48 protein-coding genes, 1 tRNA gene and 2 pseudogenes (1 of these 51 running past the window's edge) are annotated in these 57,215 nt (G+C 67.0%); 31 read left to right on the plus strand and 20 right to left on the minus strand.

What is annotated here, in order from left to right:
* Together ABIC65_RS03080 and ABIC65_RS03085 are read left to right on the plus strand one after the other, a co-directional pair.
* On the plus strand, positions 1-520 hold the end of the coding sequence (locus ABIC65_RS03080) for a helix-turn-helix domain-containing protein (protein WP_354306695.1). 908 nt of this gene lie to the left of the window's left edge; 520 of the gene's 1,428 nt are visible here — the last part of the coding sequence; its start codon lies off the left edge, out of view; its stop codon occupies positions 518-520.
* Between the two features lie 66 nt (positions 521-586).
* Positions 587-1,348, plus strand: a complete 762-nt coding sequence (locus ABIC65_RS03085) for a class II aldolase/adducin family protein (RefSeq protein WP_354306696.1) — start codon at positions 587-589, stop codon at positions 1,346-1,348.
* Here the strand turns inward: ABIC65_RS03085 and ABIC65_RS03090 are convergent.
* Positions 1,345-2,145: a DODA-type extradiol aromatic ring-opening family dioxygenase gene (locus ABIC65_RS03090; RefSeq protein ID WP_354306697.1), complete on the minus strand. Its 801-nt coding sequence runs from the start codon at positions 2,143-2,145 to the stop codon at positions 1,345-1,347. The two genes, ABIC65_RS03085 and ABIC65_RS03090, sit on opposite strands and share 4 nt — an antisense overlap.
* 78 nt (positions 2,146-2,223) lie before the next feature.
* Between ABIC65_RS03090 and ABIC65_RS03095 the strand changes: the two genes are divergently transcribed.
* The 3 genes from ABIC65_RS03095 to ABIC65_RS03105 all read left to right on the plus strand — a co-directional run bounded on the left by ABIC65_RS03095 (position 2,224) and on the right by ABIC65_RS03105 (position 4,476).
* The gene (locus tag ABIC65_RS03095) at positions 2,224-2,697 is read left to right on the plus strand and encodes a (2Fe-2S)-binding protein (RefSeq protein WP_354306698.1); all 474 of its coding nucleotides are present in this window, start codon (positions 2,224-2,226) and stop codon (positions 2,695-2,697) included.
* Positions 2,698-2,804: 107 nt separating this feature from the next.
* Positions 2,805-3,680 (plus strand): RcnB family protein, encoded by an 876-nt coding sequence (locus tag ABIC65_RS03100; protein WP_354306699.1) that lies wholly within the window; start codon positions 2,805-2,807, stop codon positions 3,678-3,680.
* Between the two features lie 73 nt (positions 3,681-3,753).
* Positions 3,754-4,476: a 2OG-Fe(II) oxygenase gene (locus tag ABIC65_RS03105; RefSeq protein ID WP_354306700.1), complete on the plus strand. Its 723-nt coding sequence runs from the start codon at positions 3,754-3,756 to the stop codon at positions 4,474-4,476.
* A 3-nt stretch (positions 4,477-4,479) separates the two neighbouring features.
* On the opposite strand, the gene ABIC65_RS03110 is transcribed toward ABIC65_RS03105, so the two are convergent.
* Positions 4,480-4,899, minus strand: coding sequence for an RrF2 family transcriptional regulator (locus tag ABIC65_RS03110; RefSeq protein WP_354306701.1), 420 nt, complete (start codon positions 4,897-4,899; stop codon positions 4,480-4,482).
* Between the two features lie 344 nt (positions 4,900-5,243).
* On the opposite strand from ABIC65_RS03110, the gene recJ reads away from it, so the two are divergent.
* The 3 genes from recJ to ABIC65_RS03125 all read left to right on the plus strand — a co-directional run bounded on the left by recJ (position 5,244) and on the right by ABIC65_RS03125 (position 8,269).
* On the plus strand, positions 5,244-7,010 hold the full coding sequence (gene recJ / locus ABIC65_RS03115; protein ID WP_354306702.1) for a single-stranded-DNA-specific exonuclease RecJ: 1,767 nt from the start codon (positions 5,244-5,246) through the stop codon (positions 7,008-7,010).
* A 54-nt stretch (positions 7,011-7,064) separates the two neighbouring features.
* A tRNA-Glu gene (locus ABIC65_RS03120) sits at positions 7,065-7,139 on the plus strand.
* Between the two features lie 281 nt (positions 7,140-7,420).
* Positions 7,421-8,269: a tyrosine-type recombinase/integrase gene (locus tag ABIC65_RS03125; RefSeq protein WP_436286696.1), complete on the plus strand. Its 849-nt coding sequence runs from the start codon at positions 7,421-7,423 to the stop codon at positions 8,267-8,269.
* A gap of 184 nt (positions 8,270-8,453) precedes the next feature.
* Here the strand turns inward: ABIC65_RS03125 and ABIC65_RS03130 are convergent, their stop codons facing one another.
* Entirely contained in the window at positions 8,454-10,133 is a 1,680-nt protein-coding gene (locus ABIC65_RS03130) for an alpha-L-fucosidase (RefSeq protein ID WP_354306703.1), read from the minus strand.
* A 38-nt stretch (positions 10,134-10,171) separates the two neighbouring features.
* A complete protein-coding gene (locus ABIC65_RS03135) occupies positions 10,172-12,955 on the minus strand; it encodes a TonB-dependent receptor (RefSeq protein WP_354306704.1) in 2,784 nt (927 codons plus the stop codon).
* 222 nt (positions 12,956-13,177) lie between these two features.
* Here ABIC65_RS03135 and ABIC65_RS03140 point away from each other — a divergent pair, with 222 nt between their 5' ends.
* The 4 genes from ABIC65_RS03140 to ABIC65_RS03155 all read left to right on the plus strand — a co-directional run bounded on the left by ABIC65_RS03140 (position 13,178) and on the right by ABIC65_RS03155 (position 15,234).
* Complete coding sequence (locus tag ABIC65_RS03140) at positions 13,178-13,480, plus strand: PadR family transcriptional regulator (protein ID WP_436286697.1); 303 nt, start codon at positions 13,178-13,180, stop codon at positions 13,478-13,480.
* Positions 13,477-14,121, plus strand: coding sequence for a hypothetical protein (locus tag ABIC65_RS03145; RefSeq protein ID WP_354306705.1), 645 nt, complete (start codon positions 13,477-13,479; stop codon positions 14,119-14,121). The genes ABIC65_RS03140 and ABIC65_RS03145 overlap by 4 nt, the downstream gene beginning before the upstream one ends.
* A gap of 145 nt (positions 14,122-14,266) precedes the next feature.
* Entirely contained in the window at positions 14,267-14,785 is a 519-nt protein-coding gene (locus tag ABIC65_RS03150; RefSeq protein ID WP_354306706.1) for a hypothetical protein, read from the plus strand.
* A 98-nt stretch (positions 14,786-14,883) separates the two neighbouring features.
* Positions 14,884-15,234: a UrcA family protein gene (locus ABIC65_RS03155; protein WP_354306707.1), complete on the plus strand. Its 351-nt coding sequence runs from the start codon at positions 14,884-14,886 to the stop codon at positions 15,232-15,234.
* A 22-nt stretch (positions 15,235-15,256) separates the two neighbouring features.
* Here ABIC65_RS03155 and ABIC65_RS03160 read toward each other — a convergent pair whose 3' ends face one another.
* The 3 genes from ABIC65_RS03160 to merB are packed head-to-tail and all read right to left on the minus strand — an operon-like array spanning position 15,257 to position 16,964.
* Positions 15,257-16,207 carry a pyridoxal phosphate-dependent decarboxylase family protein gene (locus ABIC65_RS03160; RefSeq protein ID WP_354306708.1) on the minus strand — a complete coding sequence of 317 codons (951 nt, stop codon included), beginning with the start codon at positions 16,205-16,207 and terminating at the stop codon, positions 15,257-15,259.
* 15 nt (positions 16,208-16,222) lie between these two features.
* A complete protein-coding gene (locus tag ABIC65_RS03165) occupies positions 16,223-16,519 on the minus strand; it encodes a hypothetical protein (protein WP_354306709.1) in 297 nt (98 codons plus the stop codon).
* A gap of 10 nt (positions 16,520-16,529) precedes the next feature.
* On the minus strand, positions 16,530-16,964 hold the full coding sequence (merB, locus tag ABIC65_RS03170; protein WP_354306710.1) for an organomercurial lyase: 435 nt from the start codon (positions 16,962-16,964) through the stop codon (positions 16,530-16,532).
* A 76-nt stretch (positions 16,965-17,040) separates the two neighbouring features.
* Between merB and ABIC65_RS03175 the strand changes: the two genes are divergently transcribed.
* Positions 17,041-17,226: a hypothetical protein gene (locus ABIC65_RS03175; RefSeq protein ID WP_354306711.1), complete on the plus strand. Its 186-nt coding sequence runs from the start codon at positions 17,041-17,043 to the stop codon at positions 17,224-17,226.
* On the opposite strand, the gene ABIC65_RS03180 is transcribed toward ABIC65_RS03175, so the two are convergent.
* From ABIC65_RS03180 to ABIC65_RS03190, 3 genes are all read right to left on the minus strand, one after another.
* The gene (locus ABIC65_RS03180) at positions 17,220-18,404 is read right to left on the minus strand and encodes a thiolase family protein (RefSeq protein ID WP_354306712.1); all 1,185 of its coding nucleotides are present in this window, start codon (positions 18,402-18,404) and stop codon (positions 17,220-17,222) included. The two genes, ABIC65_RS03175 and ABIC65_RS03180, sit on opposite strands and share 7 nt — an antisense overlap.
* 82 nt (positions 18,405-18,486) lie before the next feature.
* Entirely contained in the window at positions 18,487-19,293 is an 807-nt protein-coding gene (locus ABIC65_RS03185) for an SDR family NAD(P)-dependent oxidoreductase (protein WP_354306713.1), read from the minus strand.
* Positions 19,294-19,316: 23 nt separating this feature from the next.
* Positions 19,317-20,483: an HlyD family secretion protein gene (locus ABIC65_RS03190; RefSeq protein ID WP_354306714.1), complete on the minus strand. Its 1,167-nt coding sequence runs from the start codon at positions 20,481-20,483 to the stop codon at positions 19,317-19,319.
* Between the two features lie 104 nt (positions 20,484-20,587).
* On the opposite strand from ABIC65_RS03190, the gene ABIC65_RS03195 reads away from it, so the two are divergent.
* Genes ABIC65_RS03195 through ABIC65_RS03205 form a run of 3 tightly spaced genes read left to right on the plus strand, consistent with a single transcriptional unit; the run spans position 20,588 to position 24,198 of the window.
* Complete coding sequence (locus tag ABIC65_RS03195) at positions 20,588-22,189, plus strand: DHA2 family efflux MFS transporter permease subunit (RefSeq protein WP_354306715.1); 1,602 nt, start codon at positions 20,588-20,590, stop codon at positions 22,187-22,189.
* 12 nt (positions 22,190-22,201) lie between these two features.
* On the plus strand, positions 22,202-23,605 hold the full coding sequence (locus tag ABIC65_RS03200) for an efflux transporter outer membrane subunit (RefSeq protein WP_354306716.1): 1,404 nt from the start codon (positions 22,202-22,204) through the stop codon (positions 23,603-23,605).
* Positions 23,605-24,198, plus strand: coding sequence for a TetR/AcrR family transcriptional regulator (locus tag ABIC65_RS03205; RefSeq protein WP_354306717.1), 594 nt, complete (start codon positions 23,605-23,607; stop codon positions 24,196-24,198). Before ABIC65_RS03200 ends, ABIC65_RS03205 begins: the two co-directional genes overlap by 1 nt.
* Positions 24,199-25,144: 946 nt before the next feature.
* On the opposite strand, the gene ABIC65_RS03210 is transcribed toward ABIC65_RS03205, so the two are convergent.
* Genes ABIC65_RS03210 through ABIC65_RS03220 form a run of 3 tightly spaced genes read right to left on the minus strand, consistent with a single transcriptional unit; the run spans position 25,145 to position 28,236 of the window.
* Complete coding sequence (locus ABIC65_RS03210; protein ID WP_354306718.1) at positions 25,145-26,887, minus strand: WD40 repeat domain-containing protein; 1,743 nt, start codon at positions 26,885-26,887, stop codon at positions 25,145-25,147.
* Positions 26,874-27,659, minus strand: a complete 786-nt coding sequence (locus tag ABIC65_RS03215; RefSeq protein WP_354306719.1) for a formylglycine-generating enzyme family protein — start codon at positions 27,657-27,659, stop codon at positions 26,874-26,876. Before ABIC65_RS03215 ends, ABIC65_RS03210 begins: the two co-directional genes overlap by 14 nt.
* A complete protein-coding gene (locus ABIC65_RS03220) occupies positions 27,649-28,236 on the minus strand; it encodes an NADPH-dependent FMN reductase (RefSeq protein WP_354306720.1) in 588 nt (195 codons plus the stop codon). The genes ABIC65_RS03215 and ABIC65_RS03220 overlap by 11 nt, the downstream gene beginning before the upstream one ends.
* 395 nt (positions 28,237-28,631) lie before the next feature.
* Here ABIC65_RS03220 and ABIC65_RS03225 point away from each other — a divergent pair, with 395 nt between their 5' ends.
* The 3 genes from ABIC65_RS03225 to ABIC65_RS03235 all read left to right on the plus strand — a co-directional run bounded on the left by ABIC65_RS03225 (position 28,632) and on the right by ABIC65_RS03235 (position 31,424).
* The gene (locus ABIC65_RS03225; protein ID WP_354306721.1) at positions 28,632-28,826 is read left to right on the plus strand and encodes a hypothetical protein; all 195 of its coding nucleotides are present in this window, start codon (positions 28,632-28,634) and stop codon (positions 28,824-28,826) included.
* 80 nt (positions 28,827-28,906) lie between these two features.
* Complete coding sequence (locus tag ABIC65_RS03230; RefSeq protein WP_354306722.1) at positions 28,907-30,754, plus strand: hypothetical protein; 1,848 nt, start codon at positions 28,907-28,909, stop codon at positions 30,752-30,754.
* Positions 30,755-30,827: 73 nt separating this feature from the next.
* Positions 30,828-31,424, plus strand: coding sequence for a class I SAM-dependent methyltransferase (locus tag ABIC65_RS03235; RefSeq protein ID WP_354306723.1), 597 nt, complete (start codon positions 30,828-30,830; stop codon positions 31,422-31,424).
* Between the two features lie 237 nt (positions 31,425-31,661).
* On the opposite strand, the gene ABIC65_RS03245 is transcribed toward ABIC65_RS03235, so the two are convergent.
* Together ABIC65_RS03245 and ABIC65_RS03250 are read right to left on the minus strand one after the other, a co-directional pair.
* A complete protein-coding gene (locus ABIC65_RS03245; RefSeq protein ID WP_436286698.1) occupies positions 31,662-33,452 on the minus strand; it encodes a M14 family metallopeptidase in 1,791 nt (596 codons plus the stop codon).
* A 41-nt stretch (positions 33,453-33,493) separates the two neighbouring features.
* On the minus strand, positions 33,494-35,596 hold the full coding sequence (locus ABIC65_RS03250) for a TonB-dependent siderophore receptor (RefSeq protein ID WP_354306724.1): 2,103 nt from the start codon (positions 35,594-35,596) through the stop codon (positions 33,494-33,496).
* Positions 35,597-35,984: 388 nt separating this feature from the next.
* Between ABIC65_RS03250 and ABIC65_RS03255 the strand changes: the two genes are divergently transcribed.
* Genes ABIC65_RS03255 through ABIC65_RS03270 form a run of 4 tightly spaced genes read left to right on the plus strand, consistent with a single transcriptional unit; the run spans position 35,985 to position 40,693 of the window.
* Complete coding sequence (locus ABIC65_RS03255; protein ID WP_354306725.1) at positions 35,985-36,182, plus strand: DUF1289 domain-containing protein; 198 nt, start codon at positions 35,985-35,987, stop codon at positions 36,180-36,182.
* The gene (locus ABIC65_RS03260) at positions 36,179-36,973 is read left to right on the plus strand and encodes a nickel permease (protein ID WP_354306726.1); all 795 of its coding nucleotides are present in this window, start codon (positions 36,179-36,181) and stop codon (positions 36,971-36,973) included. The genes ABIC65_RS03255 and ABIC65_RS03260 overlap by 4 nt, the downstream gene beginning before the upstream one ends.
* A gap of 35 nt (positions 36,974-37,008) precedes the next feature.
* A complete protein-coding gene (locus tag ABIC65_RS03265) occupies positions 37,009-39,177 on the plus strand; it encodes a TonB-dependent receptor (RefSeq protein ID WP_354306727.1) in 2,169 nt (722 codons plus the stop codon).
* Complete coding sequence (locus ABIC65_RS03270; RefSeq protein ID WP_354306728.1) at positions 39,164-40,693, plus strand: PepSY domain-containing protein; 1,530 nt, start codon at positions 39,164-39,166, stop codon at positions 40,691-40,693. The genes ABIC65_RS03265 and ABIC65_RS03270 overlap by 14 nt, the downstream gene beginning before the upstream one ends.
* A 221-nt stretch (positions 40,694-40,914) precedes the next feature.
* Here ABIC65_RS03270 and ABIC65_RS03275 read toward each other — a convergent pair.
* A pseudogene (locus ABIC65_RS03275) lies at positions 40,915-41,188 on the minus strand (metal/formaldehyde-sensitive transcriptional repressor).
* Between the two features lie 97 nt (positions 41,189-41,285).
* Here ABIC65_RS03275 and ABIC65_RS03280 point away from each other — a divergent pair.
* Positions 41,286-43,142, plus strand: coding sequence for a M1 family metallopeptidase (locus tag ABIC65_RS03280; RefSeq protein WP_354306729.1), 1,857 nt, complete (start codon positions 41,286-41,288; stop codon positions 43,140-43,142).
* Positions 43,143-43,278: 136 nt separating this feature from the next.
* Here the strand turns inward: ABIC65_RS03280 and ABIC65_RS03285 are convergent, their stop codons facing one another.
* A complete protein-coding gene (locus ABIC65_RS03285; RefSeq protein WP_354306730.1) occupies positions 43,279-44,442 on the minus strand; it encodes a CobW family GTP-binding protein in 1,164 nt (387 codons plus the stop codon).
* 306 nt (positions 44,443-44,748) lie between these two features.
* Here ABIC65_RS03285 and acpA point away from each other — a divergent pair, with 306 nt between their 5' ends.
* Together acpA and ABIC65_RS03295 are read left to right on the plus strand one after the other, a co-directional pair.
* Positions 44,749-46,389 carry an acid phosphatase gene (gene acpA, locus ABIC65_RS03290; RefSeq protein WP_354306731.1) on the plus strand — a complete coding sequence of 547 codons (1,641 nt, stop codon included), beginning with the start codon at positions 44,749-44,751 and terminating at the stop codon, positions 46,387-46,389.
* Between the two features lie 132 nt (positions 46,390-46,521).
* Positions 46,522-46,815 (plus strand): annotated as a pseudogene (locus tag ABIC65_RS03295) (S46 family peptidase); the annotation flags it as partial.
* A gap of 157 nt (positions 46,816-46,972) precedes the next feature.
* Here the strand turns inward: ABIC65_RS03295 and ABIC65_RS03300 are convergent.
* On the minus strand, positions 46,973-48,427 hold the full coding sequence (locus ABIC65_RS03300; RefSeq protein ID WP_354306732.1) for a S41 family peptidase: 1,455 nt from the start codon (positions 48,425-48,427) through the stop codon (positions 46,973-46,975).
* Positions 48,428-48,486: 59 nt separating this feature from the next.
* Entirely contained in the window at positions 48,487-48,666 is a 180-nt protein-coding gene (locus tag ABIC65_RS03305; protein ID WP_354306733.1) for a helix-turn-helix domain-containing protein, read from the minus strand.
* Here ABIC65_RS03305 and ABIC65_RS03310 point away from each other — a divergent pair.
* The 5 genes from ABIC65_RS03310 to ABIC65_RS03330 all read left to right on the plus strand — a co-directional run bounded on the left by ABIC65_RS03310 (position 48,650) and on the right by ABIC65_RS03330 (position 56,233).
* Entirely contained in the window at positions 48,650-49,654 is a 1,005-nt protein-coding gene (locus ABIC65_RS03310; protein ID WP_354306734.1) for an MFS transporter, read from the plus strand. The genes ABIC65_RS03305 and ABIC65_RS03310 overlap by 17 nt on opposite strands.
* Positions 49,655-50,006: 352 nt before the next feature.
* Positions 50,007-50,648, plus strand: a complete 642-nt coding sequence (locus ABIC65_RS03315) for an acyl-homoserine-lactone synthase (protein ID WP_354306735.1) — start codon at positions 50,007-50,009, stop codon at positions 50,646-50,648.
* Between the two features lie 2 nt (positions 50,649-50,650).
* The gene (locus ABIC65_RS03320) at positions 50,651-50,854 is read left to right on the plus strand and encodes a hypothetical protein (RefSeq protein WP_354306736.1); all 204 of its coding nucleotides are present in this window, start codon (positions 50,651-50,653) and stop codon (positions 50,852-50,854) included.
* 42 nt (positions 50,855-50,896) lie between these two features.
* The gene (locus tag ABIC65_RS03325) at positions 50,897-54,904 is read left to right on the plus strand and encodes an amino acid adenylation domain-containing protein (RefSeq protein ID WP_354306737.1); all 4,008 of its coding nucleotides are present in this window, start codon (positions 50,897-50,899) and stop codon (positions 54,902-54,904) included.
* A gap of 33 nt (positions 54,905-54,937) precedes the next feature.
* Complete coding sequence (locus tag ABIC65_RS03330) at positions 54,938-56,233, plus strand: glycosyltransferase (protein WP_354306738.1); 1,296 nt, start codon at positions 54,938-54,940, stop codon at positions 56,231-56,233.
* 25 nt (positions 56,234-56,258) lie between these two features.
* Here ABIC65_RS03330 and ABIC65_RS03335 read toward each other — a convergent pair whose 3' ends face one another.
* Entirely contained in the window at positions 56,259-56,942 is a 684-nt protein-coding gene (locus ABIC65_RS03335) for a LuxR family transcriptional regulator (RefSeq protein ID WP_354306739.1), read from the minus strand.
* Positions 56,943-57,215 lie beyond the last annotated feature (273 nt).

Genomic DNA, 57,215 nt, shown 5'->3' on the forward strand with positions numbered 1-57,215 from the left:
GCGCTTCGCCGTGAGCTTCGAGCAGGCGTGCCATCGGCTCTCGACGCTGCAGCGCCCCGGCGCGCAGGGGCTGCCGGTGTTCTTCTGCCGCGTCGACATGGCGGGCAACATCACCAAGCGGCACTCGGCCACCCGGCTGCAATTCGCCGCACTCGGGGGTGCCTGCCCCTTGTGGATCGTCCACGAGGCGGTGGCGATCCCGGACCGCATTCTGGTCCAGCTCGCCGAGATGCCCGATGGCACCCGCTATGTCTCGATGGCCAAGGGGCTGGTGAAGCCCTCGGGCAGCTTCACCCGACCGCCTCGCCGCTATGCCGTCGCGTTGGGGTGCGAGGAGACGCATGCCGCGGACTTCGTCTATGCCGACGCGCTGCGAACCGGCGGTGCCGCGACGCCGATTGGCGCCTCGTGCCGCATCTGCCCCCGCCTCGACTGCGACCAGCGCGCCTTCCCGCCCGCCGGATCGGTGATCGAAATCGATCCCGACCACCGCCGCGCCGTGCCCTACGGCTTCCGCTGACGCTTGCGGGCGCTGCCCGCTTCATGGCATACCCAAAGCTCGAAAACAGAAATTTGGAGAGGTGCCATGGCAACCGCGCTCGCCCCCACGCCCCGGGTCAGCGACGCCGAGTGGGAGGCGCGCCAGCAGCTCGCCGCCTGCTACCGCGTGTTCGACATGCTCGGCTGGTCCGAGATGATCTACAACCACATCACGGTGAAGCTGCCGGACCAGGAAGGGGCGTTCCTGATCAACCCCTTCGGCCTGCACTTTAGCGAAGTGAAGGCCTCCAACCTCGTCAAGATCGACATCGACGGCAACAAGCTAGACGACTCACCCTATCCGGTGAACCGCGCCGGCTTCGTCCAGCATGCGCTGTTCCACCGGCATTTGCCCGATGCGCACTGCATCATGCACAGCCACACCACCGCCGGCATGGCGGTCGCGTCGCTGGAAGGCGGGCTGCGGCCGACCAACTTCTACGCCTGCAACTTCATCGGCCAGATCGCCTACCATGATTTCGAAGGCGTCACCGTGCGGGACGAGGAAGGCGAGCGGCTGCTCGCGCATCTGGGCGACAAGCGCGTGATGCTGCTGCGCAACCACGGCATCCTCGCCATGGGCCGCACCCTGCCCGAGGCGTTCGTCAAGCACTGGGCGCTGCAGCGCGCCTGCGAGATTCAGGTCGCGACGATGGGCATGGGCCAGCCGATCGAGATTGCGCCCGAAGTCGTCGCCGTCCACCAGCGCGACGTCCATATGGCGCAGGTCCCCGGCGGTCCGGGTGCTGCGGACTTCGCGGCGATGGTCCGGCTGGTCGACCGGACCGACCGCAGCTGGCGCGACTAGCCGAACCGGAAGGCGCTTACCGCCCAGCCGAGCACATGGTCGCGATAGTCGCACACGGCAGGCCCCTCGCCGCCCGCGCCGAGCGCGACCATCAGCGGCAGGAGGTGCTCCTCGCGGGGATGGGCGAATGCGGCATAGGGCAAGCCACGCCAGGCGATGATCCGGGCTTCGCGGCGCGCGGGATCGGGATCGGTGACTGCTTCGACCAGTGCCTCGTCCCAGGCATCGGCATAGGGCGTCGCCTGCGGGCCCCGAACGCGCAAATTGTGGAAGCTCATGCCCGACCCGACGATCAGCACCCCCTCGTCGCGCAACGGCGCCAGCGCCTTGCCGATCGCGACATGCGCGGCCGGATCGAGGTCCGCCCGCAGCGACACTTGCACAAGCGGTATGTCGGCATCCGGCACCGCGACCTTCATCGGAATGAACACGCCGTGATCCCAGCCACGCTCGCTCTCGACCCCGACGGGGAAGCCGGCGCCGTCGAGCAGCGCCTTGGCCCGCTGCGCCACCTCGGGCGCGCCGGGCGCATCCCAGCGCAGCTGGTAGGTGTCTTCAGGGAAGCCGTAATAGTCGAACAGCAGCGGCTGGCCGTCGCCGACATGCACGGTGACGTCGCGCTCCTCCCAATGCCCGGAGACGAGCAGGATCGCCCGCGGCCGCTCCGGCAGGCCGGCGATCAGCCCGGCGAGATAGGCCTGCATCGGTTGCCACATCGGGTCGGGCGGACCACCGGCGGGGTTCATGAAGAAGCACGGGCCGCCGCCATGCGGGAGGAAGAGCGTGGGTAGGGTCATGCCCGCAATGTCGCCCACGGCCTGGCCCTCGACAATGCCGGTTTCGGAAACCGGTCGTTTCCCGCTAGGGTCCCGGCCATGACTCGGTTTACCGTCAACAACCAGCCGGTCCAGTACGACATGGATCCGAAGACGCCCTTGCTCTGGGCCTTGCGCGACGCCTCCAACCTCACCGGCACCAAATATGGCTGCGGCACCGGCGATTGCGGCGCCTGCACCGTCGACATCGATGGCGCCGCGCGGCTCGCCTGCCGCGAGACGATCGGTGCGATCGAAGGCACCTTCGTCACCACCATCGAGGGCCTCTCGCCCGATCGCAGCCATCCGGTGCAGCAGGCCTTCCTCGCCGCCAATCTCGTCCAGTGCGGCTATTGCATCCCCGGCATGGTAATGGCGGCGTCGGTGCTGATCCGCACCAATCGCAACCCGTCGGAGGAAGACATCCGCCAGGGCATCCCCAATATCTGCCGCTGCGGCATCTATCCGCGGCTGGTCGCGGCGATCCAGGATGCCGCGCGCATCGCCCGCGGCGACCCCGCCGACGACGCCTGAATGCTTTCAATCTGCTGTCAGTGCAATTCAGAACCCGCTCAGCGTCGGGCGCGTATTCAGGCAGCATCGGCACGGCGACTTCGCCGCTGCCACCGGAGAATGGTTCGATGAAGAGGATGCTGTTGGCGGCGATCGCAGCCGCGACTGCACTGGTTCCCGCCGCCGCCATCGCGCAGGAGCGCGGCGAGCATCGCGGCAATGGCGGTTGGATGCGCCCCGACAACTTCCGTCCGCAGGGTGGCCAGGGGGGTCAGGGATGGCAGCGACCGCAGGGTCAGCCCCAGGCGCAGCCGCAGGATCGCGGCAATTGGCAGCGGCCCCAGGGACAGCCGCAGAACGGCGGTAACTGGCAGCGGCCGCAGGGTGCCCCGCAGGCAATGGATCGCGGCGAGTGGCGCCGTCCCGATGGCCAGCCCCGCCCCGCGTTCCAGCAGCCGCAGGGCGCGCAAGTCCCGACGCAGCCGCAGCGCGACTGGCGCGGCGGTCAGCGCCCCGACTGGCAGAATCGCGGCGACGGCCGCAACCCGCAGGCCTGGCAGGACCGCCGCTGGGACGATCGCGGGCGCGCGCAATGGAACGGCAACCGCGACTGGGGCCGCCGCGACGGCTATCGCGGCTGGAACGATCGTCGCGACTGGGATCGCGGCGACCGCTGGCGGGGCAATGGCGGCATCTGGAACAATGGCTGGCGCAACGACAATCGCTATGACTGGCGCGGCTATCGGGACTATAATCGCAGCCTCTACCGCCTGCCGCGCTATTATCCGCCGGCGCGCTGGAGCTACGGCTATCGTCGCTTCTCGGTCGGCTATCGGCTCGACAGCTTCCTGTTCGCGCAGCAATATTGGATCAGCGATCCCTATTCCTACCGCCTGCCGGAAGTTTGGGGACCGTATCGCTGGGTTCGCTATTATGACGACGCGTTGCTGGTCGACGTCGACACGGGCCAGGTGGTCGACGTGATCTACGGCATCTTCTGGTGAGCGACGTGGGGCCGGCAGCGATGCCGGCCCCTTGCGCTTGCATTCGCCGACGCCCGCGGCAAAGAGTTCCGCCGTGAGCAAGACCAACCCCAACAGCAAGGGATCGCCCTCCCCCGAACGGGCACGGATCGGCCGCGAGGTCGCGGCGCGGCTGGACGCGAACCCGAACGTGCGCCGCGCCAAGGTGGAGCTGGCGCAGGTCTATACCTATCCCGATTTCTTCAGCGACGCCGAGTGCGACATGCTGATGGCGCTGATCGACAGCAACGCCCGCCCCTCGACGCTGCTCGCCGCCACCGACGATCCCGACTATCGCACCAGCCACAGCTCGGACCTGTATCGCTGGTCGCCCGACGTGCTGGCGATCGACAACCGCATCGCCGATCTGCTCGGCATCCCGGTCGAGAATGCCGAGACGATGCAGGGCCAGCGTTATGCGCCCAACCAGCAGTTCCGCGCGCATTGCGACTATTTCCACGAAGACAGCGGCTATTGGGACAAGATGGTCGAGACCGGCGGCCAGCGCACCTGGACGGCGATGGCCTATCTCAACACCGTCGAGGAAGGCGGCGCCACCTGGTTTCCGCGCGCCGGCATCCGCTTCAAGCCCAAGCGCGGGCTGCTGCTGATCTGGAACAACATGCTCGCCGACGGCAGCCCCAATTACGACACGCTGCACGAGGGCATGCGCGTCGTCGAGGGCACCAAGTACATCATCACCAAATGGTTTCGCGAACAGGCCTGGATCAAGGCGCCGATCCAGACTTATCGCTCGGGCGTGGTCGACGCCGACTGAGCCTCAGGCGGCGCGCGGCGGCCAGAGCTGGCCCGCGCGCCCGCGCAGCACGTCCGCCAGCGTATAGCGCCGCAGCACGTCCATGAAGGCGCGCCGCGCCTCGGCGAGCACGCCCGGCAAGTTGCACCCCTGCGCAAGTCGGCAGCCCGTACAATCGACCATCGGGCAGCGCGGCTCCGTCACGTCGAGCACCGCGCCGATGTTGATCTCCGCCGGGTCGCGCGCCAGCCGGATCCCGCCGCCGCGGCCACGCACCGCCTCGATATAGCCGGCATGGGCGAGGCCATTGGCGATCTTCATCAGATGCGTGGCGGAAATGTCCTGCTCCTCGGCCACCGATGCGATCGAGACGCGCCCCTCCCCGCTGCTGCCCAGGTGGATCAGCAGGCGCAGCGCGTAATCACTGTGGCGGGTCAATTGCATGCGACATCTTCTTAGCTGGCGAGTTCTGCAGATGCATGAGGACAATCACCTATACTGACAAGCATTAAAGCAACGGCCCCGAACGCAGAACAGTTGGAATGCCACATTCAGCTTTGTCGGCGACCGGCGATGCATTGCGTCCGGTGCGAACAATCGAACCACGGTGGCTGGGTCGCCAAGGCGCCCTTCTGCGGCAAGACCGCGCAGGTCGCGGATCTTCAGGACGCACAGCAGAAGGCGCCCCAGGCCGCCTGATCGATCCGGCCCCCGCCCGCCCGGCGCATCGGGCGGGGCTTCGGCGCATGCCCCTCGACAATCGGCCAACCCCCGGCCACATCGGGTGCATGTCCCCTGCCCTCAATGTTCACCGTTCGATCCTCGGCCAGCCCTGGCGCTGGCGCGGCCTCGCCGCCGATGCGCGCGACCCGAATTTTGCCCCCGACGACCTCGTTACCCAGCTGCTGCTCACCCGCGGCGTCGATCGGGCCGATCTGGAGCGCCATCGCACCCCCAGCATCCGCGCCTTCATGCCGGACCCCTCGATCTTCCGCGACATGGACCGCGCCGCCGAACGCCTCGCCGACGCCGTCGAAGCGCGCGAGCAGGTCGCGATCTTCGGCGATTACGACGTCGACGGCGCCACCTCCGCCGCATTGCTGATCCTGTTGCTGCGCGAACTCGGCCTGGAGGCGACCCCCTATATCCCCGACCGGCTGATGGAAGGCTATGGCCCCTCGGGCGAGGCACTGGTCCGGCTCAAGCAGCAGGGGCACGGGCTGATCGTAACCGTAGATTGCGGTGCGCAGGCATTCGAAGCGCTGGCAATGGCGCGCGACGCCCACGCCGACGTGATCGTCGTCGATCACCACAAATGCGCGACCGAGCTGCCCGTCGCGCACGCGCTGGTGAACCCGAACCGGCTCGACGAGGCCGAGGGCGCCGAGCACGGCCATCTCGCCGCGGTCGGCGTCGCCTTCCTGCTCGGCGCGGCGCTGGTGCGGACACTGCGGGCGCGCGGCTATTTCGCCAGCCGGCCCGAGCCGAAGCTGCTCGATCTGCTCGACATCGTAGCCCTTGGCACGGTGGCCGACGTGGCGCAGCTCAAGGGGCTCAACCGCGCCTTCGTGGCGCAGGGCCTCAAGGTGATGGCACAGCGGCGCAACATCGGCCTGGCGGCGCTGATCGAGGCCTCGCGGCTCACCCGCGCGCCGACCTGCACCGATCTGGGCTTCGCCCTTGGCCCCCGCATTAATGCCGGCGGCCGGGTCGGCAAGTCCGATCTCGGGGTGCGGCTGCTCACCACGCGCGATCCCGCCGAGGCGCGCGCGATCGCCGCCGAGCTCGACCTGCTCAACGAGGAGCGCCGTGCGATCGAGGCCGAAGTCCAGACAGCCGCCGAATCGCTGTGCCTCATCGGCGCCGACCGGATGGTCGCGCTGGTCTCCGGCGAGGGCTGGCATCCCGGGGTGATCGGCATCGTCGCGGGGCGGCTGAAGGAAAAGTTCGGCAGGCCTGCGCTGGTGATCGCGATCGGCGAGGACGGGATCGGCAAGGGCTCCGGCCGCTCGATCCCGGGCGTCGATCTCGGCGCGGCGGTGCTGGCAGCGAAGGACGCCGGGCTGCTGATCGCCGGCGGCGGTCATGCAATGGCGTGCGGGGTGACGGTGGCGGCCGAGGGCGTGGAAACGCTCGCTGCGTTTCTCGAAGAGCGCCTCGCCGAGCGAATCGCCGCCGCACGCGGCGAACGCGCCTTGCTGCTCGACGCAGTGCTGAGCCCGGCCGGCGTGAACCCGATGCTGGTAGAGGCGATGGAAGCGGGCGGCCCCTATGGCATGGGCTGGCCCGCGCCGCGAATCGCTGCAGGGCCGGTACGGGTCATCAAGGCCGACGTGGTCGGCACCGGGGGGCATGTCCGCGCGATCGTCGCCGGGGCGGACGGGCGCAGCCTGAAGGCCGTCGCCTTCCGTCAGGCCGAATCGGAACTGGGCCAGGCGCTGCTCTCAGCGCCTTCGCATCGCCACCTCTGGCTGGCCGGCCGCGCCAGGATCGACACCTGGGGAAGCCGCCCCGCAGCGGAATTGCACATAGAAGATGCTGCATGGGCCGATTGAGTGCTTGACGGCTGCGGAATCGCCCCCTATTCGGCCGCTCCACGCCAAGCAGTTGGCCCCTTCGTCTAGCGGTTAGGACGCGGCCCTTTCACGGCTGAAACACGGGTTCGATTCCCGTAGGGGTCACCAAATTGCCTTTCCAGGGCATTCCAGAACATGCCATGACTGGCTGTTTTCTGCGGTTTTTTGGTGGTGTAAGTCTCTCATTCAAGCTGGCAAAATGCCACTATATACCAGCGAGCTGATGGTATTGTTGATGGCACCTGCCGGTCGCTTCTACGGGAAATACCATCACGGCGCTGTCGGTGGTTGCCATCAAAGCCGCAGAGATTCGCGCCAAGGTGTACAAGCTGAGCGATAGAGACGGGTTCTGCCTGCTCGTGACGCCATCCGGCTGACGCTATTGGCGGATGAACTATCGGCATCATGGGAAGCAAAAACCCTCGCTTTCGGGGTTTGGCCCGACGCCGGCCTGGCAGCGGCACGGGCCGAATGTGATGCCGCGCGGAAAGTGCTGGCCGCTCGCCGGTCACGATGAAGAAGCTCCGCTGGCTTCTCGGTTTCATCAACGCGCCGAGCGTGACGTCGCCGCCGACCTCCTCGGCGCACTGATCGCGACCAAGCCAGCACATCGCGCCGCAGTTACCACGCCAAAGACCGCAGGAGAGCTTCTAAGGGCCATAGAGGGCTTCCAGGGGCAACCGAACACTCTCGCCGCGCTGCGGCTGCTGCCACACGTCTTCGTCCGCCCTGACGAGCTACGTTTCGCCGAGTGGCAGGACTTCGATCTGGACCGGGCGATCTGGACCATTCCGGCGCACGAGACGAAGATGCGGCGCGCCCATGCGATCCCCCTCTCCCGCCAGGCGCTCGCGATCCTTGCCTCGATTGAGCACGGCGCAGACTATAGCAGCCATCGCTTTCCATCCCTCCGCTCCGTCCGAAAGCCGATGTCGGAGAACACGATCAATGCGGTACTCCGCCGGATGGGATATGCGGGGGACGAAATGACCGGCCATGGCTTTCGAGCAATGGCGGCCACGCTGCTCAACGAAATGGGCCTGTGGCACCCCGACGCCGTCGAACGACAGCGCGCGCACTGCGACAGCTATGCCGTCCGCCGCGCCTATACCCGAGGCGAGTATTGGGACGAACGCGTGCGGACGATGCAGCACTGGTCTGACCATCTCTATTTCCTGCGCGACGGTGCAAAAGTGTTGAACGAACAGTTCGGACAAGCGGCTGAGACTCGATGTTAGTCGGATGGGGAACGCCGCGCCTGCCGAGCAGCGGCGCGCGGAGACCGCAGCCGACCAACTCGCGCCGTTCCCACGTGGCGCGCGCGATGTCCGGTTAATCCGAAAGCTGCCAGCAAGGCGGAGAGGCGCTGCCGTCAGCACTGCTCCGCACTCCGCCACTCCCCGTTCCGCCGCCACTCTTCAACTAAACGCCGTTGTAATCGCCCAAGCTGCCAGCCGTGATGCCCCGCCCCGATAGGACCAGCGCTACGCCGATCCGGTTACGCAGCGCAGGCGGAAGGTCGACCTCCAGCGCATCCGCCGTGCGGCGGAAGGTGAGCGGCGCGTTCTGGCCGGGCAAGGTGACACGCTGGATCGCCCCGCGGCCGATCGGGTTGCTGAGGCTCCACAGCTTCAACCGCGCCACATTGTCCTCCGGCCAGCCCAGCACGATCGCGTGCACGTCGTCGCCCTTGCGCATGTAGCGGATGTCTGCTGCGGTGTAGCGCGTGTCCCGACTTTCCGCGAACATGCCCGAGGCGGCCTGGGTCGGCCCCTCGCCATGGATCCGCCAGGGACGCGTGCCGTAGATCGCGGTGCCGTACCGCCCCATCCAGCCGGCGACCTCCTCGACAATCGCCTCGACCTTGTCGTCGATCGTGCCGTCGCCGCGCATGGGCACGCTCAGCAGCAGGTTGCCGTTCTTCGAGACGGTGTCGCTCAGCGTATGAATGATGTTGGGCGCCGTCTTGTAGCCGTCGCGCTCATAGAGCTCGCGGTCATAGTGCCAGTTGCCGATGCAGGTGCATGTCTGCCAGGGGTAGATTTCGATCAGCGACTTGCCGCCGCGCTCGACATCTTCGACGAGGCCCATGCGGCGCTCCGGCGGCACCATCTTGACGTTGAGAACGCCCTCGAGCTTACCGCCGTGCCAGGACATGTTGGCGTTGTAATAGTGGGCGGCAATCTCCAGGCCATATTGCTGGAGCGGCAGATCGAAATTGTCGAAATAGATGAGATCGGGTCGATAGACGTCGATGAGCTCGCGGCAGCGCAGCGCCCAGTTACGGGCAAAGGCGACGTTATTGGCGGGTACGCCTTCCGACCAGAGGCGATCGGTGCGCTCGTGGATCGCGTTCATCTCCGGCAGCGTCGTCACGCCGGCGGGCATCGGCATGGTACGGCCGGTGTAAAGCACCTGCGGGTCCAGCCCTTCCCACCATTTGCCGCGGCCGCCTGCCTCAGTCAGCTTCCACGCATCGTAGCGCTTGCCCTGCATCGGTCCCTCGGCGTCATAGCCATAGGCCGGCTGAAACCAGTGCCAGGCATGGGCGCTGTGGTTCGACACGCCGAAGCGCAGCCCCTTGGCGCGGGCGAGCTTCTCCCAGGTGCCGATGATGTCCCGCTTCGGTCCCACCCGCGTGGTGTTCCACGGATGGTGGGTGGAGGCATAAGTGTCGATATTGTCGTGGTGATTGGCCAGCGCGACGAAATATTTGGCGCCCGCGCGAGCGTACATGTTCATCAGCTTTTCAGGCTGCCACGGATCGACGTTCCACTTGTTGACGATCTCCATGAAGCCGACCTCGCTGGGATGGCCGAACTTACGGAGATGTGCCTTGTTGGCGCGGCTGCCCTGGATGTACATCTCGCGCGCATACCAGTCGCCTTCCTCCGGTACCGACTGCGCGCTCCAATGCGCCCACATGCCGAACTTGGCATCACGGAACCACTCGGGCGCCGAATAGCCGCTGGTGAAGGACTGCCAGTTGGGGGTGAAGGGCCCCGCGGCGGCAGGCGTCGCGCTCGCAAGGGCGGAGGGTGCCAGCGCGCCGGCGCCCCCCGAAACCCCGATCCATCCCAGAGCATCGCGCCGATTCATCATTACATCATCTCCGTCGTATCTTCGCGTAGGGTGGCAGATCAGAAGCTTACATGAACGCCCGCGGTAATCCGCCTGCCGATCAGGTTGTACGTGTCGAGCAGTCCGAAGCCGTTCTGCGTCTTCTGCACCGCGTTCAGCAGGTTGCTGACATCGGCATTGACCGAGACGGCCTTGGTGATCTGGTAACTGATCGACGCGTCGAGCTGGCCATAGGCGGGCGTGACGTCGCCGTCCCCGAAGATCCCGCTGCCGTTCGAATAGGAACTGCGATAGGTATAGCTGCCGCGCAGTCCGAAGCCGCTCTTCTCGAAATAGGCACCGGCATTGTAGTTGATCTTGGAGACGCCATCCAGCGTCGCGCTGGGACCGCCCTGGAACAGCGGTACCTTGGGCGCGTCGAGATAGGTGAAGCTGCCGAATAGGCCGAAGCCGTCCAGCGCGTCGCCCAGATAGGACAGCGGAATCTGCGCGGCGACTTCCGCACCCTTGATGTCCGCCGATGCGAAGTTGACCGGCTGGTTGCGCCGGAACTCCAGCGTCTGAGTGCCGCCGCCGCGCAGCTGCACCGTGCGGGTCTCGGCCACCTGGCCGTTCACGATGTAGTTGGTCAGATGCTTGTAGAAGAGCGCCGCCGTCAGCAGCCCCTGCTTGGGGAGGTAATATTCGAGCGACAGGTCCAGCTGGTCCGACAGATAGGGCTTGAGCGACGGGTTGCCCGAGTTGATGCGCCGGACATTGGCGTCCACCGTCGTGCCCGCGGACAGCTGCCCCAGCCCCGGCCGCCCGAGGACGCGCGCCGCCGCCGCACGCAGCACCAGGTCGCGTGACAGCTCGTACTTCACGTTCATGCTGGGCAGGAAATAGTGATAGTCGCCCTTGACCGACGCCTGCGCGGCATCGGGAATGGTGGTGAACACGCCGCCCGGTTCGATGATGATGCCGTTGAGATTCGGCACCAGCCCGCTCGATATCGTCTGGGTGTTGACGAAGCGGATGCCGACATTGCCGCTCAGCCGATCCTGGGCGCCGCGGAACGCGGCCTGGACATAGGCGGCCATCGTCCGCTCGGTCACGTCGAAGCCGCTGCCCCGCACCACCTGCGGCGGTGCCGCCGCCGCGATCGCCGCGGGCGAGATCAGGCCGTAATAGGCGTCCAGGTCCGTCACCAGATAGGAGGACGGGTAATAGGGAATGCTCTTGCCGAACGAGACCGGCTTCAGAATGTCGCGTGCGCTCACCGCCCCGGACGCGCCTTCCCAGCCGGGGAAGAGCTGCAGCTTGCCGCCCGAGAGTGCGTTCAGCTGCGTGGCGTTGAGCGACGAGCGTACGTCATAGGCGCTGTTGGTGCGATCGGCGAAGTAGAGCCCGCCCTTCAACGATTTCAGAACGCCGTCGTCGAAGCTGTAGGTCGCGTCCAGCCGCCCTTCCCACAGCTCGTCCGCGTTCGATCCGCCGAAGAAGTCCTGCGTGAGGAGGTAGAAGGTGGAGGGATCGAGCGGATTATAGCCGCCGCCATATTCGACCTTGGGCGGTGCGCCGATGCCGTCCGGATGGGTGATCGTGCCCGTCGCGCGCGAGATGGTCGCGAAGCCGTTATTCAAGCCGTTGGTCGTCGCCTTGGAGTAGCTGGCCTGGCCGGTGACCTCCATGTGATCATCGGTAATCTTGCCGCTCAGGCTGCCCGAGTTGATGATCTTGCGGCTGTTCTGGCTGAAGGTGGATGCGCGGTGATCCAGCCCGGTAGCGCTGACCGAGGTGAGGAAGCCGGCAGAGCCGTTCAGCAGTTGCGGCGCCAGGCTGGTGTCGATGGTGCTGGCCGTCACCCCGTACGGCTGGCCCGGAATGGCGGGGGCGATGTTGGTGAAGCGGGTGGCGTTCTCGTACCAGAGGTTCGATTCCTTGAAGTCCGAATGGAAATAGTCGAGGCTCAGCTCGATATTGTCCTTCGGCTTCAGCTGGGCATTGCTGATGATCGAGAACCTGGTGCGCGTACCCGGATAGGCCTGATAGGCCTGGGCGTGGTTGAACGTGTAGGTGTCGTTGAAATCGCCGTCGCGATTATAGTCGATCGGCGGCGTTCGGGTGGATTCCACGCCCGTTTCCGCGCCGTAGCCCTGATACTGCACCTGCAGATATTTGCGCTGCTCATAGGCGACCCCGACGTTGAAGCCGAAGGTCTCGGAGGGATTCACATAATTGAACAGGCCCGACAGGCGGGGCGAAAGCTTCTTGGCGTTTTCCTCGTACACGCCTTCGACGGTGCCGTTGAAGCGCGTTTTGCCGATCTGTAGCGCCTTGGGTGTAGAGATATTGACCGTGCCCGACAGGCCGCCCTCGATCATGTCGGCCGTAGGCGATTTCTGCACCTCCACGGAACTGACGAACTCGGCGGACAAGGACGTGAAGTCGAACGACCTGCCGCCGCCGCTGCCCAGCGTTCGGCCGTTGAACTGCACGCGGGAGAATTCAGGCGAAAGACCGCGGATGCTGACGGACGATCCCTCGCCACGACTCCGCGTGATCTGAACGCCGGTGATGCGCTGCAGCGACTCGGCAAGGTTCTGATCGGGGAACTTGCCGATATCCTCTGCCGAGATGCCATCGCTGACGATGTCGGCATCGCGTTTGTGCGCGTTGGCGGCCTGTAGCGACCGGCGAAAACCAGTCACGACGATTTCTTGGCCCTCCTGCTCGGCGCCAGGGCCAGAGGGCGGCACGTCGGTGGTTTGCGCAAGCGCCGTGATGGGCGCTCCGGCAGCGATGATCGCGAAAAACGGCAGGCTCTTGCAGAGCACGCGCGACGTTGCTCGTTGCGACTTCATCAAACTCTCCCCTATCTGTTTTCTTATGTGAAAACTTGCGTGCATAGGCGTACATAAAATTTCTACCTGTGAAAAGCGCTTTCATGTTTTTTTACGGATGGTTGCTTGTCATCAGCGCAGCTAGGGCCGCGCACCGCAGCGCAGGCCCGCTCGGGCAGAGTCGTCACGGGCGTCAGCACATCTGCCGTTGACTCATAAGTCTACATATGTTGATGTCGTGCCATGGTTCGTAAACGACAGCCTTCGAAGCAGATGTGCCGCCTCCTCGAAGCGCTTTCAGCGACGCATGGCGAATGGCGGCACGGGTACGATCTGATGAAGGCCACCGGCCTGTTGTCCGGGACGCTGTATCCGCTGCTGATGCGGATGACGGAGCAGGGGCTCGTCGAGGCCGAGTGGCGCGAGCCGGCCCAGCCCGGACGACCCGCCCGCCACGCCTACCGCCTGACCGCGGCAGGCGCCGCCCTCGCGCGCGACCTCGCCGGCAGCGCGCCGGGCCAATCGTTCAAGGGAGCGCTGGCATGAAGATATCGTTCGCACGCGCGCTGCTCCGTGTGGCGAGTGCTTGTCTCGGCGAGCGCAAGCGCGACTGGGCTATGGCGATGGAAGCGGAGCTGGACACGGCAATCGCCGAAGGCGCACCGGTGCAGTTCGCGCTCGGGTGCCTCCTCGCGGCAGGACGCGGGCTGATCGCGGCCGAGGAAGGTCACTTCGTCCTCGCCAGCTATGCCGTGGCGATCGGCGTGCTGCTGCCGATGGCCGCGCTGCAGATCGGCTGCGCGCTGTTCGGGTTGCCCTACCTCTATCCCGGGCAGAACGGCCTGGTCGGTGCATTGATCGACGGTAGCCAGCAGGAAAGTGCGTTGCGGAGCGTCTACCAGGCAGCGATCCCGTCGCTGGCGCTGCTCCAACTTTTGATCGGGCTGGGACATCTGCGGATCGCCTGGGTGGTGCTGGAGCGCGATTGGTCGGCAGCGCTCCGCTGGGGCAGCCTGAGCCTGGCCGCATCGGCGACGCTGGTGACGTTCCTGAGCGTGTTGTTCATCGATGGCCGGCAGGCGCTGCTCCAGGGCGCGGTGCTCGCGATCGAGCTCGCGATCATCGCCAGCGTGGCGCGCTGGCATGCGCATTTCTCGCCCGGTCCGGTGCCCGCTTCGGTCCGGTAAACGCGTCGTACGGCGACGGGCTTCGAAACGATCTTCGGGTGCACCGCCCCGGAGCGTGAGGCCGCGTGGCCACAAGCGGTGCCGTGAAGCGACGCGTTCATCGCTGCGGAGCCCCAGCCGCATCCTCGGGGCAAGGAGACGATGCATGCCAACCGCAGTCCTGCGTTCCACCCTGCGCTGCTCGGCGACAGTCTTGCTCCTGTTGCCTCTCGGGGCGGCAGTCGCGGGGCCGGAGGATCCCGCTGCCGCCAACCGGTCGCCCTTCCTGGGAACCTGGCAGCTGGACCTTGCCCGCATGCCCGCCAATTATGGGCCGCCGCCCCGCCGGGTCCTCTACACCTTTGAGGATGCAGGTAAGGGTCAGTGGCGGACGACTGTCGACATCACCGCGCCGGACGGCAGCGTGCGGCACATGACGGTGCGCTACGCACGCGACGGATCGGCGTCGGCAGGCGAAGGCGACCAGTCGGAAGCGGACAGCGCCGCGATCAACCAGCCCGCTTCCAACGTGCTGGTCATGAGCCTTACGAAGAACAAGATGCTCGGCTCGGTACGGGTCTATGCAGTCTCACCGGACGGAGAGGAAATGACGGAATCTGCTGCGGCGGCGGACGCCGGTGGAGCGCCCTTTGTCAGGAACTTCCATTTCCGCCGCCTGCGGTGAGCCGGCCGGGTCGGCAGGAAGGTGCGTAAAGCCAGCCAGACGGAACCATGGCGGCTGCTCTGCGGCGCGATCGACGCCAATCTGTACGGGAGAAGATCATGAAGTTGTTGGTGCTCCTCAGCGCCGCGGTGCTGCCGGCTTGCGCCAGCGGCACGTCTTTAATGGCATTCCCACCAAGCATGGCAGTCGCATATCGCGACTTGCGGCTCGATACTGCAACCGATCGCGCCAAGCTGGTACGCCGGGTCGACCGTGCTGCTGACGCCTTCTGCAAGGCCTACGACCCGTTGGACCCGGAGACGCGGTTCGATGCGCGGCTGGCGAGCGGGCGGCGCTGTCCCGGTGCTGCCACTATCCTGCTGGCGCAGCATATGCCTGCGAACGTCCGACGGGCGTATCGCGCGGGCCGTCGAGAGCAAGGTGGAAGCCGAACGCCCGCTTTCCCGTGAATCAAAGCGCTGCCAAATCCGCTTACTCGAAAATACGCGACGAATTTACGTGCCCGATAAAGTAAGCGTCGCGTTTGGCGCCCAGGCGGATCGCGGCGGTCTCGGCATCGTCGCGGCCGCGCACGACCAGCTGGTTGAGCACTACCCGGTTGAGCACCTCGAATCCCTCGCCCCGCAGGCGGTCCGCGAGCCACTGCGCCTGCGCGACGTGCCGCTCCACCATCGCCGCGACCCCGTCGCGCCCCAGCGTGCGCAACGCCGCCCATGCCGGAATGCCACGCGCGCGACGAGAGAACTCAAGCGTCAGGTTCTTCTGCGCGTGCCGGGATCCTTCGGCATAGGCGGTATCGCTGTTCATCGCGCGCGCCAGCACCTCGGGATCGCGGCAGATCGCCATCGCGCAGTCATAGGGCGTGTTGAGCCATTTATGCCCGTCGACGGTCCAGCTGTCCGCACCATCGAGGCCGTCGGTCAACGCGCGGTGCGCGGAAGCACGTGCCCAGAGCCCGAAGGCGCCGTCGACATGGACCCAGGCACCCGCTGCCTTCGCCAGCGGAATGATCTCGGCGAAGCGATCGAACTCGCCGGTGTTCACCTCGCCGGCCTGGAGGATCACAAGCGTCCGTGCGTCGAGCGGCGGCAGTGCCGCAGGATCGATACGCCCATGTGTATCCGTTGCCACACGCACCAGCTGTTCCGCGCCGAAGCCGAGGACACGCAGTGCCTTGAGGATGGTGATGTGCACCGTTTCCGGCACCACGACGCGGATGGGCGGGGCTCCGAAGGCACCGCGCGTCGTCACGTGCCACCCCGCATTCGCGAGCAGCCGATCCCGTGCGGCCGTGAGCAAGGTCAGGCTGCACGCCGTGGCCGAGGTGCCGAAGCCGACCGCGCTGCCACGCGGGAGATCGAGAATGTCGAGCAGCCATTCGGCCGCGACCTGCTCGATCCTCGCCGCTGCCGGCGAGGTCATGGCGAGCGCGGCGCCCTAGTCCCAGGCGAGCATCAGCCGCTCCGCGGCTGCCGCGACCGGGAGCGCCGCGCCTACGACAAAACCGAAATAACGTGGTCCGTTGGTCGCAATGGTCGCCGGGATGCCCGCGTCGTCGAGCAGCGCAAGCGTCTCGGCACCGGGGCGGCCGCGATCGGGAAGCAGTTCCTCGAAGCGCCCCAGCCCGTCCAGCGCGCGTTGATCGGGATAGACCCGGCGCTGTTCGATACCGCGCAGATAGTCGGTCGCGCGCCGGTCCACATCCGCGACGAGCGCGGCTTCTTCCTCGTCCATGGCTACCTCGTCAGAAGGGATCGTTGGTGGGCTCGACGCACCAGAAGGGACCGGTGAGCCCCACCGCCTCGAAGATCGCCGCGGCTTGCGCGCCGGTACATTTCTGCCAGTCCGGATCGGCATGGCGGACATACCAGCTGCGGCCCAGCTCCCAGGCTTGCCCTATCGGTATCGCTTCGCCGCGAGGAAGCGGGTGGCGGGCGCACCAGCGGTCCACCTGCGCCTCACTGCGGAACGGCGGCACCGTGCTGCAGAAGCGGTGCACATTGTTCCAGGCATCGCGCGGCGGAACGGCGAAATGGACTTGGAGATTATCCTCGATCACGTCCCCGTCCGTGACGTGGATGGTGATCGGCTCGGCCTCGCCACCGAGATGGGTGTGGATGGCCGCGTTGCCGCCGATCAGCCCGACGATACCGAATGCGCACCGGAGGCAGTCACCCACCATCCTTGCGTATCCCGCGCGACCCAGGTTGCGGTCGGCGTGCGCGAGTGGGATGCAGCACCCATGGCTCGCCGCTATGCGGATCGAGGACGACGCCATGGGTGGCTTCGAGCGCTGCCAGCGCGGCATCGACTCGTCCCACGCCTACCTCCAGCGTAGCGGCTACCTCCATCCGCGTTGGCGCCTTGCCCTGCCGCAGCAGCGGTTCGACGAAGGCGTGGCGCACGCAACCCATGCCGCGTGGCGTGGCATCGGTCATTGAACGGATTCCAAGGCCAAAGCGATGCCCTGACCGCCGCCGATGCACAGCGTCACAACGCCGCGCCGCACGCCGTCCCGCCGCATCGCGTGCAGCAGGCGCGTGACCAGCACCGCACCGGTGGCGCCGATCGGATGGCCATGCGCGATCGCCCCGCCCTCCACATTGACGATATCGAGCGGCAGGCCGAGGCCCTGCGCGACGGCGAGCGGCACCACGGCAAAGGCTTCGTTGATCTCGACGCGCTCGACATCGCCCAGCGCCCAGCCCGCGCGTTCCAGTGCCTGCGCCACCGCCGGCACCGGCGCCAGACCGAAGCGCGCCGGTTCGATCGAGCACAGGCCATGCGCGACCAGGCGGCCGATCGGCGACAGCCCGGCCGCCTCGGCCGCCGCCCGATCGGCGATCAACATCGCCGCCGCGCCGCTGTTCAGGCCGGGCGCGTTGCCGGCGGTGATCGTGCCGTCGGGTCGGAAGGCGGGCTTCAGCCGAGCGAGCGCCTCGATCGTCGTCCTGGGTCGCGACGCCTCGTCCCGATCGAAATGCGTGACGCCCGTGCGGTCGGCAACTTCCACAGCAATGATTTCAGCGTCGAAACGCCCCGCTTCCTGCGCGGCGGCGAACCGCGCCTGTGACCTGACCGCCCAGGCATCCTGCGCCTCGCGATCGATTTTCGCCTCGCGTGCCAGATCCTCAGTGTGCCAGCCCGAATGCTCGCCCGAAAAGGCGTCGACCAGGCCGTCGCGGAGCATCGCGTCGTGGATCTCCGCCGGGCCCATCCGGTAGCCCCAGCGGCCGCCGTCCATGAGGTAGGGCGCGCGGTCCATATTTTCCGTGCCGCCGGCGATGGCGAAGTCGTGGCGGCCGAGCAGGATGTCGTCCGCGGCGGAGACGATGGCCTGCGCCCCGGATCCGCAGACCCGGTTGACGGTCAGCGCCGGGACGGCGACCGGCAGGCCGCCGCCGATCGCCGCCTGGCGCGCCGGGTTCATCCGGTTGCCGGCCTGGATGACGTTCCCCAGCACAACCGACCCGACCCGCGCCGGATCAATCCCCGTGCGGCGCAACGTCTCGCGGACGACCGCGGCACCGAGATCGGTCGCCGGCACGTCCTTCAACGAACCGCCATAGGTGCCGATCGCTGTGCGGACCGGCTCGCAGATCACGATATCCCGCGCCATTGCCTTTACTCCACCATCAAATTCTGAAAGCTGGCAGCGGCCGGCCGCTCGGTTTCACGACCCGGTCGCTGCGATCCTTGGTTCAAGCCGCGACGGTCTCCGCAGCGGCGCGGTAGCGGGGTGCCACCTCGCGGCGCGAGAGCTCGGACGCCATGCCGAGCCGCGCATCCTGCATCGCCTGCCACTTGCCCTCGTCCGCCAGCGGCGGGATGGTGACGGTCTCGCCGCGATCGAAGCCGAGCAGCGCCGCGTCGACCAGGTCGCCCGCGTCCATCACCCATTCGGCCGGGAAGGCATCGACGTCCTTGCCCGAGCGCGCCCAGATCCCGGTGCGGGTCGCGCCCGGCAGCACCGCCTGGACGCGGATTCCCTTGCCGCCGACTTCCTTGGCGAGGCCCTGGGTGAGGTTGAGCAGGAAGGCCTTGGTGGCGCTATAGGTGCCGTCGAACATCTCGGGCGCGAGCGCCAGCACCGACGACAGGTTGATGATCCCGCCCTTGCCGCGCGGCGCGAACGCCCGCAGCGCGGCACCGGCCAGCAGCGTCGGCGCGGTGACGTTGATCGCGATCAGCTGCTCGATCGTCGCCGCCTGCGTGTCGATCAGCGTGCCCTCGAGAGAGATGCCGGCATTGTTGACGAGCAAGGTCAGCGTCGTGTCGTCGGCGATGCGTGCCTCGACCTTGGCCAGCTGTGCGCGATCGCTCAGGTCGGCAGGCAGCACGTCGACGCGGACACCGGCCTCGGCCCGGAGGCGCGTGGCGAGCGCGTCGAGCCGGGCGACATCGCGCGCGACGAGGACGAGATCGTAACCGCGATGGGCGAGGCGATCGGCATAGGTCGCGCCGATGCCGGTCGACGCGCCGGTGATGAGGGCAGTTCCTTGGGACATTGGTTTTTTCCTTGATGGGGAGATCAGTGGGACAGCCGCACCTTGGCGGTGACGGAGAGGCCGGGGCGCAGCGCCTGGTCGATGGCCTGGCCGGCGTCGAAGCGGATGCGCACCGGCACACGCTGGACGATCTTGGTGAAATTGCCGGTGCCGGGTTCGAACGGCAGCAGCGAGAAGCTGGCGCCGGTGCCCGGTGCGAAGCTCTCGACGCGGCCGGTCAGCGGATGGTCGAGCGCGTCGACGCGGATCGTCGCGGGCTGGCCCACGCGCATGCCCCGGGTCTGCGTTTCCTTGAAATTGGCGGTCACGTAGAGCGCGTGCATCGGCACCAGGGTGAGCAGCCGCGAGCCGGGCTGGACATAGTCCCCCACCCGCACCTGCCGGTTGCCCACCACGCCGTCCACCGCCGCGCGGATCAGCGCATGCCCTTGATCCTGCCGCGTGAGATCGAGCGCCGCGGCGGCGCGCAATCTCGCCGCCTGTGCCTTTTGCACCGCGGCAAGCAGGCCGGGGCGCCGCGCCGCCGTGACCGCCGCCTGCTGCTGCGCCACGGCGAGCAGGGCCTGCGCCTTCGCCGCCTCCTGGGCGCCACCGATGGCTCTGGTGCGGTAGGTCTCGGCATCGCGGGCGGCGACCGCACCGGTCGCGACCAGCGCATCGTAGCGTTGGCCATCGGCTGCCGCGCGCGCCGCCTCGGCGGAGGTCGACCGAATCGCCGTGCGCGCGGCGGTCACCTGCGCGGCAGCGAGCCGCTGTTCCGCATCCAGGCTGGTAAGCGCGGCGCGCGCCGCGGCGATGTTGGCATCGGCATCGGCGAGATCGGCGCGGGCGCTCGCCGCCTTGGCGTCGAACTCCTCCGGGTCGATCCGCACCAGCGGATCGCCGGCACCCACGACTTGGTTGTCGCGCACATACACCGCGCCGACCAGCCCGCGGACCTTGGGCGCAACGGTGGTCGAATCGGCCGCGATATAGGCGTCGTCGGTCGCCTCGACGGAGGGTCTCGCCGTGATCCACAGCGCGCCGCCGCCCGCAACCGCCAGTGCCAGCGCCGACACGAAGATCACGCGCCTGCCGGGCAGGCGACGGCGCGGCGGTGCCGCCGGCGTCGAGAACGTTTCCGCCTGCCCGCTCGCATCGACCGGTCGCCGCAGTTCCACCACCTGTTCCCCGATCGGTTCCGCGCTCACTGGGCGCCTCCTTGCCGAAATGCCTCGCCTATATGATGCTCATCATATTATATGACGGTCATCATGTGTCGAGTCCCAATTTTGCTGGTTCGAAAGGAAGCGCGTTGGCCGGGTGGTTGCAGGCATTGGGCCAGGACTGGTCGGCGAACCCGTCGGCGATGCCGACCGCGCGCAAGTTCCTGATCTTCGGCGTGATGGCGTTCGGCCAGTTCATGGCGCTGTTCGACATCCAGATCGTCTCCGCATCGCTCAGCGACGTGCAGGCGGGGCTCGCCGCCGGGCCGGACGAAGTCAGCTGGGTGCAGACCGCCTATCTGATGGCCGAGCTGGTGATGATTCCGCTCTCCGGCTATCTCGCCGGCGCGATGTCGACCCGGTGGCTGTTCGTCCTGTCGGCCGGCATGTTCACCTTCTCCAGCCTGATGTGCGGACTGTCCTGGAACATGGAATCGATGATCGCCTTCCGGGCGCTGCAGGGATTCACCGGCGGCGCGATGGTGCCGCTGGTCTTCGCCGTCGGCTTCACCATCTTCTCCGGCAAGCAGCGCGCGCTGATCCCCGCCATCCTCGGCACGGTGAGCGTCCTTGCCCCCACGCTCGGCCCCAGCGCGGGCGGCGCGATCACACAGGCGCTCGACTGGCGCTGGCTGTTCTTCATCAACATCGTGCCCGGCGTGATCGTGACGCTGCTCGCTTCGCAGATCCTGCGCGTCGACCGCGCGACGCCGTCGATGTTCGCGCGGATCGACTGGAGCCATTTCGTCGCGATGGCGGTGTTCCTGGCGGGGCTCGAATATGTGCTGGAGGAAGGCCCCCGAAAGGACTGGTTCGGTGATCCCGGCATCGCCGTGGCGGCGTGGTGCTCGGCGGTGGCGTTCGTGCTGTTCCTCGAACGCTCGTTCCGCTCGACCAACCCGCTGGTGCGGCTCCAGCCCTTCCGCCGCCCGACCTTCGCCTTTGCCTGCACCTTCAACTTCGTGATCGGCATCGGCATGTATTCGGCGATCTATCTGGTGCCGGTCTATCTCGCCCGGATCCGCGGCTATGACGCGCTCCAGATCGGCACGACGGTGTTCGTCGTCGGCATCTCCCAGCTCCTCAGCGTGGTGATCAGCGCCTATCTGAGCCAGCGGGTCGATATGCGCTGGATGATTACCGTCGGCCTGTCGCTATTCGCCTGGAGCCTGTGGCTCACCTCCGGCATGACCAGCGACTGGGGCTTCTGGGAGTTCTTCCTGCCTCAGGCGATACGCGGGCTGGCGCTGATGCTGTGCATCGTCCCCAGCGTCAACATGGCGCTGTCGGGCTTCGCGCCAGGCGAGCTGCGCTATGCCTCGGGCCTGTTCAACCTGATGCGCAATCTGGGCGGCGCGATCGGCATCGCCGTCGTCAACACGCTGCTGCGCGACCATGCCCGCATCGCCTCGACAAGGCTGGGCGAGGCGCTCGGCACCCATCCCGGCGCCGCGACCGATGCGGTGGCGACGTTCGCCCGCCGCCTCGGCCAGATCGCCCCCGATCCGCGCGAGGCGATGGGCATGGCGCAGGGCCTGTTCGCCCGGCTGGTGGGCCGCGAGGCGCTGACGATCGCGTTCGACGACGTGTTCCGCCTGCTCGCCTGGATGTTCCTTGCGGCGCTGGTGATGGTGCCCTTCTGCCGACCGCCCGCCAATGCCGCCCCGCCCCCGCCGGATGCGGCGCACTGAGGAGACCGCGCCATGCGCCTTGCCCCTGCCCTGCTCGCCCTCGCCACGCTGTGCGGCTGCGCCGCCGGCCGGGACTATACCCGCCCCGAGATTGCGCTGTCCGCCACCTATCACGCACCGGTGCCCATCGCCGCGTCCGACGCGCAGTGGTGGCGTCGCTTCGGCGATCCGGTCCTCGATACGCTGGTGGAAACGGCGCTGGCGCAGAATCTCGACGTCGTCGCCGCCGCCGCGCGGGTCGATCAGGCCCGCGCGGTCGCGGGTGCGAGCGGCGCGGCCCTCCTGCCCCAGCTCGATCTCGCCGCATCGGGCGAGCGCACCCGCCAGTCGTTGCGCACCCCCGTCGGCGCGGTGTCGAACCGCCTGGATCTGCCCCGCGACTATTCGCTCTACACGGTCGGATCGCAGGCATCCTGGGAGCTTGATCTGTTCGGGGGCCTGCGACGTGGGCGCGAGGCGGCCCGCGCCGATTTTGCCGCCGCCGCCGCAAGCGCCGACGCGGTGCGGCTGAGCATCGCGGCGGAAGCGTTCGAAGCCTATCTCCAGCTCCGCGGGCTGCAGGCGCGATACGCCGTCGTCGCACAGCAGCTCGAGACCGAACGCAAGTTGGCCGCGCTCGTCCGCCAGCAGGCAGAACAGGGGCTGGTCGCCGAGCGCGAACTGCACCGCGTGCTGGGCGAAAGCGCCGGGATCAAGGCCAGCCTCCCCCCGCTCCGCGCCGCGATCGCTGGCCAGATCCACCGCCTCGACCTGCTGACCGGGCGCCAGGCGGGATCGGACCCGCTGCACCTCGCGACCGCACAAGCGGTGCCCGATGCACCCGATCCCGGCGGCAGTGCCATCCCAAGCGAGCTCATGCGCCGCCGCCCCGATCTGGTCGCCGCCGAACGCCGGGTTGCCGCCAGCAACGCGCGGACAGGCGTGGCGCTCGCCGATTATTACCCGCACCTCGCGCTGAACGGGCTTCTCGGCTTCGCCAGCATCGGCACCGGCAGCCTGTTCACCAACGCCGGCCTGCAGGCGAGCGGCGGCGCGGGGCTGCGCTGGCGCTTGTTCGACTTCGGCCGCGTTGATGCCGAGGTGGCGCAGGCCCGCGGCCAGGAGGCCGAGGCACTGGCGCAGTTTCGCGGCGCGGTGCTAAGGGCCACCGAAGAGGTTGAAACCGCCATCGTCCGCCTCGCCGAAACACGGACCGAAATTACCTTGCGCGAACAACAGGTCACATCGCTAACCCGCTCCCGCGACCAGGCGCGGCAGGGCTATGGGGGCGGTGCGCTGTCGCTGGTCGATGTGCTCGACGCGGACCGCGCGCTGCTGGAGGCGACCGACCGCCTCGCCGCGGCCCGCGCCGAGGCCGCCCGCGCATCCGTCGCGGCGGTTCGTGCATTGGGCGGAGGATGGGAAACGAGAAGTTGATGAGCGAAGCGAGCACCCCCAAAGAGCGCACCCGCGCTCGCATCCTCGACGAGGCGGCCAAGGCGATGCGCGAGAAGGGCGCCGATGGCATCGGCGTCGCCGCGCTGATGAAGCGCGCCGGGCTGACGCATGGCGGCTTCTACGCGCATTTCGAGAATCGCGACGACCTGGTGGCACATGCCGTCGACCGCATGTTCCAGGACAGCGACTTCGTGCTGAAGCGCCATCTTGCCGGGAACGAGGCGGCCAAGGGCCTGTCCGAACTCATCGACTATTATCTGTCCGAAGAAACCTGGAAGCATACCGATCGGGGCTGCCCGCTCCCGAGCCTCGGCGGCGAAGCAAGCCGGATGCCCACCGCCGCGCGGCAGCGCTTCTCGGACGGCATCCATGCGTTTCGTGCTGCATTGGCCGCGAGCCTGGCCGCGTTGGAGTTGCCCAATCCCGAATCACTGGCGGCCTCCGTATTGGCGGAGATGGTCGGCGCGATGACCTTGGCGCGCACCCTCGATGAGGATGCCGCAAGGCTCGCATTGGGCGCATCGAGGGACCAGCTTAAGCGCAGGATCGGCCTGCCGATCGACGCTGGTTGAAATCTGCCAACGAGAGGATCGAAGCGGCTCGGCCCCTCCTGTGGAGACCGGACGTCCGGCGGTTGGCTAGGCGGAATGCCGCGCCGCAGGCTTGTACCCGGTCAGCATCCGACCCAGCCTGCATATCGAGCGCTACGCGCCCCAATGGCGGTTACGGCGGGAGCGGACATAGTTGCCATCGGAACCGAACGGCGCATTCTGGTCGGGAGCAGCCGCGAACCAAAGATCAGCGCGGATAGTCAGTCCGACGGAGATGCCTAAAAGCCCCCTGCCCGACGATTAGGGCACTTGCCTGCCGTCACCTGTCTGAAAACTTGGCTCCTTCCCTGCCCATCGGAACTAAATGGGGCCAACAATTGATGGTGTTTTGATGGCACTGGGCGATCCCCGCATCACAATTTCATTGCTTATCAATGATATAATGTACTTCTACGGCAACCTTAGGGGTCACCAGCATCAAGCGGAAAATGGCGCAGATCCGCCCTTTCGGACGATTTAGCTAAGTTGTCGCCACTTTTTGTCCCACACCTTCTCGCGGCTTTGGTGGGATACGCTGGCATGTCCATGGCGAAGGTTTGCGAATCCCGGCTGCCGCATAGGTTCGCGCGCGCGCGAATCCCCCCGCTTCCTCCGACCAGCAGACTTCACTGAACCGGTGTTGCGACTAACGTGCCGGAAGCGGCGTGGCCGTTTGCGGCCAAGGCGAAAATCGAGCAGGGTGTCTAATCCCGCTTGTACAGTTCCTGCTGAAACCCACGGAATGTCTGGCGTATATCGCTCTCCAGAAACTCCGCCTGCGTCGCATCCTGCGGCGCCAAAATGTCGGCGCGACGGGCATTTGCGCGTTCGGCCCGCTTCCCGGACAAGGCAACATGAGGCCAGAGCAGCTTGAGATCGAGCGGCTGCGAATGACCGGGCCGTCCTGGCCGATGGCAAGACCGATCGACTACACTGGCTCGCACGCCGTGATGGGGGACGACCGCGTCGCGCCGCCCCCCGGTAAACGGTCGCCGGCGACCGTCAGCTCATAGGTCCGGCCGTCATAGGATGCGGCGCAAAACCGCCCCATCCCCAACGCGACGATCGAGGAAATACCCCAACTGGTCGGGCGTTCCTCGGCGACCCATCGCCCGCTTGCCCGGTCGTAGACCGCAATGACCCCGAAATAGGATCCGGTCGCGATCATGTTCGTGTCGGGGCAGATCGCAACGCATTTTATCGATCGTTGATGTGGCGTCGGCACCGCGGTACCGCGCTCGCCATCCCAAAGCCGCAACATGCGATCACGGCCGACGCTCGCAAACCAGCCGTCGGGCGAAGCCGCGACGCCGTTGCTGATCCGGCTATGCCCGGGTTCTAGCAGGCGCGCCGGCCACAGGGCGTCGATCGGCGTGATCGCAACCGCGCCGGTCGCGCAGACACTCATGATATCGCGGCCGTTATTGGCGAGTCCCTTGATCGCGTTGGCGTGCAGCGGGATTTCGGCAACGCGCTCCAGCCGGCCCGACGGCCCCTCACACATGACGATCGCCTCGCCGGTATAGGTACCGATCGCAATATGGTCGGCGCCGTTACGCCGGAACACGGTAGCGCAATTGATCGGCGAATGGTGGTGATAGACCAACTCGCCGCTATGGGCGTCGATGATCGTGCCGAGATGGCCGCCGGTCAGCAGCCGGCCCCGGAATGGCTGCAGGAAGTTGCACAGGCTGCCGAGGCACGCAATCTCGCGGCCCACCCGCTTCACAATGCCGGCGTCGCCGACGGTGTGCAACAGGCCGTCGAACAGGCATAGGGCGTTCAGCGCGCCGCTAGGCTCCGCGCGAGACATGTCCCACTCGCCCGTCCGAAGGTCGAGCAGCGCAGGTCCGCCGCCGAAGGTACCGAGCGCGAGTTGCCGGTCGCCGACCAGCGCGGCGCTGCGCAGCCAGATCGCCGGCGGGACTTCGGCGCTGGCGCGCAGCACCGGCAGCGCCTCGTCGCGCAAGGTCCAGATCTTCAGGCTGCGGTCATAACTCGTGCTGATCAGCATTTTGCCTTCGCTGTCCAGCACCAGCCGCTTGACCCCCGAACGATGCGCGTCGAGCTCGCTCGCCGCACCCGGGCGCAGAACTGTGATCGTCCCGCGATCGGTGCCGACATAGATGGTTCCGTCCGCCGCCCGGACGGCGGTATCGGCTTCGACCTCGCCGAGATCTACCGTGTCGACGAGCGAATGTTCACGCGGGTTCCACGTGCGCACGGTGCCGTCGTCGCTCGAGGTGACGACCATCGCTCCGTCGTCGCTCCATGCAACGCTGATCACGTCAGACTCATGACCCTGCAACCGCGCTAGCATCGCACCCGCGCAATCGAAGATTCCGACCGTGTGATCGCGCGACGCGGTCGCGATCAGCTTGCCGTCCGGGCTGAACGTGGCCATTTCGACATCGTCGTCATGGCCCCGCAGGATCGTCTGGAGTTCCATCGTCGGCACCGCCCAGATTCGCGCACTGTGGTCGCTGCTGGCTGTGACCAGCCGGTCGCCGCGCGCGCTAAACTGGCACTGGTTGACGAGATGGTCGTGATGGCCGCGCGCGATCGCCCGGCCACCATACCACAGGATCACCGTACCGTCATATCCCGCGGTCGCCAGATAGCCGATCGGATGCGCGTCGACGCCGCTGATGGGTCCATCATGCCGAATCATAATCTCCTCCGATCGCCAGTCGAAATCCGGTCACCATGAAGCGGTCGCCGACATAGGGGCCGTGCCGGCGCCTCGTGCGCGTCAGGTCCCCGCCCAAGGCGAAGCAGCCACCGCGCAGCACGCGATAGCCATCGCGGTGAAGCGCGGTGAGGTCGTCGTCGACGGCCGTGCCGCCCGGGTAGGGCGCGTATCTGTCGCTCACCCATTCTTCGACCTGGCCCGCGAGATCGAGCACGCCCCAAGGGGAGGCGCCCGAGGCGAGCGCGCCGGCCGGCACGGTCCCGCCGTGGCCGCTCTCCACACTGTTGCCGCGGTGCCGGTCGAACCTGTCCCCATAGGGATAGCGGCGTCGGTTGGGGCCGGCGGCCGCATATTCCCATTCGGCCTCGCCCGGCAGCCGCCAGGCCAGGCCATCGCAACACCGCCGCCATGCGGCATATGCGTTGGCATCCTCCCACGACACGCCCCATACCGGATGATCGTCGGGGGCCCCCGCGAGAATCGACATCGGTGCGGGCCGCGGCCACGCCGCGAGAAACGCGGCATAATCGCCATTGGTCACCGGGATGCGCATCAGCGCGAACCCCGCCACCGCGACGTGGTGATCGGGATATTCCTTCATCAACCAGGATCGGAAGTGCGGACGATACTCAACGTCGATCAGGTCGTTCCGCCATTCATCGACCGTGCGGTCGATCTCGGCCATGTCAGAGCCCATAGCGAACCGCGCCGCGGGGATGTCGACCAGCATCTGCGCCGTCTCACATGCCAAAAGCGTATCTCCCCGGATCGTAATCGGCATGTCCCCGGACGCCGCGCAACGCCTCAGCGTAGCGTGCGAGAAGGACGAGGGCATGGCGCGTGCGATCGGCCGATGGCACCGTCGTGCCAGCATCGGGATCGAACTGCTCCACGTGGCGAAACACCAGTTGCTCGGGAATGAAACAGAGATGAGTGTTCTTCTGTGCGGCCATGCGGAGCTCAGCGAGCGGATACGCCCCGCCATTTCCCCCACTGACCCCCACCAGCAGCGCGGGTTTGTGCGCTAGTTCGTGATGATTGCAGAACAGGAGAAAATTCTTGAGCGCGGGCGCCGCCAGACCATGATATTCGGGCGAGATCAGAATGAACCCATCGCTGCGCGCGAGTCCGTCGGAAATCGACGCCCAGCGCGCGGCGAGCCCGGGCTCGGCAGCAACGTCGCGCCACATTGGCAGGGGCGAATGTCCGAGGTCGAGCAATGCGCAGGCGTGGCCGCTGACCTCCTGCCAGCACTTGCCGAGATAGTGACCAATCCGCGCGCTCTGACTCGGCGAGCGGTGGCTGCCTGTCACGATGGTGACCAGCATCGATCCCTCACGCCGACCGAGCGGAACACGACCGATGCCGTTGGCGCCTATTGCCGACGCGGATTGCCATTCTGTGCAGCGAACAGCGCATGGGCCGCAAAGCTCCGTTACTATACGTCCGTCGAGCAAACCTCTTATTCACGTCGTCACAAGATTACATCCATATAGGGTTTCATCTTGTTTCGCCCGGAACAAATAGAGATCGACACGTACATGACGTTTTTTATCATAAGCGTCAGCAATCGGTGACTCGGCGACGTTAGCATTGAATGACGTTGACTCCAAATCGCTACGCGATCAACATTATGTGAGGAGCTATCGAGTCGCGCAACGACATTCTGATGCCCGTTATTCGATGCTTCTTGTTCGTTGCCCCCTTACATGAGGATGGTGTGATGACTCTCTCCCCTGAACAAGCACGATTGTCGCCGGAAGAACTTAAGAAGGACGTGCACCTTCGCGCGGCGGAGGGACTTCTGAAGGAAGTTCATCCGGACATCGACTTCGAATGGGTCAAGAAAGGCGAGATCAAAGGTGCGGCGGCCGTGAAACATGCCGCTGGCCGCACTGTCATCCAGTTCGAAGGCTGATCCGCGGTTCGCCCCCGACGACCGGCCCCGTTCCCGCCTCGGGCGGTGGCCGGCCGTTTGGCGCCCGATCGGGAGAAACGATGAACGTACAGGATCGTCTGTTGCGGCTGGCGCATGTCCCCGGGGATGATGTCCTCATTGCATCGGATATTCGCGGCCGCGTCCACAAGTTCGACGCCGACCTGAGACTGATCGCCTCGTCGCCGGTGCCGTCCTATGATCGGCCTGTTAACGCCCTGTGCGTCGGCGGCGGCCACATCTTCACCAAGACGCGCTTCGGCGCGGTCGGCAAATGGTCGCTCGACACGCTCGAGCCGCTCGATTTCCACGACGGGAACTGGTTGTGCGACCGCGCGATGCTCGCGCCCGAAGAGACGGCTTCGCTGAGCCCCAATCGCGGGATCGCCTATCTCGACGGCCGGATCTACACCTGCAACGCCTTCAACCAGATTGTCGTGCTCGACGCCGAGACGTTCGCCTTGCTCGATGTGCGGCAGTCGCCGGCACCCACCTTCATAGACTGCATCGTCGCGGGCGTCGGCCCCAGGGACGCGATGTCAGACGTCGCCGGGACCCTCTATATCGGCGATCTGCGGTCGAACGATTTCCCGGTGCGCGCGCAGGTCGATACCAGCGTGGTGCATGGCGTGATTTATGACCAGCGGCACGACCGCTTCTGGACGACGCAGGATGGCGGCTTCGGCGCCGACCGTTTCGTCCGCACCGGGGCAACGACGATCGAGCCCGACGGATCGAACCTGCGCGAGTTCAAGCTGTCCCATGAGGATAACGAATTCATTGCGATCGATCCGACAGGGACGCGGGTCTATATCGGCGGCTTTGCGGGGAAGCTTGCGGTCTTCGACAATAGCGGCCCGGAATTCAGGCTGCTCCGCGTCATCGGACCGCTCGAATTCCAGATCATTCACGCCGTGGTAGCGGAGAGCGACCGGATCTACGTACTGCTTCAGACGGGCGATCTGATCCGGCTAAATGAATTCGGCGAAGAGCAATGCCGCGCGGTGGTCCGCAATCGCTGCATCTGGATCATGGAGCCGCATCCCGCCGACGAGAGCGTCGTCATTGCCGGGACCGACCAGGGCGTTGCGGTTCTCGAATATCACGCGACACGGTTCGGCTCGGTGCAGATCGCGCAGCGCCATCATCACCGCTTCGGCCTCGGCATCGTCAAGGACGTAAAGCCGACCGACGATGGGAGCTATGTCGGCATTTCGCGCAAGGGATTCGTGTTTCGCGCCACAATCGACGGCGACTTGCTGTGGACACGCCAGGCTCTGGGCGTACCGCGCGGCGTCGCGCTCGATGCGGCCGGCGGGCGCTGCCTGATCGCGTCGGACGATGGCACCCTGACCGAAATGGATATCGCGGACGGCTCGATACGCGACCGCATCGACATCGGCAGCCCGAGCTATGGCTGCGCCTATGCCGCTGACGGACGGCGCGTCGCATCGGCGGACCGCGATCAATGCATCCACATCTATGCCGCCGACAGCCACCGCCGGCTCGGCACGATCGACGGCTTTCGCTATCGCATCAAGCGCATGTTCCGCTCCGGTGGCGAGTTGTTCGTCGCCGGCCCCGATGGGATGTTCGAGCTCGACCTCGATGGGTTCACCCGCCGCCGGGGCTTCGGCGATCACATGGTCAGCACCAAGGAGAATGGCGTGGTCTGTGCCGGCCATGTGCATGTCGGCGGCTACGGCTATCAGCTTGCCAGCTATCGCTATGCGGACGGCGCGATCGTCGACCTGAAGGAAACGCTCCCCGACTTCACCAAGGCCTTTTGCGCGCGGGTCGGCGAGGACGGCATTCCGATCCTGCTGGTCGGCGGGCGCGGTGGCTTCATCTGCGCCTATCGCGTCATCAACGGCGTGCCGCATCAGGTCCGCGAATTCTATGTCCACTGAGGCCGGGATACCTTCGCCCCCCTTTGTCGACATTGCATTGTCGACGCTGCCACCGGACTCCTATTTGCGGACGATGCGGAACGCCTTCACCGCCCATTATCGGGACGGGAGCGACGAATGGTCGCGCGACCCGGAGATGCGGCAGTTCCCCGCCTTCGTCGAACGGCAAGTCCGGCTTCCCACCGCCGCGCGTGCACTCGATATCGGATGCGGCAATGGCGACGACGCCCGTTATCTGACGCGGCAATGCGCGTCGGTGGTGGGTATTGATCTCCATGAGCATTCCGATTGGGTGGCGCTCCGCGAAACTCGTGTCGATCTTACCTTCCGTTGCTGTGATCTCCTGACCTATGCCCGCGAGGACCGGGAAGGATTCGATCTCGTTCTCGACAACGGTTCGTTCCACCATCAGCATCCGCGCCAATATGACGCTTATCTGGCGGCAATCGTCGCGCTGCTGCGGCCCGGGGGGCACCTGGCGCTGTCGACGTTCAAACAGCCCGACTTTCCCGGTCATGTCGATGTGCGCGGCAGATTGCACCGCTATTTCGAGGATGCGGAATTGTCCGCAATCCTGAGACGGGCCGGACTGGTGATAACGGCGACGCACGACGTGTTCCGCCCGCGGAAAAACAACTATTATCGCTATTCGATCTGCACGGTCGGCTAAGTGTTTAGGCCCGAGGTGTGGCGATAAAGGTCGGTTTCGAATCGCGCTGGGTCTTCTGTCCAGACGCAAGCGACGTATTCGTAGGGCGTCAGATGGCGGAGCGTTTTCAGCCGACGACTTTTCGGTCTCGGCGCCCTTTGGGCACGCATCGATGGCGGTCGGATGTGCGGTCGTCCGGTCCGGCAAGACAATAGCTCAGCCATGCCAAGGTTTCACGGCGCACGTGCCACCCCTCGTTCAGTCAAGTTCCCGCGCGACAGGGTATTGCAGACGAAAGCCATGGCCCGTGCCCGCATGCGCGAACAGCCAGGCTAGTCGCGCGTCCGGGTCGCCTGCAAAGCCGGGTTCGGCCTGGAGCTTTGCCTCGAACGCAGCCTTGACCGCCGGATCCGTCGCCAGCAGCCGTTCGCCAAGCGCGGCCAGGACGAAGGCATCGGTGCTCGGCACCGGTGCGAGCATTTCGGGAAAGAAGCCCCAGGCCAGAAACGAATCCTGGCTCTCGGGCTCGAGCAGTGCGGCTGCCAGCAGTCCCAGCGGCTGATCGGCCGGCACACGGACACTGCCCGCCGGCATCACCTGCTCAGCCACACCGTGGACGAACCCGGCGGTGATCGGCACCCTGCCCTCCTTGGGCTGGGCCAGCTTCGCATCGACCAGCCGCACCCGGTCGAGCCGCAGCGTCCGCGGCGCATCGATCGTCTCGAAGGCGATACCGTGGACGCGGAGGCGATCGATCACCTCGGCCTGCTCGGGCGGAATCCACCAGGCCTTGGGCAGGCGCACGCTCTCGGCAGGGCGCTGGCCGATGATCGGCATGCGGAAGGTGATCGGCTTCCCTGTCCAACGCTGCTCCGGGCGCCCTGAGGCTGACGACGGCACCATGTCGAACGCCACGCCCTTGAACTGCTCGATCCAGCCGATCGGCTGTTCGGCGGGCGTCCAGCGGGTGAGCAACTCGGCCGGACGGCTGGCGCGATCCTGCGCCTTGGCCGCCGCGATCTTCGCAGCGTCGGTGCCGGCGATCCGTAGCGCCGCCTCCAGCAGCACATAGGTGCCGAGCACGCGCTGGCGATAGGGCTTCAGCATGTGGTTCTCGACCAGCACCGTCGGCATGCCGATGAAGTCGCCATAGCCGGTCGAGTAGCGCGGCCCTTCGGGACTGTAGCGGATGCCCTTGCTCGGCACGCGCGTGTCGATCGGGCTTGGGTAGATGATCGGCGTGTGGCCGGCCTTGATGAGCGCCTGCATCGCGGCTGGTCCGAAGCGCTGCTCCAGCCAGTCGGCAGTGGCGCGGTGACGGGCATATCTGCCCCAGCCGGCATAGGTGAAGGTGATGTCATACTGCATGTCGAAGCCTTCGCTGACATGGCAATCGACATAGAGGATGGGGTCCAGCTGCCGGATCAGCCCGATCATCGCGCGCGTCTCAGGTGCGTCGACCTTGGCGTAATCGCGGTTCAGGTCGATGTCGCGAGCATTGGCCTCGGCGCCCTTTTCCGCGGGGCCGCGGATATGGACGAAGTTCCAGCGGCTCAGCTGCTCGTGCCCGTCGATATTGTAGATCGGCACGAAGACGAGATCGACCTTGTCGAGCAGGTCCGCCTTGCCGCGCAGCGCGATGTCGCGCAGCAGCATCAGCCCGGCATCCTTGCCGTCGATTTCACCCGAATGGATGCCGCCCTGGATCAGCACTACGGGCTTGGGGCCTCCGCCCTTGCTGGCGCGGACATAGAGCATCTCGCGCCCCTGCCCGGTGCGGCCGAAGCCGTGGAGGGTGATCAGGTCCGACGCTGCATCGAGCCGTTCGAGCCACGCCCGCACCTCGGCATAGCGCGGCGTCGTCTTGAATCCTGCGGCCTCCGCCGGGGTGATCCAGGGGCCGCCGGGCCTTGCGACCAGCGCCGCGCTCTTGCCGGACCAAGGCAGCGCGGGCGGCAGGTCGAGCACGTCCTGCGCGGCGGCTGGCATGGCGCTTGCGCAGAGCAGAAGGGCGGCGAAGGTCGCCAGGCGGGGGCATGAAGGCATCATGGTCGCGATACTCTTACTGGATCAGGAGACTGGCTGCGCGCTCAGAGGGTCGCGCGCAGGCCGATCGTGGCGGTGCGGGGCGCGCCCGGCTGCACCCAGAGCTGGGTGTAGCTGTTCGCGTACCAATGCGCGTCGAACAGGTTGGAGACGGTGCCGAACAGCTGAAGCCGCTCCGTGATCCCGACCTCCCCGAACAGCCGCGCCAGCATGTGCGACGGCAGGGTGAACGGCGTGCCCGTCTCGCCCGAGCGCTTGCCGACAACCTGAACGCCGCCGCCGAGCCGCGCCTTCATCCCGGCAAGCGTGAAGTCGCGCGCCAGCTGCACATTGGCGGTGTGATCGGGGATGTTGATCAGCCGGTCGCCCGGCTGCACCTGGAAGGAGAAGTTCGGATCGAGCACGTTGGAGCGCGCCTCGGCATCGACATAGGCATAGCTGAACAGCAGGTCGAGATCGCCGGGCAGCTTGCCCGCCAGATCCACTTCCACGCCGCGGCTGCGCGCCTTGCCGATCGCCACCGAGAAGCCGGGATTGGCGGTATCGGTCGCCAGCACATTGCGCTTGTTCATTTCAAACATTGACACCGTTCCGTTCAGCCGCCCACCGAAAGCGCCGAACTTGATCCCCGCCTCGATCGAGGTGGTCGTTTCGGGATCGAAAATCACCCCGGCGGCATCGGTGCCGACGTTGGCGCGATAGCCCTCGCCATAGCTGGCATAGAGGCTCAGCGGATCGCTCAGGCGATAGACAATGCCTGCCTGCGGGCTGAACCGATCGCGCGTGCGGCGGCTGTTGATCGAGCTTTGGCGGTTGTCCGTACGCAGCAGCAAATGGTCGTAGCGGCCGCCGAACCGGATCTGCAGACGGTCGGCGAGGCTGATCTGGTCCTGCAGATAGGCGCCGCTTGCCTCCTGCACATCGCGACGGTCGGTGATCACCACCGGCGTCGGCAGCGGGAATCGGCCGTAAACGGGGTTGCGGATGTCGATGACATAGCCGGTCCGGTCGCTGGGGTTGGACGACACGGCGGGCGGGCGCACACGGGTAAAGACCTGATCGTAGACGAACCGGTCATGGTCCGCCCCGAACAGCAGGCGATGGCGCAGCGATCCGGTCTCGAAACTGCCGGATACCTCGGCGCGCACCGCGGTCTGTGCCGCGTCATAATAGCGGCTGCGGCGCTGACGCGATAACGAATGGCCATCGACGAACAGCTTCTGGCGCGAGGCCGCCGTCTCTGCATCGGAGGAGAAGCCGGTCAGCAGCGTGTCGCGGTGGCTGGCGCCGACCAGCAGGCTCCAGCGGTCGCTGAAATCATGCTGCACGCGCAGTTGATGCCCGGTCGCGCGGGCGACGGTATCGCCATCGCCCGGCTCGCCGAGGAAGCGTGCGCGCGGCACCGTGTCGAAATTGCCGCTGAGCACGACGATGCCGCGATCGAACGGCGTCTCTACCCGCGTCCATTCGAAGTCGTAGGTCACGCGGGTCGCCGCATCGAGCGCGACGCCGAACGACGGCAGCAGCCCCCAGCGCTTCTGGTGCACCGTGTCGCGGAAGGTGTCGCCCTCCTCGGCATAGCCGATCAGCCGGGCGGTGATGCCGGGCGTGAGCGCGATATTGGCATCGCCCTCGGCGCGCACCCGATCGAAGCTGCCATATTGCAGCGAGGCGCTTCCGAAGCTGCGGCCGAGCTGGGCCTGTTTGGTAACGAGGTTGATCGTCCCCCCCGGCTCGCCGCGCCCGAGCAACGCCGCCGCCGGCCCTTTCAGCACCTCGATCCGCTCGATCCCCGCCACGTCGCGCTGCCCGCTGAAGCCGCGCCCGCCGTTGAAGCCGTTGACCAGATAGCCGCTCGGCAGGTTCTCGTCGCCAGCGAAGCCGCGGATCGCGAAGGAATCCCAGAGGCCACCCAGCGTATTCTGACGCGCGACCGAGGCGTTGAGGTCCAGCGCATCGGTTAGGCGGGTGATGTTCTGTTCCTGCAGCACCTTGTCCTCGATTACAGCGATCGCCTGCGGGATCTCGCGCAGCGCGAAATTGCCGCGATAGGACTGACGTACCCCGTTGACGGTGATCTCCTCGCGGTCCTGCTCCAGCCCAGTCTCCTGCTCGGCCTGCGCGGCGGCCGACGCCGAAAACAGCATGGCGAACGGAAGAGCGCCGGCAAGCAAGCCGGTACGAACGGTAAAGTGCAACGCCAAATCCCCTGTGCCTGATGCGGGCGCCCGCCACGGCCGTGGCGGGCGCATTGCGCGACGTCCAGCGACCGACCGGTCCGCCTGCGACGTGATATGTTGTAACGTTATACGAATTGTTGCGCAAGCAAGAGGATTGTTACGGAATGTTTCCAGGCAGCCGACGCGGAGCCGCTGCGGTCCGCGTCGACAACCTCGGCGCTTGATTCCCGCCCCCACATCCGCAATGATGAATGATACATTGTATCATGTGAGCATTCATGACCATCCTCTCTGCCACTCCCTCGCCCCGTTGCCCCACCGCGAACACCGACCCAGCACCTGGCACCGCGCGCGTATGAAGAGCCCGTGCATCAGCGTCTGCCGCTTCGACGGCCGCACTGGCTGGTGCGTCGCCTGCGGGCGCACGCTGCCCGAGTGCCGCGAATGGAAGAAGTCGCCCCGCCCGCGCCTGCTGGCGATCAGCAAGGCGCTGCCGGCGCGGCTGGCCAAGCTCGATGCGCGCGGCGTGCGGGTTGCGGAAGAAGAGGCATGATCGAGTTTTCCGCGCTGTGGCTGATCTTCGTGCTCGGGCTGCGGCATGGCCTCGATCCCGATCATGTCGCGGTGATCGACAATATCGTGTTTCGCACGGTCGAGGTCCGACCGCGGCTAGCGCAGTGGGTCGGTACGCTGTTCGCGCTGGGGCACAGCCTGTCGGTCGCCGCCGTCGCCATCGGCGTGTCGCTGGCGGCGGGCGCCTTCGTGCTGCCTGCCTGGACCGCACCGATGATCGACCTCGCCGTGATCGGCCTGTTGTTGATCGTGGGCACACTCAACCTGAACGCCCTGCTGACCCGGACGCGCTACACGCCCATCGGCTGGCGAAGCGGGCTGGTGCCGAAGCGGCTGCGCAACAGCACCCATCCGCTGGCCGTGGTCGCGATCGGGGCGATCTTCGGGCTGGTGTTCGATACCGCAACACAAGCTGCAGCCTGGGGCGCTGCGGCAACGGCAAAGGGCGGCACCACGGCCGCGCTGGTGATCGCCGCGACCTTCGCCATCGGCATGATGCTGGCCGATACCCTCGACAGCCAGATCGTTGCCCGGCTGCTGCGCACCCGTGGCCGCACCACCGCCACGGTGCAGCGTTATCGCCGCGCGGTCGGCTGGCTGGTGGTGGCGCTGAGCTTCGGTACTGCCGGCTATGCGCTGGCCGAACTGGCGGGGCTGGCCGCCGCGCTGCCGGAAGGGGCCTTCACCACGATCGGCGTGCTCGCCGCAGCCGCGATCATTCTCCTGCTGCTTGCCAGTCGCTGGCGGTCGACGGCAGGAACGCGCGCCTGATCGCAAACCACAAGATTTCCAAGGGGGACTTCGACATGACCATGACGCTGCGGCGCCTGCCGAGCACGGCGCTGCTTGCGCTCGCCGCCACCGCTGCAACGCCTGCCTTTGCCCAACAGGCAGCACCCGGCAGCGCGAGCGACGAGATTACCGTCACCGGCTGGCGCCTGCGCCAGCTCGATACGATCGCGCCCACCGGCAGCCGGCTCGACCTGTCGATCCGCGAGACCCCCGCGACGCTCGACCGGATCGGCGCCGACGAGATGCTGACGCGGGGCTTCCGCACCGTCGAGGAAGCGACCGACAGCCTGCCCGGCATCATCTCCGGCGGGTCGCCCGGCGATCCCAGCTTGTTCTCGATGCGCGGCTTCACCGGCGAGCAGATCACCATCCTACACAACGGCCTGTATCTGGGCCCCGCCAACATGATCAACCGGCCGGGCAACAGCTTCAACCTCGCCGGGATCGACGTGCTGAAGGGCCCCGGCTCGGTGCTCTACGGCCAGGGTGCGGTGGGCGGCGCGGTCAACATCATGAACAAGCGCCCGGATTTTGAGGGCGATAGCGGCCAGGCGCTCGCTTCCTATGGCGATTTCGATACGGTCAGCCTCGGCCTGGGCGGCAACCGTGTGCTGAGCGACACGCTCGCCGCGCGGGTCGATGCGAGCTACCATCGCTCGAGCGGCTATGTCGACGATACCGGCCCGCATTCGTTCAATGCGACGGGCGGGCTGCTCTACCGTCCGTCGACCACGCTTTCGGTCGAGCTCAGCCTCGACTATCTTCGCGATCGGCTGTCGACCTATTACGGCACCCCGCTCCTCCCCGCGGGCGCGGCGACGGATCCGATTGCCGGCATCCTGACCAGCGCGACCGGCGCGGTGGTCGATCGCCGCACCCGCTTCGTCAACTACAACGTCGCGGACAGCCGGGCGAACAGCTGGCAGGTCTGGCCGCGGCTGGCCGTCACCTGGTCGCCATCGGACGCGGTGACGCTCACCAACACCGCCTATTATTTCCGCGCCGACCGCCAATGGATCAACGCGGAGAACTTCATCTACAATGCCGGCACCGGCCGGATCAATCGCGACCGCTTCTTCGTCTTCCACCGGCAGGATCTGGTGGGCGATCAGGGCAGCGCGACCTTCCGTCATCATCTGGCCGGGTTGTCGAACAAGCTGGTGATCGGCTTCGATTATAGCCATCTCGATTTCGTCCGCAGCCGCGGCTTCCCGGACGGCGACAGCGTCGACCTGCTACGGCCGGTACGCGGGAGCTTCGGACCGCTCGATCGGCGGGTGAGCCCGACCCGCTGGGACCAGATCGCGCTGTTCGCCGAGGACGCGCTCGACCTGACGGCCAGGCTCAAGCTCGTCACCGGCCTTCGCGCCGAGCGGCTGTACCTGACGCGCGAGAACTTCAACCTCGACGGCAGCTTCGCCGCCGGCTCCAGCTTCCGCCGCGTCTACAAGCCGTTCAACTGGCGCGCCGGCCTCGTCTACGACCTGACGCCGGCGGTAACGGCTTATGCGTCCTACAGTACCGGGCAGGATCCGGTCGGCTCGAACATCTTCCTGGTCAATGCGGGCCAGAATTTCGCGCTCTCCAGTTCCCGCCAGGTCGAAGCGGGCGTGAAGGCCTCGCTGCTCGGCGGCCGCGCATCATTGACGCTGGCGGCCTATGACATCGAACGCCGCAACATCCTGACCCAGGTCGCGATCGACACGGTGAGCAATATCGGTCGCCAGCGTTCGCGCGGCATCGAGCTTTCGGGCGAGGCGCGGCTGACGCCGCACTGGGCGGTCACCGCGAGCGGCACCTATGTCGACGCCCGCTACGGCGACTTCGTCGATCCCAATTACGGCGTCGCGGCATCGGGCAACCGGCCGCCGAACGTGCCGGACTGGACGGCCAATGTCTGGACCAGCGTCCAGAAGATCGCCGGTCTGCCGCTGGAAGCGGGTGGCGGCGTGAAGTTCGTCGGCGAACGCTTCGGCAACACCGCCAACACCCTGGTGCTGCGCCCCTATGCGACCGGCATCGTCTATGCGACCTGGGCGCTCACCCCGCGCCTGTCGCTGACCGGGCGGGTCAACAACGTCTGGAACAAGACCTTCGTGCAATGGGCCGACATCTATTATCCCGCGCAGGTGATGCTGGGGGAACCGCGCCGTGCCGAGGTGAGCCTGCTTGCCCGCTTCTGAGACGCAACTGTCGCGGCGCCTGCTGGCGGTGCTGGTCTGGTTCCACCGCTGGATCGGGGTCGCCACCTGCCTGATCTTCGCCGCCTGGTTCGCCAGCGGCGCGGTGATGCTGTTCCAGCCCTTCCCGTCGCTGCCGCATGCCGCGCAGATGGCGCTGCAGGCGCCGGTCGCGCCGGAGGCGAACCTGGTAGCGCCAGCGCAAGCGGCAGCCGCGCTTCCCGGCGCCGAGACGCTGCGGCTGGTCCAGCGCGCCGGACGCCCTGCTTATGTCGTGGAAGGCGACGGCGCCTTGCGGGCCGTCGATGCGAGGACGGGTGCGATGCTCCCACCGCTCTCGCCCGCGCAAGCGCTTGCCGAAGCGCGCCGGATCTTCGGCCCTGGGGCAAGCGCCACCGGGCCATTCGACTATGACCAATGGGTGGTCCATAACCGGTTCGATCCGGCGCGTCCCTTCTACCGCCTCGATGCGAACGACGCGGCCGCAACCCAGCTCTATCTGTCGGCACGGTCGGGCGAGCTGCTCCAGCGTACCCGCCGGAGCGAACGGGCATGGAACTGGCCAGGGGCCGTGCTGCACTGGGTCTATGTGACGCCGCTGCGCAAGGACTGGCACGCCTGGGATGCCGGCGTCTGGTGGCTGTCGCTGATCTGCATGCTGGTCGCGATCGTGGGAATGATCCTCGGGATCGTCCGTATGATGGCGGCACGGCGCCTCCATCCGCCCCGGCTCACCTTCTTCCGCCGCCCATGGCTCCGCTGGCATCATCTGCTCGGGCTCGGCGCGGGCGTGTTCGTGCTCGGCTGGATCTTCAGCGGCTGGCTGTCGATGGACCATGGCCGCCTGTTCTCGCGCGGGACGCCGACGCTCGCGCAGGCGCAGGCCTATGCCGGCTGCCCCCTGACGCAGGCGCTCCGGCAAGTGGACGCCACGCGACTGGCCGGCGGAAGGGTGTCCGAGATCAGCGTGACTCCCCTCGCCTGCCGCGCGATCCTGACGCGCTTCGCCGCGGACGGCAGCATCGAACGCGTCGGCGGTGCGGGGCACCAGATCGACGACGCGGCGATGCGCACGCTGGTGCTGAATGCGGTCGCTGCCGGTTGGCCGCAAGCGTCGGCGACCCGGGTCCTTTCGGTCGATCCCGATGCGACCTATGCGCTGGCCGAAGACTGGCCACGTTCGGCCTGGCGGATCCCGTCGGGCGCGCCCGACGCGCCGGACCTGTATGTCGACGGCACTAGCGGTCGGTTGCTGACCGTGATGGACTCCAGCCGCGCGGCCTATGCCTGGGTCTATTATGCGCTGCACACCGGCAATGTGCCCGGCCTGACGGCGCGGCCCGCGCTGCGCCGCCTGCTGCTCCTGCTGCCCCTGGCCGCGGGGTTCCTGTTCAGCATCACCGGCGTGGTGCTCGGCTGGAGACGCCTGCGCGTCAGCGCGTCTCGATCGTCAGATGGGCGAGTTCGTGGACGGGCGCCAGGCGCTTCCGCACCAGCTCCGCGTTCGCAACGCCGGTGACGCTGACGATCACCGCCCGCGTGTCGGGGCCTACGCGCCAGACGTGCAGGATCGGTGATCCGGGTATCGTCCGGCGCCTCGACCAGCGTGCGCACGTCTTCCGCGACAGGGTCGTCGGTCGCGTCGAGCAGCATGGCGGCGGTGAGCAGGACCACCCACTGCGTACGCCGCGCATTCGCGTCATGCGCGACAGCGTTCGAGGCCGTCAGTATGGCAGCATCCTATTTGGAGTAGCGGCGGATCACCGCCAGCAGGTCGGCAGCGCCTTGCGCGCGCCTCGTCGGTCAGTCCCCTCCCGGCGACATGCGCTTCGAGATGCTCGGCGATGATCTCGTCGACCAGCCCGTTCACCGCCCCCCGCACCGCCGCGACCAGGTGGAGCACCTTGCCGCAGGGCGCTCCGGCGACGCGTTCACGTTCCACGGCGGCACCCTGGCCGGCGATGCGGCGGACGCGCGCGATCAGGACGGGACTGGCATCGGTCAAATGACTCATAGGGGTACCCCCTACCCCTATAGCGGTTCAGGCCGCGAGGGGCCGAACGCCCCTGTCGCACCGCGCCAAAGCAGTGGACGGTGCGGCACTTCTTCCTATGCTTGCGCCACGAGACAAACGGAGCCTTCCCCTGAAACATCTGGCCTATCCTCTCGCCGGGGCGCTCGCCCTCGCTGCCCTGCCCGCGACCGCGCAGACGCGCTACGATCCCGCTACGGCCTTCGCACCGCTCGCGCTGCCCAGTGCCGTCAACACGGTCCGCGGTGCGAACGGCCTGCCGGGGCCAGGCTATTGGCAGAACCGAGCGGACTACCAGATCCACGCCACGCTCGATCCGGCCGCCAAGCGCGTCAGCGGAACGGCGACGATCACCTACACCAACAACAGCCCCGATCGGCTCGACAGTCTGTGGCTCCAGCTCGACCAGAATCTCTACCGACCGGGGTCGCGCGGGGCGATGGCGAGCGGGCGCGTGCCCGGCGGCACCACCGATGGCATGGTGATCGAGGCGGTCGAGCTGCTCTCCGGCGGCAAGACGATCGCAGTCACGCCGCTGATCTCGGACACGCGCATGCAGGTGCCGTTGCCGATGGCCTTGCCCTCGCATGGCAAGCTCAGCCTGCGCATCCGCTACCATTTCACCATACCCGGCGAATGGGGCGGCCGCATGGCCTGGGGCAAGGCGCGCGACGGCGAGGTCTACAACATCGCGCAATGGTATCCGCGCATGGCCGTCTATGACGATCTGCGCGGCTGGGATCCGCTCCCCTATCTCGCGCAGGAATTCTATCTCGATTACGGCGACTTCGACTATTGGGTGACGCTACCCGCCGGCATGACCGTGGCGGGATCGGGCGAGTTGCAGAACCCGCAGGATGTGCTCACCGCCACCCAGCGCGCACGGCTCGCCAAGGCGCGGACCAGCGATGCGACCGTCGAGGTGATTGCGCCGGGCGAGATCGGTACCCCGGCCTCCCGCCCCCGGCAGGACGGCACGCTGACCTGGCACTTCCGCATGGAGAACAGCCGCGACGTCGCCTTCGCCGCCTCGTCCGCCTTCGCCTGGGATGCGGCGCGGATGAACCTGCCCGGCGGCAAGACCGGGCTCGCCATGTCGGTCTATCCGGCGGAGAGCCAGGGCCGCGACAAATGGGGCCGCTCGACCGAATATCTGAAACACGCGGTCGAGGAGTTCTCGCGCCGCTGGTATCCCTATCCCTGGCCCAACGCCGTCAACGTCGCCGGTATCGCGACGGGCATGGAATATCCCGGCATCGTGTTCGACGGGATCGAGGATAGCGGCAAGGAGCTGTTCTGGATCACCGCGCACGAGATCGGCCATAGCTGGTTCCCGATGATCGTCGGCTTCGACGAGCGTCGGGACGCCTGGATGGACGAGGGCTTCAACACCTTCATCGACGTCTACGAATCCGACGCCTTCAACCACGGCGAATATGGGCCGAAGCGCGACAGCGAATATGCCGAGGGCGGCGGCAATCCGGTGGACGAGATCCTGCCCATTCTGGCCGATCCCTATGCCCCGCCGATCCTCTCGCGCGCCGACACGGTGACCGAGAAATACCGGCACGCGGTGACCTATTTCAAATCGGCGCTGGGCCTCACCCTGCTGCGCGAGCAGATCCTCGGACCCGAACGGTTCGATCCGGCCTTCCGCCGGTTCATCGCCGCCTGGGCGTTCAAGCATCCCAAGCCCGCCGATTTCTTCCGCGCGATGGAGGACACCAGCGGGGAGGACCTCAGCTGGTGGTGGCGCGGCTGGTATGTCCACAATTGGACGCTCGACCAAGCGGTTACCCGGATCAGCCGGACACGGGACGGCGCAGGCTCGCTGGTGATGGTGCAGAATCGCGATCCGATGGTGATGCCGGCGACGCTGCGCGTCACCTTCGCCGACGGTTCGAAGCGCGACATCGCGCTGCCGGTCGAAACCTAGATCCGCACCGCCAGCACCGACATCTATGTGCCAGGACCCCCGCGCGTGGTGCGCGCGGAAATCGATCCGGACCACAGGCTGCCCGACCGCGACCGGAGCAACAACGTGGCACGATGAGATCGGTAGGCGGCCGCCGTCAGGCCCAGCCGCCCCCGATCACGCCGCCGGGGACGCCGGGCGCCGGGATCTGCTCCACCAGCCCCTGCAGTCCGAAATGGTCTAGGCCGATGGTCATCAGCGACAAGGTGCCGCGCAGCTGATCGGCGGTAATGTCGCGGGTGATGAAGACCAGCCGCGTCCGCCGGTCCTCGGAGGGCCAGTCGTCCAGCTCCACCGGCGGGTGGAACAGATGCTGCACCCCGTGCACCACCACCGGCCTGGGGTGATCGCGCAAGTGCACGATCCCCTTCACCCGGAGAATATCCGCGCCCTTCAGGCTGGTCAGGATGTCGATCCAGCGCTCGAACGCCTCGGCGCGAAGCGGCGCATCGAAGGTGAGGCAGGTCGCGCGGATGCGATCGTCGTGGCGGTTCACGTCGTGATGGTGATGATGATGGTGGTCGTGGTCGTGGTGCCCATGGCCGCGCCCGTGCTCATGTGCGGTGTCATAGGCCTCGGCTTGCAGCCAGCGCTGCACGTCGAGGCTCTTGGTCTCCGGATTGTACAGCCCGGCATCGAACAGCAGCTCTGCCTCGACCACGCCGTGGAGCACCGGTACGATCGGCGCGGCCGGGTTGATCGCGCGCAGTCGCGCCTCGATCTCGCGCAACGCGTCGCTGGACAGGAGATCGATCTTGGTAAGCACGATGCGATCCGCGACCGCGGCCTGGCGTACCGCCTCTTCCTGGCTGTCGAGCGTCGCCATGCCGTTGAACGCGTCCACCGTGGTGATCACCCCGTCCAGCCGGTAGAGCGTGCGCAGCTGCGGATCGGTCATCAGCGTGTGCAGGATCGGCGCCGGATCGGCGAGACCCGTCGTCTCGATGACGACCCGGTCGAACCAGCAGCGCCCTTCCCGGGCGAACCGCCAGGGCGCGTCGCGCAGCGTGGCGCGCAGGTCGCCGCGAATGGTGCAGCACAGGCAACCGCCCATCATCTCGACGACCATATCCTCGTTGGACCGCGCAATCAGGTCATGGTCGAGGCCGACCGCGCCGAACTCGTTGATGATCACCAGCGCGCGGCGGAGTTCCGGCATCCGCACCAGAAGATTGAGCAGCGTCGTCTTGCCGCTGCCGAGAAACCCGGTGAGCACGCTGACCGGGATCAACGCCGCTTCGCCCGCAACGAGCGCGGTCATGCCGGCAGGCGCGGCGCCGGGGCCGCAGAGTTGATGAAAGCCACCTGAATATCCTGACAGGATGATATACTATATCGTTGCTATCAGGCATTGGGTTAAGGCTCAAGCCACGGCGCGTCGGGAAAATACACGGGACAGACGACGGTGGCAGGCCTCGGTGGCGGCGACGCGGCTCGATCCGCGCGACATCTGCGCCCCGCCGAACGACGATGAGGCCAGCCAACGATCGACCGCCCGACAAACGGGCGTAACAAAATATTGTCACCTGCGGCCGCCACGCCGCAGGCTGCGGACCGGAGAATGACCATGCACGACAACGATAGCTACGCCGCCGAACCCGCCGCCGCAGACACCCTCGCCAATCCGCAGCGGCGTACCCTGCTCGGCGCGGCGGGCGTGGCCGCGATGCTGGCGGCAGCGCCGTCCGAGGCCGCCGGGCGCGGCACGGGCGCATTGTCGGCGATCGAGACCGTCGTCGTGATCTACGCCGAGAACCGCAGCTTCAACAATCTGTTCGCGGGCTTCCCCGGCCTTGCCGATCCACTCGCAGCGGCGCCCCCTGCCCGCACCGCCCAGCGCGATCGCGACGGATCGGTGCTGAAGGCGCTCCCCAAAATCTGGGAAGGCATGGTGCCCGACGAGCAGGTGGTCGAGCATCGCCGCTACAAGATCGGGCCGGACGACCTGCCGCCGCTCGCCAACGCGCCCTTCGCCCTGGCGACGCCGGAAGGCGATCCGCTGCCCCACGGCGTGGTGACCCGCGATCTGGTCCATGCCTTTTACCAGAACCAGCTGCAGATCAACGGCGGCCGCAATGACGGCTTCGTCGCCTGGGGGGACAGCGGCGCGCTGGTGATGGGCCATTATGGCGAGGCCTCCGCCAAGCTGCGTCTCTGGCAGATCGCGCGCGAGTTCACGCTGTGCGACCGCTTCTTCATGGGGGCGTTCGGCGGATCCTATCTGAACCACCAATATCTCGTCGCCGCCCGCCCGCCCTTCTACCCCGATGCGGACAAGAGCCCGGCGCGCGGCCGCGTCGCGCAGGTTGAGGGCAACGACCCGACCGGCATTCGCCTCAAGCTGAAGCCGAGTTCGCCCAAGAGCGCGCTGGAGGGCCCGCCCGATTTCGTACCCAGTTCGCTGAGCCCCGACTTCTGGTCGGTCAACACGATGCTGCCGCCCTATGCGCCCACCTACCAGCTCGATCCCGAACGGCCCGGCTATGCCGATTGGAACGACGCCAAGACGATGGTGCCGCAGCGCCACGCGACCATCGGCGACCTGCTTTCCGCCAAGGGCGTGTCCTGGGCTTGGTATGCGGGCGGCTGGGCGGCTGCGCTGGCGGGCCATGCGAACGACGGCAGCTTCCCCAGTCGCCCCAATTTCCAGCCGCACCACCAGCCGCTCAACTATTTCGCGCAGTTCGCGCCCGGCACGGCGGCGCGCGCCAAGCATCTGCGCGACGCAGGCGAAGGCGAGACGCCGCGCACCAACCATTTCCTCGCCGACGTGGCCGCCGGCACCCTGCCCGCGGTGAGCTTCTATAAGCCGCAGGGCAACCTCAACATGCATGCCGGCTATTCGGACGTGGAGGCGGGCGACCAGCATATCGCGGTGGTGGTCGATGCGCTGCGCCGCAGCCCGCAATGGCACAAGATGCTGGTCGTCATCACCTTCGACGAGAATGGCGGCTGGTGGGACCATGTGCCCCCGCCCAAGGGCGATCGCTGGGGCCCCGGCACGCGCATCCCTGCGGTAATCGTCTCCCCCTTCGCCAAGCGCGGCCATGTCGACCACAGCGTCTACGATACCGGTTCGATCGCGCGCTTCCTCACCCGTCGGTTCGGCCTGCCCCCGTTGCCCGGCCTGGTCGAGCGCGAACGCGCCATGGTGGCAGCAGGCGGGCCGGCGCCGGGCGATCTCTCGGGCGCACTAACCATCGGCTGATCACATGCTGCAAGGGTCCAGGCTCGACCAACAGCATTGGACCCTGCATGCGCGCCTCTCGTTTTCTCGCCCTCCTCGCCACGTCGATGCTGGCCAGCCCGACCCATGCCGACGAGGGCATGTTGACCTTCGATATCTTCCCCCGCCTCCAAGGTGAAGGCGGCGTACGGGGTGGCCATCGACCAGGCCTGGCTGGACAAGGTACGCGGCGCGGCCGTGCGCCTGTCGGGCGGCTGCTCCGCCTCGATCGTCGGCGCGAACGGGCTGGTCCTGACCAACGATCGCTGCGTCGCCGAGTGCGCGCAAGAGCTCTCCTCCAAGGGAGAAGACCTCTATATCCAGGGTATCGTCACCGCCCGTTCGGAGCAGGAGCGCAAATGTCCCGGCATGCAGGGCGAGATCCTGGACGGGATCATCGACGTGACCGCTATGATACTCAACCTCCAGGGCATCCGTAGGCCACCAAATTTCCTTGCGATGCCAATATCGCCGGCCTTGGGGATGCTGACCTCTCGTCACCGGCAGTGCGGCATCGGGTGCTGCGGTCCGGCAAGTTGCGTCGCGACGCAAATCTGCGGAAGCTTCAACCCGTCTGGTGCAGCCATCCGGCTGCGCGCTCCATCACCGGGTCGCGGGCGGCCGCCATGTCTGCGATCGAGGGCGCTACAACAATATCGGGAACGATTCCGGCATCCGGCACCGCCGTCGAAGGGAAATAGCCGATCAGCGGCAGGTCGAACTCGATGCCGCTCGCGGGCAGCCGGACAAAGAAGAAGCAGCCCCCGTTGATCCCGCGCCGGTTGCCTCCGGTCGGCGTGCCGAACAGCCGCACGCGGCCGCTCCGTCGCGCCTTCTCGGCGAACTGAAAGGTTGCCGAGCTGTTGACCGGTCCGACAAGCGCGGCGACAGGCAGTTCGAGCGCACGGGCCGCCGGCTGGATCGACGAACTGCCATGCGCACCCTGGAGAATGTAGAAGCCGTTCGTCGTGCGCCGTGCATCGACGCCCAGCGTGCGAAAGCTGTTGTCCCAGGTATCGAGATACGGGTCCAGCGAGGATGGGGTCCGTCGAAAGCGTACGCGGCGTTCCGCCTGGGGGTTCTTGAGCGGCGTGCGCAGCAGGCGCGCGAGGATGACGTCGCCGCAATCCTCACCCCCCTCGTTTTCGCGCAGATCGACGATCAAGCCCTTCGCGCCGGAAAGGCTGTCGAGCCGGGCCTCGAGCCAGCCGCGCCAATCCCATTTGCTGTCGTAGAGCGCCCAACCGGGCATGGTCAGCACGGCGATGCCGTCCGATCGCATGGTCCAGTCCCACACCGGCGCGTCGCCGCGATAGTCACGTTGGATAGCTTGGGCGCGACGCTGGCTCAGCCCGATCGCGGGCAGCGTGACGCTCGCTGTTCGTCCATCCGGACGGCGCGCCATGAGGAAATGCAGACCCCGCGGCGGCGGGCCGAATTCCAGCCCGTGGAACACGTCGAAGAACTCGATCGCGTCGTCGCCCCGCACCTCCAGCAGCGACACGCGCTTCGCATCATTATGTCCATCGGCACGGGCATAGGGCAGCAACCGCGCCAGCATGGCGCGCGGCGCGACTCCGTTGATCGACAGCACTTCACTTCCGCGCGGCAGATCGGGGCCGCCATGATCCGTGACGACCATGGCGCCGCCGATCCAGCGAAACTGAAACGGCAATCGCGTCGTGCGGTCGAACAGGGCTGTCGCCACTGCCTTCTTCTGATTGAAGAAGTTGCAATAGCTGTGCCCGCAGCGGATCGTCGCGAGAAAACGGGATAGCAGCAGATACCGCGTCACAAGATCGGGCGCGGCAACGAGTCCGGCTTGCAGATGCGACAGCCGCGCCTTGATCTGCGCTGGCGTATTATAGCGGTACAGCCCGGGGTGGAGCCTCAGCGCATCGCGGAGGATCGCAACGTCTCCCTTCAGGTCCGAAGCGCTGGGCGTGTCCGCGGCACGCGCGATGAAGGGCACGGCGGCAGTGGCGCTGAGGCCGGCGAGCATCTGGCGGCGGTCGATCATGGCGCAAGCCCTCGCGGCTTATCGCCCCCGATGCGCCTCAAAATCGCCCGTCCGCCCGATTATTCCTGTTTTGCGACGTGTCGGCGATAGGCGGAGGGTGTCGCCCCGAAGGTGGCGAGGAAGGCACGGTTGAAACTCGCCTTCGAACTGAAACCCGCTTCCATCGCCAGATCGAGCAGATCGGCCTTGCTCCCGCCGCGCAGTGCCGGACTTGCGCCGACGATGACGCAGATCGGCATCGCCGCGGGCATGTTTTTCCTGCTCCCGCTGGGGGATCGTATCGACAATCGCGTTTTGACCACAACGTTGTTGTTCTTTCAGGCGGCGGCGCTGAGCGTGATGGCATCGACAGGATGTCCGGCGCTGTTCTTCGCGGCGGGGTTCGTCGCCGGCCTGTGCGGCATCGTCACCTATCTTCTGCCCGCCTACGCCACCCGCCTGGTCGCGCCCGCGCGGCGTGGGACGATCACCGGCATGCTCGCAACGGGTATTCTCACCGGCATCATGCTGGGACGATCGCTTGCAGGCATGGCCGGGTTCGAATTCGGCTGGCGCGCCGTCTACGCTGCCGCGGCAATCGCGACGTTCCTCATGGCGACGATCATGCGAAACAGCATGCCGCCCACGCCGGGCCTGCGGCACCAGTCCTACGGCGCGCTGATGGGCTCGCTCGTCGGGCTGGTACGAACCTCCGCGCTGCTGCGTCGATCGACGCTGCTGCAGGCGCTGAGCTTCGGCAGCTTCAACATGCTGTGGGTGGGCCTCACCCTGCATCTCCAGCAAGCGCCCTTCCACCTGGACACGCGGCAGATCGGCGTGCTCTCCCTGGTGGCGGTGACGGCAGCGCTCTCCGCACCCGCGCTCGGCCGCTTCGCCGACCGGAAGAGCATGGCGCCGGCGCTGCGGCTGGCCTTCGTCGTCAACCTGGCAGGGTGGACGGCTCTTCTGCTGATGCCCGCGAGCTATGTCGGCATCGTGGCGGGGATGGTACTGGTCGGCATCGGTTCGATCGGCACCGACGTGACCCTGCGCGCCACCTTGTACGGCCTGACACCCGATATCCGCATGCGCCTCAACGCCTTCTACTCGACGGGTACCTTCATGGGAGGCAGCCTGTTCTCGCTGCTCACCCCCATCCTCATGGCCGGGCTCGGCTGGAGCGGGTTCGTCGCGACAGCTCTGTGCTTGAACCTGGCCGGACTGGCGTTCGTCCACAAAGAGCACTGAGAGCCCGCCGTCCGGACCTCGGGCAGCGATCACTTGCCAGGCGAGGTCGGGGTCGCCTCGTAGTGCTCGCCCCCGGCGGCTAGCCCGCGTCCGGGCGTCCGCGTGCGCTCCAGCTGCGTTTGGAGCTGCTCGGCGCGAAAACGCCCTATGGCGTTTCCGTCGGTCGTCTCGAAAGACCGGGATCCTGTGAACGGCGAGGCGAGCACTCGGCCGCGCAACAGATCGATCCGGTGGCGACGGATCGCGTAGCGAGGCCGCGTCCCCCGATCCTTTAACCCTACCAGATCTGAGAGTTGGCGGGAGGCCCTGCAAACAGGATTGTGCGCCGCAGCGAACACGACGAGGTGCGGTCATGATCGACTTGGTAACGTGGCAATCGGCGCATCTGTTCGGCGACGCGCTCGCCGATCAGTACCGCTTCCGGCACGAGCAGTTCGTCATTCGGTCCGGGTGGAACGTCCCGCATTTCGACGGCATGGAATATGACCAGTTCGATACTCCGGCAGCCAGATACCTGCTGTGGCGGGATCATTGCGCACGGGTGCGCGGGATGGTGCGGCTGCTCCCCACCACCCGCCCCTACATGACCGAGACGCTGTGGCCCGAGCTCGCGCCCGAGGAAGGGGTCCCGCGCGCCGATACGGTCTGGGAAAATACCCGCTTCGCGGTCGATCGCGCGCTGCCTGCACCGCTCCGCAAGACGGTGACGAGCGAACTCATCCTGGCCTCGCTGGAATTCGGCGTCTGCCATGGGATCGAGCGCTATCTGCTGATTTCACCGCTCTGGGTGCTGCGCGGCGCACTGGCTGCCGCGGGCTTGGAGCACCGCCTGCTACAACAGACCGACAGGCTTGGGCGCTGGCCGGTGGCGAGCGCCTATGTGCCAGTGTCCGAACAGATCCTGATGATCGCTCGGCAGCGGCTTGGCGTGCATCACCGGGTGCTTGCCGATCCAAATGCCGACGCCTGCCATCCTGCCGTGCAGGCAGCCTGACCGTGCAGCTCCCGCAACGCCGGAAGATCGCCAGCCGCCTGGCCCAGGCGCTTCGATACCTGCAGCGCGAAGCCAAGGCCGCGGCGTTGGACGAGGTGGCCGCGGCACTCGCGCATGCAGAACGCTCCGCCGGCGGCGCGTGCCGGCCGGACAACCAGACCGCGGCGCCGCCCTCGGCCGCCGATCGGGCGAAGCGGCCATCGTGACGCAGTTTCAGACCATTGGGGCATAAAGGGGGAGTCGACGCGATGCAGCATGGATCCGAGCAACTATTGCCACTGACCACCGCACAGCGCGGCCTGTGGATCGGCAGCCAGATCGCGCCGCCGGGTTCCACCTTCAACATCGCCGAGGCGGTTGAGATTCTGGGGGACATCGAGCCGGATCTGTTCGTGGCGGCGATCACCCAGGTATCCGAGGAGGCGGAAACCACGCGCATCCAGATCGTCCAGACCCCCGACGGCCCCATGCAGCGGGTGGTGCCGTCGGTGCGTACCGACTTCCCCTTCGTCGATGTGAGCGGCGAACCCGATCCGGACGCGGCGGCGCAGGCCTGGATGCGCGCGCGGATCCTGGCGCAGCTCGATCTGGAGCGGGATGCTTTGTGGGTCAGCGCGCTGTTGAAGCTCGGCCCGCAGCGCCACCTGTGGCTGCAATGCTGCCACCACATCGCGCTCGACGGCTTCACCGGGGGCATGCTCGCCGCGCGCCTCGCCGAGGTCTACACCGCGTTCGTCGAAAAGCGCGCGCCCGAGCCGCACGGCTTCCTGCCGATCACCCTGCTCGCCGAGCACGAGCAGAGCTATCGCGACTCCGATCGCCGCGAGACCGATCGCAGCTATTGGGTCGAGCAGCTCCGCGACGTGCCCGATGCGCCGACGCTGTCGATGCGGCTCGATCGCCGCAACACCACCGCCTCGGGTGCGGACGGCGGCTTTATCCGCCGCTCCTGGACGATCCCGGCCGAGATGGTGGAGCGCCTGCGCGCGCTGGTGCGCAGCCACGGCGCGACGCTGCCGCAGGGCCTCACCGCCATGCTCGCCGCCTATCTGTTCCGGATGACGGGCAAGGAGGATTTCGTCATCGGCATGCCGATGACCGGGCGCGGCAGCCGCACCCTGCGCCAGGTGCCCGGCCTGGTCGCTAATGTCGTCGCGCTGCGCTTCCGGCCGGTGCGGGAGAGCAGCTTCGTCGATCTGCTCACCCAGTCCCGCCGCGTGTTGCAAGGCGCGTTGCGGCACCAGCAATTCCGCTACGAGGATCTTCGCCGCGAGCTGGGCTTCAACGAGATCAACCAGCACCTCGCGCGGTTCAGCGTGAACATCGAGCCGTTCGATTATGCGCTGCGCTTCGGGGGTGCCACCGCCCGCAGCCACAATCTGAGCAACGGGGCGATGGAAGACCTGACCGTCTTCATGTTCGACCGGCAGGACGGCAAGGGCATCCGGATGGATTTCGATGCCAATCCGGGCCTTTATACACATGACGAGCTCGACGCGCATCTTGCGCGGGTCGAACGGCTGATGTCCGCGGTGCTTGAAGATCCGGAAGCCGCGCTGGTCGCGCACGACCTGATCGGCGGCGAGGAGCGCTCGCGCTGGGCGGCGCAGGTCCGCGCGGCCGAGCGCGCTTGGCCCGCCGACGACGCACCCGCACTGGTGCACCGCAAGGCCGGGGATCGCCCCGACGCGCCTGCGGTGATCGATGCGGCGGGCGATCTGACCTATCGCGGGCTCGCGAGCGATGTCGAAACCCTGCGACACCAGCTGGCGGCGGCGGGGATTGGTCCCGGCCACCTCGTCGCGGTGATGCTGCCGCGCGATCGGCGGCTCGTCACCGCCCTGCTCGCAATTGCCGAGAGCGGTGCGGCCTGGCTGCCGCTGAACGGCCATGGCCCGGTCGATCGCCTGCACGCCATCCTGGAGGACGCACGGCCCTCACTGGTGCTGTGCGACGCCGAGATGGAACTGCCGATCGCCGTCCCGCAGCTGCTGCTTGCACGCGCCGGCGCGGCCGGTCTGCTGTTTGGCGGCACCGCCGATCCGGCCCCGCGGGTTCCGGCCGGCACCGCCTATGTCACCTATACCTCGGGCACCACCGGGCGGCCGAAGGGCGTCGTCGTCTCGCACGCCAACCTCCGCAACCTGCTGCTGTCGATGCAGGAAATCCTGTCGATCGCGCCCGACGAGCGCCTGCTCGCGATCACCACGGTGACCTTCGACATCGCGGTGCTCGAGCTGCTGCTGCCGCTGGTCGCCGGCGGTACGGTCGTCGTCGCCACCCGCGAGGAGGCGGGCGACCCCAAGCAACTGGCGGCGGCGATCGCGCGCCACGGCGTGACCGCGCTGCAGGCGACGCCCACCATGTGGCAGGCGATCCTCGGCGCCGGCCAAAGCGAGGCATTGCGCGGGCTGCTGCTGCTGACCGGCGGCGAGGTCCTGTCCGGCCAGCTCGCCGAGCGGCTGCTGGGCCTAGGGCGCGCGGTGTTCAACCTGTACGGCCCGACCGAGACGACGATCTGGTCGACCGCGCAGCAGATCGGCGCGGCGGACCTGGTGCTTCCGGCAATCGGCCGTCCGCTCGCCAACACCCAGCTGCACATCGTCGATGCCTATGGCATCCAGCTGCCCGACGGGACGATCGGCGAGCTGGCGATCGGCGGCGACGGTGTCGCTACCGGCTATCTCGGCCAGCCGGCGCTGACCGCCGAGCGTTTTCCGCCCGATCGCTTCACCGACGCGGCCGGCGCCCGGCTGTACCGCACCGGCGATCGCGCGGTGCGCGATGCGGACGGCGTGGTGCGCACGCTCGGCCGCAACGACGATCAGGTGAAGATCAAGGGCGTCCGCGCCGAGCCCGCGGAGATCGAATCCGCGCTGCTCCGGCTGAACGGGATCGAGCAGGCCGCCATCGTGCTGGAACGCGGGGACGACGGGGCGATGCTGGTCGCCTATCTCGTCGCCGCCGAGGGCCAGCCGCCCGCCGACCCGGCGAAGCTGCGCCGCGCGCTCTCGACGATGCTGCTGCCCCAGATGATCCCGTCGCGCTTCCAGTATCTCGACGCGCTGCCCCGCACGCCGAACGGCAAGCTGGATCGCCGCGCGTTGCCGCGCCCGGGGATGCAGGAAGTGGCGGAAAGCCGCGCCGCGGTGCAGCCGCGTACCCCGACCGAGATCATGCTCGCCCAGATCTGGAGATCGGTGCTGGGGGTCGAGGAGGTCGGCATCCACGACAATTTCTTCGATCTCGGCGGCGACAGCCTGAGCGCGGTGCATCTCGTGACCGCGCTGGCCGATCTGGGCGCCGACCTCTCGATCGGCCATCTGTTCACCGAACCGACCATCGCCGGCCTCGCGCCGCTGTTCGACGGCAGCGCGCAAGGCTCCGGCTTCCTCGATGTGGTGCTGCCGCTCCGCAGCGGCGGCGATGCCGCGCCCTTGTTCTGCCTCCACCCGGTGCTGGGCGTAGGGTGGAGCTTCGCCACGCTGGCGCCGCACTTGCCCCAGCGCCACCCGGTCTATGCGCTCCAGGATATCGGGCTGCTCCAGAACGATGCCCGGCCGAACTCGATCGAGGCGCTGGTAGACATCTATCTCGAGCAGATCCGCGCGGTGCAGCCGGTGGGCCCCTATCACCTGATCGGCTGGTCGATGGGCGGATTGATCGCGCAAGGCATCGCCGCGCGCCTGCGCAGCGCGGGCGAAGAGGTGCCGCTGCTCGCGCTGCTCGATTCCTATCCTTTCCTCGGCACCGAGGCCGATCCCGAGGACATGGAGGAGACGGTGCTCATCCGTGCCGCGCTGGACTTCCTGAAGCTGCAGCCCGATCCGGGCGCGCCGCTGCCGGAGACGACGGATGCGCTGGTCGAGCTGATCGCCGCTGCGATCGACATGGGCGACCTGCCGGCAACGCTGGGGCAGGAAATCGGCGACGTGCCTGCGTTCATCGAGCGTCTCCGCGCCGTGACCGTGCACAATCTCGGCCTCGCACGGCGCTACCGGCCGGGCCATGCCGATACGGATGCGCTGTTCCTCCGCGCCGCCTTGCGCGGCGGCGACGGGGCGGGAGCGGTGATCCATGACAGCCCCACCGTGTGGGGCAGCCATCTGGCGGGCCTGCTGACCATCCACGAGGTCGACTGCCGGCATCAGGACATGATGCTGCCCGCCCATGCGGCGCGGATCGGCGGCATCATCACCCGCCACCTCGATGCGCTGGCGCAGGCTTCCGCGCTGGTCACGGCCGAACGGCCCTAGCGCACCGCAGCGGCACGGCGACGGAGACACGACATGCGTATCGCTATCTTCACCATCGGCACGCATGGCGATGTGCGGCCCTTCGTCGCCTTTGGCCGCCATCTCCAGGGGCAGGGCCATGACGTGACGATCGCCACGAGCGATCGTCATCGAGGCATCGTGGAGCAACTGGGGCTGCGGCTTGCCCCTCTCGAATCGGACTATGCGGCGCTGATGGCGCGCGAGCGGGCGCTGATGGAGAGCGGAAACCAGCTGAAGATGGCGGGCACCATCGCGTCCACCATGATGCGATGGGTACCACAATGGGCGCGGCAAGGCATGGCGGCGGCGCACGGGGCCGATCTCGTGCTCGGCTCGGGCTCGGGCACGATCCTGGGCGCCGCGGTGGCGGAACGGCTCGGCGTGCCCTTCGTGCAGGCCCAGTTCATGCCGTTGACTCCGTCCCGGCACATGGCGCCGATCTGGCCGCTGCCCGGCATGCAGCTGCCCGCCGCCGCCAATCTCGCCCTGTCGCATGCGCTGCGCATCGCGATGTGGCGGATCTTGGCGCGACCCTCCAATGCGCTCCGCGAAACGCTGGGCCTCCGCCCCTTCCCGCTACTCGGCCCCTGGTACGAACGCGAGCAGCGGGTGCGGCCGCAACCCATTCTCTACGCGTTCAGCAGGCATCTCCAGCCCCAGCCTGCGGACTGGTCGCCGGGGCGGGCGGCGGTCGTCGGCTTCTGGTCGCTCGACCAGGGCCGCGACTGGACGCCGCCCCAGGCACTCCAGGACTTTCTCGATGCCGGGCCGCCGCCCCTCTATGTCGGGTTCGGCAGCATGCTCAGCGGCGACCAGCAGCGCTTCACTCGGCTGATCCTCGAGGCGGTGCGGCGGACCGGCCGCCGCGCGATCGTCGCGACCGGCTGGGGCGCGCTGGAGTCGGCGGAGGCGCCGCCCGACGTGCTGTTCCTCAAGGACGCGCCCCATGACTGGCTGTTCCCGCGCGTATCGCTGGCGGTGCATCACGGCGGCGCAGGCACCACGGCGGCGGCGACGCGGGCGGGGTTGCCGCAGGTCGTCGTGCCGTTCCTGGCCGACCAGTTCTTCTGGGCGTGGCGGCTCAAGCGCGCCGGGGTGAACCCGGCGCTGCTCGACCGGCGGACAATGACCGCGCAAGACCTTGCCGATGCGATCTCACTGGCGGCGCAGGAGCGTGTGCGTGCGACGGCAGCACGACTGGGCGGCCTCCTCCAGGCCGAGCAGGGAATGGAAAATGCCACCCAGGCGCTGGAGCGCTGGGGCTTGCTGCCGGCGACGGAACCGCGTCGCGTTCGTCAGCTGGCATAGGCGCGGTCCCGCGCGCCGCGCGCGGTCAGGGGGAGATCACACCCAGCATGATCGCGCTGACCACCGCCAGCATGCGGCCATTGCTGCCGAGCTTGGCGCAGGCATTCTTGACGTGGAAATTGACCGTGTTCTCGCTGATGCCAAGCAGCATTCCGATTTCCCAGGCGCTCTTGCCGCGCGCGGTCCAGGTCATGCAGTCGCGTTCGCGCGGGGTCAGGCGGATCGGGGACTTGGATGCGCCGGCAAGCGCCTTGTAGCGTTCGAGAAACTGCGCGGAAATCATGCTCAGGAACGGGCGCGCGCGATGGAGCGCGTCGACATCGTCTGCCGCGAAGCTCGCCACGAACGTCGTCCCGTCGGTCATGTGGATCGGCACCGTGAACCCCGTCACCACGCCGAAGGCCCGCGCTTCGTCGAGCAGGCGGCGTTGGGCGGCGTCGAGGTTGCCGAGTTCCGCCCAGCTATAGGGTATGTCCCGATGCGCGATCGCGCGGATCGTGGGATCGATCTTGATATAGTCGTTGGCGTGGTAATGGCGCTGCCAGGCTTCCGGATAGTGCACGAAGATCACTTCTTCGGCGCGGAGCACGTTGGACCCGAAACGCCCCAGGGCGAAATGGAAGTTGCCTACGCTTGCAACGGCGGCGCTGAATCGCTCGCAAAGTTGATGGATGTCGATCGCGGCGCCGAAATCAGCAGCGATGGTCAACAGGGCGTGCGAAACGGCGGCTGTCATGCGCGTTCACGACCCTTGGATCGAGCACTAGCCCAGCGGTGTGCAAGCGACCTAGCGGGAGTCATTGCGCATCAACCACATGACACCTCCAATGCGATTGCACCCAACCCACGGGCGCCGCTACCTCAGCGAATATCCATTTCGAAAACTGTCAGAACGTCGCGAATTAATCCAACGTTTGCACAAATTGGTATCAATAAATGCTTTAAACAATCGTTTTTTTGCATCAACTGCAAAATCACATAT

This window comes from Sphingomonas trueperi, assembly GCF_040545665.1.
Classification (GTDB): domain Bacteria; phylum Pseudomonadota; class Alphaproteobacteria; order Sphingomonadales; family Sphingomonadaceae; genus Sphingomonas; species Sphingomonas trueperi_B.

Coding starts and splice junctions, on each gene's coding strand:
- ABIC65_RS03165 (WP_354306709.1), bottom strand. CDS start 16,519: ATGGACGAGGAAGAAGCCGCGCTCGTCGCGGATGTGGACCGGCGCGCG.
- ABIC65_RS03245 (WP_436286698.1), bottom strand. CDS start 33,452: ATGATGCCTTCATGCCCCCGCCTGGCGACCTTCGCCGCCCTTCTGCTC.
- ABIC65_RS03225 (WP_354306721.1), top strand. CDS start 28,632: ATGACTCTCTCCCCTGAACAAGCACGATTGTCGCCGGAAGAACTTAAG.
- ABIC65_RS03220 (WP_354306720.1), bottom strand. CDS start 28,236: ATGCTGGTCACCATCGTGACAGGCAGCCACCGCTCGCCGAGTCAGAGC.
- ABIC65_RS03330 (WP_354306738.1), top strand. CDS start 54,938: ATGCGTATCGCTATCTTCACCATCGGCACGCATGGCGATGTGCGGCCC.
- ABIC65_RS03210 (WP_354306718.1), bottom strand. CDS start 26,887: ATGATTCGGCATGATGGACCCATCAGCGGCGTCGACGCGCATCCGATC.
- ABIC65_RS03325 (WP_354306737.1), top strand. CDS start 50,897: ATGCAGCATGGATCCGAGCAACTATTGCCACTGACCACCGCACAGCGC.
- ABIC65_RS03230 (WP_354306722.1), top strand. CDS start 28,907: ATGAACGTACAGGATCGTCTGTTGCGGCTGGCGCATGTCCCCGGGGAT.
- ABIC65_RS03255 (WP_354306725.1), top strand. CDS start 35,985: ATGAAGAGCCCGTGCATCAGCGTCTGCCGCTTCGACGGCCGCACTGGC.
- ABIC65_RS03130 (WP_354306703.1), bottom strand. CDS start 10,133: ATGATGAATCGGCGCGATGCTCTGGGATGGATCGGGGTTTCGGGGGGC.
- ABIC65_RS03145 (WP_354306705.1), top strand. CDS start 13,477: ATGAAGATATCGTTCGCACGCGCGCTGCTCCGTGTGGCGAGTGCTTGT.
- ABIC65_RS03090 (WP_354306697.1), bottom strand. CDS start 2,145: ATGACCCTACCCACGCTCTTCCTCCCGCATGGCGGCGGCCCGTGCTTC.
- ABIC65_RS03095 (WP_354306698.1), top strand. CDS start 2,224: ATGACTCGGTTTACCGTCAACAACCAGCCGGTCCAGTACGACATGGAT.
- ABIC65_RS03135 (WP_354306704.1), bottom strand. CDS start 12,955: ATGAAGTCGCAACGAGCAACGTCGCGCGTGCTCTGCAAGAGCCTGCCG.
- ABIC65_RS03140 (WP_436286697.1), top strand. CDS start 13,178: ATGGTTCGTAAACGACAGCCTTCGAAGCAGATGTGCCGCCTCCTCGAA.
- ABIC65_RS03285 (WP_354306730.1), bottom strand. CDS start 44,442: ATGACCGCGCTCGTTGCGGGCGAAGCGGCGTTGATCCCGGTCAGCGTG.
- ABIC65_RS03185 (WP_354306713.1), bottom strand. CDS start 19,293: ATGTCCCAAGGAACTGCCCTCATCACCGGCGCGTCGACCGGCATCGGC.
- ABIC65_RS03265 (WP_354306727.1), top strand. CDS start 37,009: ATGACCATGACGCTGCGGCGCCTGCCGAGCACGGCGCTGCTTGCGCTC.
- ABIC65_RS03305 (WP_354306733.1), bottom strand. CDS start 48,666: ATGCCGATCTGCGTCATCGTCGGCGCAAGTCCGGCACTGCGCGGCGGG.
- ABIC65_RS03235 (WP_354306723.1), top strand. CDS start 30,828: ATGCGGAACGCCTTCACCGCCCATTATCGGGACGGGAGCGACGAATGG.
- ABIC65_RS03300 (WP_354306732.1), bottom strand. CDS start 48,427: ATGATCGACCGCCGCCAGATGCTCGCCGGCCTCAGCGCCACTGCCGCC.
- ABIC65_RS03155 (WP_354306707.1), top strand. CDS start 14,884: ATGAAGTTGTTGGTGCTCCTCAGCGCCGCGGTGCTGCCGGCTTGCGCC.
- recJ (WP_354306702.1), top strand. CDS start 5,244: ATGTCCCCTGCCCTCAATGTTCACCGTTCGATCCTCGGCCAGCCCTGG.
- ABIC65_RS03085 (WP_354306696.1), top strand. CDS start 587: ATGGCAACCGCGCTCGCCCCCACGCCCCGGGTCAGCGACGCCGAGTGG.
- ABIC65_RS03280 (WP_354306729.1), top strand. CDS start 41,286: ATGCTTGCGCCACGAGACAAACGGAGCCTTCCCCTGAAACATCTGGCC.
- ABIC65_RS03310 (WP_354306734.1), top strand. CDS start 48,650: ATGACGCAGATCGGCATCGCCGCGGGCATGTTTTTCCTGCTCCCGCTG.
- ABIC65_RS03160 (WP_354306708.1), bottom strand. CDS start 16,207: ATGACCTCGCCGGCAGCGGCGAGGATCGAGCAGGTCGCGGCCGAATGG.
- ABIC65_RS03250 (WP_354306724.1), bottom strand. CDS start 35,596: ATGCTGTTTTCGGCGTCGGCCGCCGCGCAGGCCGAGCAGGAGACTGGG.
- ABIC65_RS03100 (WP_354306699.1), top strand. CDS start 2,805: ATGAAGAGGATGCTGTTGGCGGCGATCGCAGCCGCGACTGCACTGGTT.
- ABIC65_RS03260 (WP_354306726.1), top strand. CDS start 36,179: ATGATCGAGTTTTCCGCGCTGTGGCTGATCTTCGTGCTCGGGCTGCGG.
- ABIC65_RS03180 (WP_354306712.1), bottom strand. CDS start 18,404: ATGGCGCGGGATATCGTGATCTGCGAGCCGGTCCGCACAGCGATCGGC.
- ABIC65_RS03125 (WP_436286696.1), top strand. CDS start 7,421: ATGAACTATCGGCATCATGGGAAGCAAAAACCCTCGCTTTCGGGGTTT.
- ABIC65_RS03315 (WP_354306735.1), top strand. CDS start 50,007: ATGATCGACTTGGTAACGTGGCAATCGGCGCATCTGTTCGGCGACGCG.
- ABIC65_RS03110 (WP_354306701.1), bottom strand. CDS start 4,899: ATGCAATTGACCCGCCACAGTGATTACGCGCTGCGCCTGCTGATCCAC.
- ABIC65_RS03175 (WP_354306711.1), top strand. CDS start 17,041: ATGCGGATCGAGGACGACGCCATGGGTGGCTTCGAGCGCTGCCAGCGC.
- acpA (WP_354306731.1), top strand. CDS start 44,749: ATGCACGACAACGATAGCTACGCCGCCGAACCCGCCGCCGCAGACACC.
- ABIC65_RS03205 (WP_354306717.1), top strand. CDS start 23,605: ATGAGCGAAGCGAGCACCCCCAAAGAGCGCACCCGCGCTCGCATCCTC.
- ABIC65_RS03200 (WP_354306716.1), top strand. CDS start 22,202: ATGCGCCTTGCCCCTGCCCTGCTCGCCCTCGCCACGCTGTGCGGCTGC.
- ABIC65_RS03150 (WP_354306706.1), top strand. CDS start 14,267: ATGCCAACCGCAGTCCTGCGTTCCACCCTGCGCTGCTCGGCGACAGTC.